The organism is Sulfitobacter delicatus, assembly GCF_900102535.1.
Lineage (GTDB): Bacteria > Pseudomonadota > Alphaproteobacteria > Rhodobacterales > Rhodobacteraceae > Sulfitobacter > Sulfitobacter delicatus.
On record NZ_FNBP01000003.1, the window covers coordinates 189,731 to 244,850 of the forward strand.

Annotated in this window: 57 protein-coding genes and 2 tRNA genes (2 of these 59 cut by a window edge); 25 read left to right on the forward strand and 34 right to left on the reverse strand. The window is 61.8% G+C overall.

What is annotated here, in order from left to right; all coding sequences use genetic code 11:
* Positions 1-798 carry the final stretch of an ABCB family ABC transporter ATP-binding protein/permease gene (locus tag BLS57_RS07285; protein ID WP_208597541.1) on the forward strand. The gene continues 987 nt to the left of window position 1, outside the view, so the window shows 798 of its 1,785 coding nt (coding positions 988-1,785); its start codon lies beyond the left edge, outside the window; its stop codon occupies positions 796-798.
* Positions 799-916: 118 nt separating this feature from the next.
* Positions 917-1,732: an ion transporter gene (locus BLS57_RS07290; protein WP_093741204.1), complete on the forward strand. Its 816-nt coding sequence runs from the start codon at positions 917-919 to the stop codon at positions 1,730-1,732.
* Between the two features lie 21 nt (positions 1,733-1,753).
* On the opposite strand, the gene BLS57_RS07295 is transcribed toward BLS57_RS07290, so the two are convergent.
* Positions 1,754-2,203: a DUF302 domain-containing protein gene (locus BLS57_RS07295; RefSeq protein ID WP_093740717.1), complete on the reverse strand. Its 450-nt coding sequence runs from the start codon at positions 2,201-2,203 to the stop codon at positions 1,754-1,756.
* Between the two features lie 207 nt (positions 2,204-2,410).
* On the opposite strand from BLS57_RS07295, the gene BLS57_RS07300 reads away from it, so the two are divergent.
* The 3 genes from BLS57_RS07300 to der all read left to right on the forward strand — a co-directional run bounded on the left by BLS57_RS07300 (position 2,411) and on the right by der (position 6,107).
* Positions 2,411-3,115 (forward strand): tetratricopeptide repeat protein, encoded by a 705-nt coding sequence (locus tag BLS57_RS07300; protein ID WP_093740719.1) that lies wholly within the window; start codon positions 2,411-2,413, stop codon positions 3,113-3,115.
* Between the two features lie 64 nt (positions 3,116-3,179).
* Complete coding sequence (locus tag BLS57_RS07305; RefSeq protein ID WP_093740721.1) at positions 3,180-4,565, forward strand: PQQ-like beta-propeller repeat protein; 1,386 nt, start codon at positions 3,180-3,182, stop codon at positions 4,563-4,565.
* A 60-nt stretch (positions 4,566-4,625) separates the two neighbouring features.
* Complete coding sequence (gene der / locus BLS57_RS07310; RefSeq protein WP_093740723.1) at positions 4,626-6,107, forward strand: ribosome biogenesis GTPase Der; 1,482 nt, start codon at positions 4,626-4,628, stop codon at positions 6,105-6,107.
* Between the two features lie 11 nt (positions 6,108-6,118).
* On the opposite strand, the gene BLS57_RS07315 is transcribed toward der, so the two are convergent.
* Both BLS57_RS07315 and serS read right to left on the reverse strand, forming a co-directional pair.
* Positions 6,119-6,835, reverse strand: a complete 717-nt coding sequence (locus BLS57_RS07315) for a tryptophan-rich sensory protein (protein ID WP_093740725.1) — start codon at positions 6,833-6,835, stop codon at positions 6,119-6,121.
* Between the two features lie 243 nt (positions 6,836-7,078).
* The gene (gene serS / locus BLS57_RS07320; RefSeq protein ID WP_093740727.1) at positions 7,079-8,371 is read right to left on the reverse strand and encodes a serine--tRNA ligase; all 1,293 of its coding nucleotides are present in this window, start codon (positions 8,369-8,371) and stop codon (positions 7,079-7,081) included.
* A gap of 218 nt (positions 8,372-8,589) precedes the next feature.
* Here serS and yajC point away from each other — a divergent pair, with 218 nt between their 5' ends.
* The 10 genes from yajC to BLS57_RS07370 are packed head-to-tail and all read left to right on the forward strand — an operon-like array spanning position 8,590 to position 15,401.
* On the forward strand, positions 8,590-8,868 hold the full coding sequence (gene yajC, locus BLS57_RS07325) for a preprotein translocase subunit YajC (protein WP_093740729.1): 279 nt from the start codon (positions 8,590-8,592) through the stop codon (positions 8,866-8,868).
* 35 nt (positions 8,869-8,903) lie between these two features.
* Positions 8,904-10,553: a protein translocase subunit SecD gene (secD, locus tag BLS57_RS07330; protein WP_093740731.1), complete on the forward strand. Its 1,650-nt coding sequence runs from the start codon at positions 8,904-8,906 to the stop codon at positions 10,551-10,553.
* Position 10,554: 1 nt separating this feature from the next.
* On the forward strand, positions 10,555-11,523 hold the full coding sequence (gene secF, locus BLS57_RS07335) for a protein translocase subunit SecF (RefSeq protein ID WP_093740733.1): 969 nt from the start codon (positions 10,555-10,557) through the stop codon (positions 11,521-11,523).
* Complete coding sequence (locus tag BLS57_RS07340) at positions 11,516-12,271, forward strand: sulfite exporter TauE/SafE family protein (protein WP_093740735.1); 756 nt, start codon at positions 11,516-11,518, stop codon at positions 12,269-12,271. The genes secF and BLS57_RS07340 overlap by 8 nt, the downstream gene beginning before the upstream one ends.
* A gap of 18 nt (positions 12,272-12,289) precedes the next feature.
* Positions 12,290-12,643: an Mth938-like domain-containing protein gene (locus tag BLS57_RS07345; RefSeq protein ID WP_093740737.1), complete on the forward strand. Its 354-nt coding sequence runs from the start codon at positions 12,290-12,292 to the stop codon at positions 12,641-12,643.
* A gap of 19 nt (positions 12,644-12,662) precedes the next feature.
* A complete protein-coding gene (gene ccmA, locus BLS57_RS07350; protein ID WP_093740739.1) occupies positions 12,663-13,274 on the forward strand; it encodes a heme ABC exporter ATP-binding protein CcmA in 612 nt (203 codons plus the stop codon).
* Entirely contained in the window at positions 13,271-13,927 is a 657-nt protein-coding gene (gene ccmB / locus BLS57_RS07355) for a heme exporter protein CcmB (RefSeq protein WP_093740741.1), read from the forward strand. The genes ccmA and ccmB overlap by 4 nt, the downstream gene beginning before the upstream one ends.
* A 52-nt stretch (positions 13,928-13,979) precedes the next feature.
* On the forward strand, positions 13,980-14,714 hold the full coding sequence (ccmC, locus tag BLS57_RS07360) for a heme ABC transporter permease CcmC (RefSeq protein ID WP_093740743.1): 735 nt from the start codon (positions 13,980-13,982) through the stop codon (positions 14,712-14,714).
* A complete protein-coding gene (gene ccmD / locus BLS57_RS07365) occupies positions 14,711-14,869 on the forward strand; it encodes a heme exporter protein CcmD (protein ID WP_167356383.1) in 159 nt (52 codons plus the stop codon). Before ccmC ends, ccmD begins: the two co-directional genes overlap by 4 nt.
* A gap of 13 nt (positions 14,870-14,882) precedes the next feature.
* Positions 14,883-15,401 carry a DsbE family thiol:disulfide interchange protein gene (locus BLS57_RS07370; RefSeq protein ID WP_167356391.1) on the forward strand — a complete coding sequence of 173 codons (519 nt, stop codon included), beginning with the start codon at positions 14,883-14,885 and terminating at the stop codon, positions 15,399-15,401.
* On the opposite strand, the gene BLS57_RS07375 is transcribed toward BLS57_RS07370, so the two are convergent.
* From BLS57_RS07375 to acnA, 3 genes are all read right to left on the reverse strand, one after another.
* Positions 15,391-15,981, reverse strand: a complete 591-nt coding sequence (locus tag BLS57_RS07375; RefSeq protein ID WP_093740747.1) for an NAD(P)H-dependent oxidoreductase — start codon at positions 15,979-15,981, stop codon at positions 15,391-15,393. The genes BLS57_RS07370 and BLS57_RS07375 overlap by 11 nt on opposite strands.
* Positions 15,982-16,055: 74 nt before the next feature.
* Entirely contained in the window at positions 16,056-16,871 is an 816-nt protein-coding gene (locus tag BLS57_RS07380; RefSeq protein ID WP_093740749.1) for a hypothetical protein, read from the reverse strand.
* 172 nt (positions 16,872-17,043) lie between these two features.
* Entirely contained in the window at positions 17,044-19,818 is a 2,775-nt protein-coding gene (acnA, locus tag BLS57_RS07385; RefSeq protein WP_093740751.1) for an aconitate hydratase AcnA, read from the reverse strand.
* A 260-nt stretch (positions 19,819-20,078) separates the two neighbouring features.
* Between acnA and BLS57_RS07390 the strand changes: the two genes are divergently transcribed.
* Positions 20,079-20,789, forward strand: coding sequence for a DUF1223 domain-containing protein (locus BLS57_RS07390; RefSeq protein ID WP_093740753.1), 711 nt, complete (start codon positions 20,079-20,081; stop codon positions 20,787-20,789).
* 4 nt (positions 20,790-20,793) lie between these two features.
* On the opposite strand, the gene BLS57_RS07395 is transcribed toward BLS57_RS07390, so the two are convergent.
* From BLS57_RS07395 to BLS57_RS07410, 5 genes are all read right to left on the reverse strand, one after another.
* Positions 20,794-21,702, reverse strand: a complete 909-nt coding sequence (locus BLS57_RS07395; RefSeq protein ID WP_093740755.1) for a lysophospholipid acyltransferase family protein — start codon at positions 21,700-21,702, stop codon at positions 20,794-20,796.
* 81 nt (positions 21,703-21,783) lie between these two features.
* Positions 21,784-22,860, reverse strand: a complete 1,077-nt coding sequence (locus BLS57_RS07400; RefSeq protein ID WP_244153623.1) for a flagellar motor switch protein FliG — start codon at positions 22,858-22,860, stop codon at positions 21,784-21,786.
* Between the two features lie 159 nt (positions 22,861-23,019).
* On the reverse strand, positions 23,020-23,178 hold the full coding sequence (locus BLS57_RS19730) for a hypothetical protein (RefSeq protein ID WP_167356384.1): 159 nt from the start codon (positions 23,176-23,178) through the stop codon (positions 23,020-23,022).
* Between the two features lie 73 nt (positions 23,179-23,251).
* Positions 23,252-24,556, reverse strand: coding sequence for an adenylosuccinate lyase (gene purB / locus BLS57_RS07405; RefSeq protein ID WP_093740757.1), 1,305 nt, complete (start codon positions 24,554-24,556; stop codon positions 23,252-23,254).
* A 270-nt stretch (positions 24,557-24,826) separates the two neighbouring features.
* Positions 24,827-26,038 (reverse strand): bifunctional alpha/beta hydrolase/OsmC family protein, encoded by a 1,212-nt coding sequence (locus tag BLS57_RS07410; RefSeq protein ID WP_093741210.1) that lies wholly within the window; start codon positions 26,036-26,038, stop codon positions 24,827-24,829.
* A 167-nt stretch (positions 26,039-26,205) separates the two neighbouring features.
* Between BLS57_RS07410 and BLS57_RS07415 the strand changes: the two genes are divergently transcribed.
* The 6 genes from BLS57_RS07415 to BLS57_RS07440 all read left to right on the forward strand — a co-directional run bounded on the left by BLS57_RS07415 (position 26,206) and on the right by BLS57_RS07440 (position 33,025).
* Positions 26,206-27,360, forward strand: coding sequence for a trans-sulfuration enzyme family protein (locus BLS57_RS07415; protein ID WP_093740759.1), 1,155 nt, complete (start codon positions 26,206-26,208; stop codon positions 27,358-27,360).
* 140 nt (positions 27,361-27,500) lie between these two features.
* Entirely contained in the window at positions 27,501-28,472 is a 972-nt protein-coding gene (locus BLS57_RS07420) for a cytochrome c oxidase subunit II (RefSeq protein WP_093740761.1), read from the forward strand.
* Entirely contained in the window at positions 28,469-31,033 is a 2,565-nt protein-coding gene (gene ctaD / locus BLS57_RS07425; RefSeq protein ID WP_093740763.1) for a cytochrome c oxidase subunit I, read from the forward strand. Before BLS57_RS07420 ends, ctaD begins: the two co-directional genes overlap by 4 nt.
* Positions 31,030-31,431 (forward strand): hypothetical protein, encoded by a 402-nt coding sequence (locus BLS57_RS07430; RefSeq protein WP_093740765.1) that lies wholly within the window; start codon positions 31,030-31,032, stop codon positions 31,429-31,431. The genes ctaD and BLS57_RS07430 overlap by 4 nt, the downstream gene beginning before the upstream one ends.
* On the forward strand, positions 31,428-32,003 hold the full coding sequence (locus BLS57_RS07435; protein WP_093740767.1) for a cytochrome c oxidase assembly protein: 576 nt from the start codon (positions 31,428-31,430) through the stop codon (positions 32,001-32,003). Before BLS57_RS07430 ends, BLS57_RS07435 begins: the two co-directional genes overlap by 4 nt.
* Positions 32,000-33,025 carry a c-type cytochrome gene (locus tag BLS57_RS07440; RefSeq protein WP_093740769.1) on the forward strand — a complete coding sequence of 342 codons (1,026 nt, stop codon included), beginning with the start codon at positions 32,000-32,002 and terminating at the stop codon, positions 33,023-33,025. The genes BLS57_RS07435 and BLS57_RS07440 overlap by 4 nt, the downstream gene beginning before the upstream one ends.
* Positions 33,026-33,027: 2 nt before the next feature.
* On the opposite strand, the gene ligD is transcribed toward BLS57_RS07440, so the two are convergent.
* The 12 genes from ligD to BLS57_RS07500 all read right to left on the reverse strand — a co-directional run bounded on the left by ligD (position 33,028) and on the right by BLS57_RS07500 (position 44,481).
* Complete coding sequence (gene ligD / locus BLS57_RS07445; protein ID WP_093740771.1) at positions 33,028-35,499, reverse strand: DNA ligase D; 2,472 nt, start codon at positions 35,497-35,499, stop codon at positions 33,028-33,030.
* Positions 35,499-36,335: a non-homologous end joining protein Ku gene (gene ku, locus BLS57_RS07450; protein WP_093740773.1), complete on the reverse strand. Its 837-nt coding sequence runs from the start codon at positions 36,333-36,335 to the stop codon at positions 35,499-35,501. The genes ligD and ku overlap by 1 nt, the downstream gene beginning before the upstream one ends.
* A gap of 17 nt (positions 36,336-36,352) precedes the next feature.
* Complete coding sequence (locus tag BLS57_RS07455; RefSeq protein ID WP_093740775.1) at positions 36,353-37,297, reverse strand: YihY/virulence factor BrkB family protein; 945 nt, start codon at positions 37,295-37,297, stop codon at positions 36,353-36,355.
* A 70-nt stretch (positions 37,298-37,367) separates the two neighbouring features.
* Entirely contained in the window at positions 37,368-38,645 is a 1,278-nt protein-coding gene (locus tag BLS57_RS07460; RefSeq protein ID WP_093740777.1) for a DUF3618 domain-containing protein, read from the reverse strand.
* Positions 38,635-39,045, reverse strand: a complete 411-nt coding sequence (locus BLS57_RS07465) for a phage holin family protein (protein ID WP_425274335.1) — start codon at positions 39,043-39,045, stop codon at positions 38,635-38,637. Before BLS57_RS07465 ends, BLS57_RS07460 begins: the two co-directional genes overlap by 11 nt.
* Positions 39,042-39,662 (reverse strand): hypothetical protein, encoded by a 621-nt coding sequence (locus tag BLS57_RS07470; RefSeq protein ID WP_093740779.1) that lies wholly within the window; start codon positions 39,660-39,662, stop codon positions 39,042-39,044. Before BLS57_RS07470 ends, BLS57_RS07465 begins: the two co-directional genes overlap by 4 nt.
* A 327-nt stretch (positions 39,663-39,989) precedes the next feature.
* A complete protein-coding gene (locus BLS57_RS07475; protein WP_093740781.1) occupies positions 39,990-40,418 on the reverse strand; it encodes a glyoxalase superfamily protein in 429 nt (142 codons plus the stop codon).
* A 256-nt stretch (positions 40,419-40,674) separates the two neighbouring features.
* Positions 40,675-41,475 carry a lytic murein transglycosylase gene (locus BLS57_RS07480; RefSeq protein ID WP_093740783.1) on the reverse strand — a complete coding sequence of 267 codons (801 nt, stop codon included), beginning with the start codon at positions 41,473-41,475 and terminating at the stop codon, positions 40,675-40,677.
* A 110-nt stretch (positions 41,476-41,585) separates the two neighbouring features.
* Positions 41,586-41,822 carry a hypothetical protein gene (locus BLS57_RS07485; RefSeq protein WP_093740785.1) on the reverse strand — a complete coding sequence of 79 codons (237 nt, stop codon included), beginning with the start codon at positions 41,820-41,822 and terminating at the stop codon, positions 41,586-41,588.
* A 121-nt stretch (positions 41,823-41,943) separates the two neighbouring features.
* Complete coding sequence (locus BLS57_RS07490) at positions 41,944-42,540, reverse strand: exopolysaccharide biosynthesis protein (protein ID WP_093740787.1); 597 nt, start codon at positions 42,538-42,540, stop codon at positions 41,944-41,946.
* 145 nt (positions 42,541-42,685) lie between these two features.
* Positions 42,686-44,092 carry a type I glutamate--ammonia ligase gene (gene glnA / locus BLS57_RS07495; RefSeq protein ID WP_093740789.1) on the reverse strand — a complete coding sequence of 469 codons (1,407 nt, stop codon included), beginning with the start codon at positions 44,090-44,092 and terminating at the stop codon, positions 42,686-42,688.
* A 50-nt stretch (positions 44,093-44,142) separates the two neighbouring features.
* Complete coding sequence (locus BLS57_RS07500) at positions 44,143-44,481, reverse strand: P-II family nitrogen regulator (RefSeq protein WP_067266338.1); 339 nt, start codon at positions 44,479-44,481, stop codon at positions 44,143-44,145.
* 210 nt (positions 44,482-44,691) lie between these two features.
* On the opposite strand from BLS57_RS07500, the gene BLS57_RS07505 reads away from it, so the two are divergent.
* Positions 44,692-45,546, forward strand: coding sequence for an NAD(P)H-hydrate dehydratase (locus BLS57_RS07505; RefSeq protein ID WP_093740791.1), 855 nt, complete (start codon positions 44,692-44,694; stop codon positions 45,544-45,546).
* Here BLS57_RS07505 and BLS57_RS07510 read toward each other — a convergent pair.
* On the reverse strand, positions 45,543-46,064 hold the full coding sequence (locus BLS57_RS07510; RefSeq protein WP_093740793.1) for a Hint domain-containing protein: 522 nt from the start codon (positions 46,062-46,064) through the stop codon (positions 45,543-45,545). The genes BLS57_RS07505 and BLS57_RS07510 overlap by 4 nt on opposite strands.
* Positions 46,065-46,199: 135 nt before the next feature.
* Here BLS57_RS07510 and BLS57_RS07515 point away from each other — a divergent pair.
* A tRNA-Leu gene (locus BLS57_RS07515) sits at positions 46,200-46,284 on the forward strand.
* Positions 46,285-46,340: 56 nt separating this feature from the next.
* On the opposite strand, the gene BLS57_RS07520 is transcribed toward BLS57_RS07515, so the two are convergent.
* Genes BLS57_RS07520 through BLS57_RS07550 form a run of 7 tightly spaced genes read right to left on the reverse strand, consistent with a single transcriptional unit; the run spans position 46,341 to position 52,839 of the window.
* Positions 46,341-47,270 (reverse strand): AEC family transporter, encoded by a 930-nt coding sequence (locus BLS57_RS07520; RefSeq protein WP_093740795.1) that lies wholly within the window; start codon positions 47,268-47,270, stop codon positions 46,341-46,343.
* A 46-nt stretch (positions 47,271-47,316) separates the two neighbouring features.
* Positions 47,317-48,126 carry an MBL fold metallo-hydrolase gene (locus BLS57_RS07525; RefSeq protein ID WP_093740797.1) on the reverse strand — a complete coding sequence of 270 codons (810 nt, stop codon included), beginning with the start codon at positions 48,124-48,126 and terminating at the stop codon, positions 47,317-47,319.
* Positions 48,126-48,932 (reverse strand): TatD family hydrolase, encoded by an 807-nt coding sequence (locus tag BLS57_RS07530; protein ID WP_093740799.1) that lies wholly within the window; start codon positions 48,930-48,932, stop codon positions 48,126-48,128. Before BLS57_RS07530 ends, BLS57_RS07525 begins: the two co-directional genes overlap by 1 nt.
* Positions 48,933-48,945: 13 nt before the next feature.
* Positions 48,946-50,061 (reverse strand): DNA polymerase III subunit delta', encoded by a 1,116-nt coding sequence (locus tag BLS57_RS07535; protein ID WP_093740801.1) that lies wholly within the window; start codon positions 50,059-50,061, stop codon positions 48,946-48,948.
* A 53-nt stretch (positions 50,062-50,114) separates the two neighbouring features.
* Positions 50,115-50,759: a dTMP kinase gene (tmk, locus tag BLS57_RS07540; protein ID WP_093740803.1), complete on the reverse strand. Its 645-nt coding sequence runs from the start codon at positions 50,757-50,759 to the stop codon at positions 50,115-50,117.
* Positions 50,756-51,949 carry a D-alanyl-D-alanine carboxypeptidase family protein gene (locus tag BLS57_RS07545; protein WP_093740805.1) on the reverse strand — a complete coding sequence of 398 codons (1,194 nt, stop codon included), beginning with the start codon at positions 51,947-51,949 and terminating at the stop codon, positions 50,756-50,758. The genes tmk and BLS57_RS07545 overlap by 4 nt, the downstream gene beginning before the upstream one ends.
* A gap of 23 nt (positions 51,950-51,972) precedes the next feature.
* Entirely contained in the window at positions 51,973-52,839 is an 867-nt protein-coding gene (locus tag BLS57_RS07550; protein WP_244153624.1) for an SPOR domain-containing protein, read from the reverse strand.
* A 250-nt stretch (positions 52,840-53,089) separates the two neighbouring features.
* Here BLS57_RS07550 and BLS57_RS07555 point away from each other — a divergent pair.
* Positions 53,090-53,179, forward strand: a tRNA-Ser gene (locus BLS57_RS07555).
* Between the two features lie 635 nt (positions 53,180-53,814).
* Here the strand turns inward: BLS57_RS07555 and BLS57_RS20105 are convergent.
* The 3 genes in view from BLS57_RS20105 to BLS57_RS20030 are tightly spaced (at most 31 nt apart) and all read right to left on the reverse strand, a layout consistent with a single transcriptional unit that may run on beyond the window.
* The gene (locus BLS57_RS20105) at positions 53,815-54,033 is read right to left on the reverse strand and encodes a hypothetical protein (protein ID WP_425274336.1); all 219 of its coding nucleotides are present in this window, start codon (positions 54,031-54,033) and stop codon (positions 53,815-53,817) included.
* Positions 53,988-54,818: a restriction endonuclease gene (locus tag BLS57_RS07560; RefSeq protein ID WP_208597532.1), complete on the reverse strand. Its 831-nt coding sequence runs from the start codon at positions 54,816-54,818 to the stop codon at positions 53,988-53,990. The genes BLS57_RS20105 and BLS57_RS07560 overlap by 46 nt, the downstream gene beginning before the upstream one ends.
* A gap of 31 nt (positions 54,819-54,849) precedes the next feature.
* Positions 54,850-55,120, reverse strand: the 3' portion of a protein-coding gene (locus BLS57_RS20030; protein WP_341868826.1) for an SDR family oxidoreductase. It continues 14 nt past the right edge of the window; only the last 271 of its 285 coding nucleotides appear in the window; its start codon lies off the right edge, out of view; it ends in the stop codon at positions 54,850-54,852.

The following is a 55,120-nucleotide window of genomic DNA, read 5'->3' on the forward strand; positions in this document are numbered from 1 at the left end:
GGTCTGCTCGAACAACCGGCCGAGATCGCCGACAAGCCGAATGCGCCTGACCTGAAGGTCTCCGGCGGTCATGTCGCGTTGGAGAATGTGCGCTTTGCCTATGATACGGATCGCGAAATCCTGAAGGGCATTTCGCTGGAAGCCCAACCGGGCGAGACCGTGGCCATCGTGGGCTCTACCGGATCGGGCAAATCCACCATCGGGCGGCTGTTGTTCCGCTTTTACGACGTGGCAGGCGGGGCGCTTAAAATCGACGGGCAGGACATTCGCGAGGTCACCCAGCAATCGCTGCATCTGGCCATTGGCGTGGTGCCGCAGGACACGGTGCTGTTCAACGATACCATCGGATATAACATCGCCTATGGCCGCGACGGGGCGACGCAGGAGGAGGTTCAGGACGCCGCGCGCGCAGCGCAGATCCACGACTTCATCATGTCGCTGCCGCAGGGGTATGACACCACCGTGGGCGAACGCGGGCTGAAGCTTTCTGGCGGTGAAAAGCAGCGTGTGGGCATTGCCCGGACCTTGCTGAAAGACCCGCCGATCCTGCTGCTGGATGAGGCGACAAGCGCGCTCGATAGTGAAACCGAGCATGAGATCCAAGACGCGCTGCGCCGCGCGGGGCAGGGGCGGACGGTGATTACCATCGCGCACCGGCTCTCGACCATCGCCGAAGCCGACCGCATCGTCGTGCTGGAAAAGGGCGAGATTGTCGAACAGGGCAGCCATGAGGTGCTCTTGGCCAATGGCGGGCGTTATGCGCAGCTTTGGCAGCGCCAGCAGGCCGAAGAAGACTAAGCTCAAACCCGCGCCTACGCTGCATTTTTGCGCGCGGGCGCGGGGCTTTGCCGCCGATTGCTGCTGCGCTGTCGATCCGCTCTTGCGCAGCCGCACCCGGCACCCGATATCTACGCGCATGACCGATCTCAGCCAGACCGCCCCCACATCTCCCCGCCGCCGTATCGCCCGTTTTGTCGAGCGAAACGCCGTGCAGAACTTCATCCTCGCCGTGATCCTGTTCAACGCGGTGATTCTGGGGCTGGAAACCTCTGACGCGGTCATGGCCGAAGTCGGGCCGCTGATCCTAGTGCTCGACCGCATCTGCCTGACCATCTTTGTCGTCGAGATCGCTTTGAAACTCTACGCCCATGGCACGGACTTCTTCCGCCGGGGCTGGAACCTCTTTGACTTTGTCATCGTCGGTATCTCGCTGATCCCCGCAACCCAAAGCCTTAGCGTGCTGCGCGCCCTGCGTATCTTGCGTCTGCTGCGCGTGGTCTCGGTCGCGCCCTCGCTTCGCCGCGTGGTCGAAGGGCTGGTCAACGCGCTGCCCGGCATGGGCTCGGTGTTCCTGCTGATGGGGGTGATCTTTTACATCGGGTCGGTCATGGCGACCAAACTCTTTGGCGCAACCTTTCCGGACTGGTTCGGCACGCTGGGCCGGTCGGGCTATTCGCTGTTCCAGATCATGACCTTGGAGTCCTGGTCCATGGGCATCGTGCGCCCGGTGATGGAGGTTTATCCCTATGCGTGGATGTTCTTCGTGCCCTTCATCGTGGTCACGACATTCGCGGTGGTGAACCTGCTGGTTGGTTTGATCGTCAACTCGATGCAAGACGCGCATCATGAGGAAACCAACGCCAAGACAGACGACTACCGCGATGAAGTGCTGGCGCGGCTGAACGATCTCGAAAGTCTTATCAAGAGCCATAACACCCCGCCCAAACCTTGAAGGCCGGGCGGGGCGGCGCGTTTACTCTTCGCCGATCGCCTTGGCGGTGAGGTTGTCCAGCGCTTCGGTCATCTTTTCGATGTACTGGGCATCTTCAGGCAGGCCATGTGCGGCCACCAGTTTTTCCGGCGCTTCATAGGTCACATGCACGGCGCCTTCGCCGTCCGCATAGACCAACACGCGCATCGGCAGGTCCAGTCCAACGGTCTGGGCGTCTTGCATGGCAGGCGTGCCAAGCTTGGGGTTGCCAAAGATCAGCAGTTGCGTGGGGCGCAACTCCATCTCGACCTTTTCAGCACCAGCGGCATGGTCAACCCGGGCAAAGACATTCGCCCCAGCGGCTTCGACAGCACTTTCAAGCCGGTCCATCGTTGTTGCCACATCATGCGGCGAGACTTTGGCCACCAAATCCTGCGCCATCGCGGGAACTGCCGCCATGACCACGCCGGCTGCCATTAACATCGCTTTCATAATCTCTCTCCTTGCAATCAAACCTGCCCCTGACCTAGCGCCGCGCGTGGCTCTGCCAAGCGCCGACCTGATCTCTGCGCGTATCGCCGCTAACCCGTTCTATGCGACGCGGATTCTGCCCCCGCGTTCCCCGCATGGTTCGCGGGGTCTTGGCTTGGCAGCCCACCCGCGATAAGAGGGGCAAAACCAAGCCGGGGGCAGGGCGCGATGAGCGATACCGACAGTTTTATCGATGAAGTGAACGAAGAGGTCCGCCGCGACCGGCTTTATGGCTATCTGCGCCGCTATGGCTGGATCGCGATACTGGCCGTGGTGTTGATCGTCGGTGCTGCCGCGTGGAATGAATACACCAAGTCGCAGGAACGCGCTGAGGCCGAAGCCTTGGGCGATGCAATGCTTGCAGCACTTGAGGCCGACAGCAGCGCTGCGCGGGCTGACGCGCTGAGCGATGTGAATGCAGAGGCTCCGGGCGCGCGCGCCGTGTTGAACTTCATGCACGCCGATGCGCTGGCCGAAGCAGGGGATATCGACGCCGCCGTGGCACAGCTTGATGCCATTGCCGTGGACGGGGAAGTCGATGCGATTTACCGGCAGATGGCGCAATTCAAAGCCGTGACCCTTCAGGGCAAGAGCACCCCCGTCGCCGAGCGCCGCCAATCGCTTGAGGCACTCGCCCAGCCCGGCGCGCCACTGCGGCTCTTGGCCGAGGAGCAACTGGCCCTGATCGACATTAGCGAAGGCGAGACTGATAAGGCCGTTGCGCGCTACCAATCCATTCTTTCTGATGCAGAAACCAGCCCGGACTTGCAACAACGCGCCCTTCAGGTGATTGTGGCCTTGGGTGAGGAACCGGCGCTAAATGGCGCCGATGCCGAAGCTGCTCTGGACGTGTCTGCGCCAGCGGACGAGTGACAGGCGAAGGCCTCCCTCGCGGGGGGCTGTACAGGTTGTAGGAAGACAGAAAGTGAGCAGGTCCATGACGAAGCATCGCAACACTGGTACCGGTACGCCGGGTCTGCGTGGTCTTGGCGTGGTGGGCGCAATCGGCGCCGCACTGCTCCTGAGCGCCTGTGAGGACAAGCAGACCTATCTGCCCGGCAAACGCGAAGATATCCGCTCGGTTCTGCAGAACCCCGGACCTGAAGACGCGGCCTTTGACGTGGCGACGACCGACCCCGTTCCTGAAAATACCAGCCGCGCCATTTCTCTGGGCGGCACCGTCAATAACGCAAGCTGGACCCATAGCATTGGCTCGCCGGCGACCCGTGTGAGCCATCCCGCCCTGCGCTCGGCCCTCCAACCGGTCTGGAGCGCGAAGATCGGCGCGGGCGACAGCCGCAAGCTGCGCATCACCGCCGATCCGGTTGTGGCGGGCGGCCGCGTGTTTACACTGGACGCAGGCGCACAGGTCACGGCGACTTCGACCTCAGGGCAGACCCTTTGGACACGTGATCTCACCCCCTCCACCGACCGTCAGGGGCAAGCCACGGGCGGCGGGCTCGCCATTGATGGCGACACGCTTTATGTTTCCGTCGGTTTCGGCGTGCTGGCTGCCCTTGATGTCACCACGGGCGGTGTGCGCTGGACTCAAGACCTCGACGCGACCGGCTCGGGCACACCGACGGTTTCGGGCGATTTGGTCTATTTCACAGCTGGTGACGACACCGGTTGGGCGCTGCGGAAATCCGATGGCCGCATCCAGTGGCAGACCGGTGCCACCACCAGCCTGAGCAACGTGCTCGGCGCACCAGCGCCTGCCGTGACCAGCGATCTGGCGATCTTTGCCTTCGGGTCGGGTGAGGTGCAGGGCACCTTCCGCCAAGGCGGTTTGGCACGCTGGTCGACGTCTGTTCTGGGCCGTCGTCCGGGCCGCGCGATGAGCTTTGTCAGCGATGTCACAAGCGCGCCGGTTGTGTCGGGCAATACCGTCTATGTCGGCAACTACTCTGGCCGCCTCGCCGCGCTGGATGTGAACAGCGGGGACCGCAAATGGGTCGCCCGTGATGGCGCAATCGGTCCGGTCTGGCCCGCAGGTGATTCCGTCTTTGCGGTGACCGACCTGAATGAACTGGTGCGGCTCGATGCCAGCACTGGCCAGCGCATTTGGGGCACGCCGCTGCCGAACTTTATCAAAGACAAGCCGAAAAAGCAGTCCGAAGTCGTCGCCCATTACGGCCCGATCATCGCCGGGGGGCGCGTCATCGTGGCCTCTAATGACGGTGTCTTGCGCAGCTTTGACCCTGTGAGCGGCGGCCTCACGGGCACCACTCAAATCCCCGGCGGCGCGACCACTGCGCCCGTTGTGGCAGGCGGGACGCTCTACGTCGTGTCCACCAAGGGGCAATTGCACGCTTTCCGTTAGGCCGCAAATAGGCTAAGGCGCGTGTCTGAAGTGGCCCAACCGGGGCCCGGAGCCTGAATTATGTCCTTTACCCTCGCCATCGTGGGCCGTCCCAATGTCGGCAAATCCACGCTGTTCAACCGTCTTGTCGGCAAACGCCTTGCTTTGGTCGATGACCAACCCGGCGTGACCCGTGACCTGCGCGAAGGCGCGGCCAAACTGGCCGACCTGCGTTTCACCGTGATCGACACGGCCGGTCTCGAAGAAGTCACCGACGACAGTCTGCAGGGCCGCATGCGCCGCCTGACGGAACGTGCGGTTGATATGGCCGACATTTGTCTGTTCATGATCGACGCCCGCGTCGGCGTGACGCCGTCTGACATGGTCTTTGCCGAAATCCTGCGCAAGAAATCCGCGCATGTGATTCTGGCGGGCAACAAGGCCGAGGGCAAAGCCGCCGATGCGGGGATGATCGAAGCCTATTCGCTGGGTCTGGGCGAGCCGATCCGCCTCTCTGCCGAACATGGCGAAGGGCTGAACGACCTTTATTCGATGCTGATGCCGCTGGCCGACGAATACGAAGACCGCGCCGTGCAGGACGCGCCCGAGACGGATGTGGACCTGCCCGAGGATGATGCCGATCTCGAAGCCGAAACCGTCCCGATGCCCACACGCGCCAAGCCGTTGCAGGTCGCCGTGGTGGGCCGCCCCAATGCGGGTAAGTCGACGCTGATCAACCAGATTCTGGGCGAGGACCGCTTGCTCACCGGCCCCGAGGCCGGGATCACCCGCGACGCGATCTCGCTGATGACCGACTGGGCCGGGCCGGATGGCGAGGCGGTGCCGATGCGGATTTTCGACACCGCTGGCATGCGCAAAAAGGCAAAGGTGCAGGAGAAGCTCGAGAAGCTCAGCGTCAGCGACGGTTTGCGCGCGGTGAAATTTGCTGAAGTTGTGGTTGTTCTGCTCGATGCTGAAATCCCCTTTGAGCAGCAGGATTTGCGCATCGCCGATCTGGCTGAGCGCGAGGGCCGGGCCGTCGTTGTCGCCGTAAATAAATGGGACATCGAAGAAAACCGCCAAGAAAAGCTGCGCGACCTTAAAGAGAGCTTCGAGCGCCTTCTGCCGCAGCTCCGTGGCGCACCGCTGATTACCGTCAGCGCCAAGACGGGCCGGGGCCTCGACCGTCTGCAGGCCGCGATTATGCGCGCCTATGAGACATGGAACCGCCGTGTGACCACCGCGCAACTGAACCGCTGGCTCTCGGGCATGATGGAGGCGCATCCGCCCCCCGCGCCGCAGGGCAAGCGGATCAAACTGCGTTACATGACCCAAGCCAAGACCCGCCCGCCGGGCTTCGTGGTGATGTGCAGCCATCCCGACAAGGTGCCGGAGAGCTATTCGCGCTATCTTGTCAATGGCTTGCGCGTCGACTTTGACATGCCCGGCACGCCGATCCGCCTGTGGATGCGCGGCCAGTCGGATGCGAACCCTTACAAGAACCGCAAGAAAGCCGCGCCATCCAAGCTGCGCAAACACACCGCCGGGCGGCGCAAAGACTAAGCGACGGAGCCTCAGCCCCGCCGGAAGGCACGCAGGGTGGGCAGCGCGATCACGACGCTGCCCCCAAGCGCCAGATAGGCCACCACGGGCGTTTCGCCCCAGTTGGTCACGATGACCCCGATCAACCCCCAGATGACGGCCAGCCCATAGGTCGGCGTGCGTCCTAAGGCGGTCTGCACCCCGGCGCCGATGGCAATCGCGAGGCCGACAAAGACCACCGCCGCGGTTTGCCCTTCCAGATAGCCATAGCCCGCCGCCAGCAGCGCCAGTGACACGCAAGAGGCGGCTGAGAGCCAGCCCGCGTAGAGGCCCACCGGAGCCGCGGCCCAGAGCGGGTCATCGACAGGGGCGAGGAAGAGGGCGATAAGCGCGGTGATGAGCATGATCCAGATCAGCACCGCCGCCCAGATCGGGCTCATGGTGGCTACTGCGAGCCATGTGGCGCCCACCGCAAGGGACAGGCAGAGCGGCACCCGCATGTCATGCCATTGTGCGTCGCGTGGGGCGCGCAGCAGGCCGTAGGCGAGGCCGACGATCAGCCAGAGGTAGATGACGCCCCAGATCGAGAAGGCATAGCCTGCGGGCTGCGCGGGTGGGTTGTCTTGCGGGATCGGGAATTGGTTGGGGTCGAAGCCTGAAAAGCTGGGGACAAAGAAGGGGGAGACGGCGAAGGCGATGCTGAGCAGCAGCGCAAGGGCTGCGATCAGGGTGCGGGATGATTTGGGCAAGCGGGGGCCTCGCGGGATTGGATGTTGCGGTACATTTAATCCTAGAGCGCCAGTTGCCTTCGGCAACCAAGGGCCAGCGCCTGCCCGTGGGTGGGCGATCTGACCGTTAGTTCATGCCACTTTATGGTTCAGCCGTGATGTGCGTTCTCAATGTCGCACCCAGCCTTACCAAATCGCCTACCCGGGGGGGCGGGCAGGCGATAGCCCGGCGCCTGCGGCTTGATTCCGGGCTGGGTGATAGCCTTAGGCGAGCACGCCTTCCGCTGTCAGCGTCGTCTTGCCCCCCAGATACCCTGCGAGCACCTCAGGCAGCTTCACCGATCCATCCGCCTGCTGGCCATTTTCCAACACAGCGATCAAGCACCGCCCAACCGCCAGACCCGAGCCATTCAGCGTATGCACAAACTGCGGCTTGCCACCACCTTCGGGCTTGAACCGCGCATTCATGCGCCGCGCCTGAAAATCTCCGGTGGTCGAGACCGACGAAATCTCGCGGTAGCAATCCTGCCCCGGCACCCAAGCCTCGATGTCATAGGTGCGCCGCGCGCCAAAGCCCATGTCTCCGGTGCAAAGGATCACAGTGCGGTAAGCCACGCCCAGCTTCTCCAAAATACCCTCGGCGCAGCCCACCATGCGTTGCTGCTCGGCATCGCTCTCATCGGGATGAACCACGGAGACCATCTCGACCTTTTCAAACTGGTGCTGGCGCAGCATGCCCGCCGTATCCCGACCCGCGCTGCCCGCCTCAGAGCGGAAACAGAGCGTATGCGCGGTCAACCGGATCGGCAGGGCGCTCTGCTCCAGCGTGTCGCCCGCGACCGAATAGGTCAGCGGCACTTCGGAGGTCGGCACCAGCCACCAGCCATTGGTGGTTTGATAGCTCTCCTCGCCGAATTTCGGCAGCTTATCCGTGCCATACATCGCCTCATCGCGCACCAGCACGGGCGAATTGACCTCGGTGAGCCCGTTCTCGTCCACATGGGTATCGATCATGAACTGCGCCAGCGCGCGATGCACCCGCGCCACGGCGCCCTTCAGCATCACGAAACGCGCGCCGGAGGTCTTGGCGGCGGTCTCAAAGTCCATATTGGGTTTGACGCCCGCGATCTCGTAATGCTCGACAGGGGTGAAATCAAAGGCTGGCTTGTCGCCCCAAGTCTTCACTGCGACGTTATCATCTTCATTGGCGCCCTCGGGCACATCATCCGCCGGATTGTTCGGAATGCGGGCCAACATGTCGGTAAGTTGCTCATCCAGTTCCTGCGCCTCGGCCTGCATCGCCGCGACTTCAGCCTTCTTGTCGCTCACCAGCGCCCGCAGGCGCTCAAACTCGGCCTCATCGCCCTTGGCTTTGGCCGCGCCGACCTCTTTGCTGGCCTTGTTCTGCTCTGCCTTCGCGGTCTCGGCGGCGGCAATCTTGGCCCGGCGCGCGGCATCGAGCGACAGCACGGCCTCGGACATTGCAGCCTCGCCACGGCGGGCAAGAGCGGCGTCGAAACCTTCGGGATTGTCGCGGATGGCGCGGATGTCGTGCATGGGTCTGTCCTCGGGATCAGGTGAGTCGGTTAGAAGGCGTTATGCCTTAAAGCGCAGCGTGGTGGTAGGGGCCGCAACCATGCGGCGATCCATGTCATCCCGCGCCCCTATAAACCTACGCCTTTGCACCTTGCACCCCGCTGCTGCCGCGCATAGGTTCTGCCCAAATTCCTAAGGCCCCTCAGGCGGCCCAATACCCATCGAAAAGGACGACCCCCATGGAAGGCATCCAGCAATTTGTGCCGCTGATCCTGATCTTCGCGATCATGTATTTTCTGCTCATCCGCCCGCAGCAGAAGAAAGCCAAGGAACATCAAGCCATGGTCGCAGGTCTGCGCCGGGGCGATCAGGTCGTCACCCAAGGGGGCATTATCGGTAAGGTCTCCAAGGTCAAGGACGACGGCGAGCTTGAGGTCGAAATCGCGGATGGTGTGAAAATCCGCGTGGTGCAGGCCACCATCGCGACCGTCGTGTCCAAGACCGAACCCGCGAAATAAACCCTACCCCGAGGCCGCAACCCAAAGGCGGAACCATGCTACAGATTGATCTGTGGAAGCGGATTGTCATCGTCCTGACCTGTTTGGCGGGACTTTGGCTGGCGCTTCCCAATGCCTTTTACACCCCTGTCGAGCAGCACAATGACGCCGTTGCGGCCATCGAAGTGCAGGGCAGCACGCCCGAGCTGGAAGCGCAGCGTGCGCTCTGGCCGGAATGGATGCCCTCGGGGCTGGTAAACCTCGGCCTCGATTTGCGCGGTGGTGCGCATTTGCTGGCCGAAGTTCAGCTGGCTGATGTCTATGAGAGCCGGATGGAGGCTCAATGGCCCGAGGTGCGCGATGCGTTGCGCAGCCTGACGCCCGTGCGGCGCGAAGAGGCTCCTGCAGGTGAGTTGCGGGTGCGTTTGAACGATCCCGACAAAATGGCCGAAGCGTTGCAGATCACCCGCGATTTGGCGCGTCCCGTCACCACCGTAACCGGGGCAGGCGGCAGCGACATTGACGTGAGCGGTGCAAATGGCGTGATTTCCATTACTCTGTCGGATGCCGAGAAACAGGCGACCGACGAGCGCACCATGCAACAGAGCCTCGAAATCGTGCGCCGCCGGATCGACGAGGTAGGCACCCGTGAGCCCACGATCCAGCGTCAGGGTGCGGACCGGATCCTCATTCAGGTGCCGGGCATCGGCTCTGCAGCTGAGTTGAAAGCCATTATCGGCACCACGGCGCAGCTGACATTTAACCCGGTCGTCAACCGCGGCAGCGATGAGAATGCCAACCCCGGAATCGGCAATGCGATCCTGCCCTCTGCGGACGAGCAGGGCGTGTTCTACACTATCGAGACCGCTCCTGTTGTCACGGGTGAACAACTGGTCGACGCGCAGCCGAGCTTTGACCAGAACGGCGCACCTGCCGTCTCCTTCCGTTTTGACACCAATGGCGCCCGCAAGTTTGGCGACTACACCGCCGAGAACATCGGCGCGCCTTTTGCCATTGTGCTGGATGACGAAGTCATCAGCGCGCCGACCATTCAAAGCCACATCCCCGGCGGCTCGGGCATCATCACTGGGCGGTTCTCGGTTGAGGAAAGCACCAATCTCGCCGTGCTGCTGCGCGCCGGTGCGCTGCCTGCGGGGCTGAGCTTTGTCGAAGAACGGACCATCGGGCCAGAGCTTGGCCAAGACAGCATCGACGCAGGTAAGATCGCCACGATGGTGGCCTTTGTCGCCGTGCTCTTCTTCATGTGGGCGTCTTACGGTCTGTTTGGCTTCTTCGCCAATATCGCGCTGATCATCAACGTCGGGCTGATCTTTGGCCTGCTGAGCCTCATTGGCGCTACGCTGACCCTGCCGGGTATCGCGGGCATCGTGTTGACCGTCGGGATGGCGGTGGACGCCAACGTGCTGATCTTTGAGCGTATCCGTGAGGAACAGCGCAATGCCAAGGGGGCCGCTCGGGCGATCTCTCTGGGCTACGAACGTGCACTTAGTGCTATTCTGGATGCCAACATCACCACCTTCATCGTGGCGGTGATCCTCTTTACCCTAGGCTCTGGCCCGGTCCGCGGTTTCGCCGTGACACTGGGGCTGGGCATCATGACATCGGTGTTTACCGCCTTCTTCGTCACCCGCTTGCTGGTGGTGATCTGGTTTGAACGCCGCCGTCCCAAGACAATCGAGGTTTGACATGCGACTAAAGCTGGTACCCGACAATACGAACTTCGATTTCTTCGGCTATGCCAAGATCACCTTCGGTGCCTCCGTGGTGGCGATGATCCTGTCGCTGATCGCTTGGGGCGTGATGGGGCTGAACTTTGGCATCGACTTCCGCGGCGGTACCACGCTGCGGACCGAGGCCGCGCAGGCGGTTGACGTTGGTGCCTACCGGGATGCGCTGAGCCCGCTGGAACTGGGTGATGTGACCATCTCCGAAGTCTTTGATCCGGGCTTCCGCGACGATCAGCATGTGGCGATGATCCGTGTGCAGGCGCAGGAGGGGCAAGAGGCCGCGACGACCGACACGGTGCAGGCGATCCAGAAAGCGCTGCAGGAAGTGTCACCGGACATCAAGTTCACGTCCGTCGAATCCGTTGGTCCTAAGGTTTCCGGTGAGTTGATCCAGACGGCGTTTCTGGCGGTAGGCGGAGCGCTTGCGGCGATCCTGATCTACATCTGGCTGCGGTTTGAATGGCAGTTCTCGGTCGGCGCTGTGGTGGCGCTGTTCCACGATGTGGTGCTGACAATCGGGCTGTTTTCCATTCTGCAGATCCGCTTTGACCTGCCGGTGGTGGCCGCGATCCTGACCATCATTGGCTATTCGATCAACGACACTGTGGTGATCTTTGACCGGCTGCGAGAGAACCTGCGCAAATACAAAAAACGCCCCCTGCGGGAGGTGATGAACCTCTCGGTCAATGAGACCCTGAGCCGCACCTTGATGACTTCGGGCACCACGCTGCTGGCGCTCATCGCGCTGCTGATCCTGGGCGGTGACGTGATCCGCGCCTTTGTCTTCGCGATCACTTGGGGCGTTGTGGTCGGTACCTATTCCTCGGTCTATGTTGCCAAGAATGTGGTGCTCTACCTTGGCGTGAAACGCGACTGGTCAAAGCCCGACGCGGGCGCGGGCACGCAATTCGCCAATATTGATGCCTGACACGCTGGCGCAGGCCATCGCCACCCCCGGGGTGGCATGGCTTGCGCTGGCCGTGATCGTGGCCGGGCTGGTCCGCGGCTTTGCGGGCTTTGGCTCTGCCATGATCATCATGCCGGTGGCGGCCTCTGTGCTCTCCCCGGTCGAAGCGATCCTCTTTATGACCGCCGCCGAATTGCTCGGCCCACTCCCAAACTTGCCGGATGCTCTGCGCAATGGCGCCCCGCGCGAGGTGGGCCGACTGATGCTTGGCGTGCTTGTCGGTCTTCCCCTAGGGCTTTGGGGGCTGTCGATGATGTCACCTGCGGGCTTTGGCTGGGTCGTCTCTGGCGTCGTTCTGACACTGCTGGTGCTGCTGCTCGCGGGCTGGCGGTATCACGGGCCGTTGGGGGCGCGGCTGGTCGTGGGGACGGGCGCTTTGGGTGGCTTCATGACCGGCTTTGCCGGGATCGCCGGACCGCCCGTGATCCTGCTCTATATGGCCAGCCGTCGGCCTGCGGCGGTGATCCGGGCGAATTTTCTGCTCTATCTGCTGGGCATCGACCTTTTGCTCTTTGCGATGCTTGCTGCGACGGGGCAGGTGGTCTGGCCCGTGCTGTGGCTTGGGCTGCTCGCCGGGGTGCCGAATGTACTGGGCAATATCATCGGGGCGCGGCTATTTGACCCGGCCAAAGAGCGGCTTTTTCGCGCAGTGGCCTATATCGTCATCGCTGCATCGGCTATCCTTGGCCTGCCGCTGTGGAACAGTTGAGCCGGAGAGGGACCAGAGATGCGTTTGAACGAGATCACCTATACCGACGCCAAACCGATTGACGGCTACGGCCCCGGTTTCTTTCGCATCGGTGGCGAGGTTGTTGAAGGTCCGCAGGTCATCGGGCCTGAAGGGATCACCGGCTGGGGCGGGCTGGCGGACGCGGCGCCCGTCTTGGCGCTGGCGGGGAAGGTCGATGTTGTCTTTATGGGCACCGGAGCGGAAGTGGCGCATATCCCCGATGACCTGCGCGAGACGCTCGAAGGGGCCGGTCTGGGGGTTGAGGTCATGTCCTCCCCCGCGGCCTGCCGCACCTATAACATTCTGCTGAGCGAGGGGCGGCGTATCGCGCTGGCCCTTCTGCCGGTCTGAGCGCGGGGCCACGGCACATATGCAGGTCAGCGATCTTAGCGTAGCGCGGGGCGGCGTGCCGGTGCTCTCGGGCGTCTCCTTTGCGCTAGCGCCCGGCGAAGCGCTGGTGCTGCGCGGGCCGAATGGTGCGGGCAAGACCACGCTGCTGCGCTGTATCGCGGGGCTGCAGGAGCCATTGTCGGGACGGATAGAGGGTGCCGAAGACCGTGTCGCCTACGCCGCCCATGCGGACGGGTTGAAAGCGATGTTGACCGTCCGCGAAAACCTGAGCTTCTGGGCGCAAGTCTTTGGCATGTCAGACCTTTCACCCGCCCTTGATGGCTATGCGCTGCGGCCTCTCGCGGACCGCCTCGCAGGAACGCTCTCCGCCGGGCAGAAGCGCCGCCTGGGCCTGGCGCGGCTCTTGGTAACCGGGCGGCCCATCTGGGTGTTGGACGAGCCGACAGTCTCGCTAGACGCCGATGCTGTCGCACTTTTCGGCAGCGTGCTGCGCGGGCATCTGGCGGCGGGCGGCTCGGCGCTAATGGCCACGCATATCGATTTAGGTGTCGAGGCACAGGTGCTCGACGTCAGTGCCTACCGCGCCGCCCCCGATGCCGATCTCGGCGCCAGCGATGCGGCGTTCCTATGAGAGCGCTGTTGCTCAGAGACTTGCGGCTGGCGCTGCGGGCAGGCGGGGGCTTTGGCCTAGGGCTCGCGTTCTTCTTGATTGTGGTGATGCTGGTGCCATTCAGCGTCGGCCCTGAAGCGCAACTGTTGCAAGCCATCGCTCCGGGCGTGCTCTGGCTCGGCGCATTGCTCGCCTGCCTGCTGTCGCTGGACCGCCTGCTGGCGCTGGACCTAGAGGATGGCTCGCTGGAACTGCTGCTCACCGCGCCGTTGCCGCTGGAAGGGGCGCTGGCGGTGAAGGCGCTGGCGCATTGGCTGACGACAGGATTGCCGTTGGTGCTGGCGGCCCCCTTTCTTGGGGTGATGCTGCAACTCGCAGCGCCCGGTCATCTTTGGCTCTTAATCTCACTCGCCCTTGGCACCCCGGCGCTTTCGGTGATCGGCACCTTTGGCGCGGCGCTGACGGTGGGGATCAAACGCGGCGGGCTGCTGTTGTCGCTTCTGGTGCTGCCGCTTTATATTCCCACACTGATTTTCGGGGCCGAGGTCGCGCGGCGCGGGGCTGCGGGGTTGGACGCTTCGACACCCTTGCTCATGCTCGCGGGGCTGACCCTTGCGGTGGTTGCACTGATGCCATTTGCCGCAGCGGCGGTGCTGCGTATGGGGTTGCGATGACCCCGCGAAATCGTGCATTGAGCACCACCCAACCGCGCGATAGGTAGTCTTCATGTCCCTTTGGCAGTACGCAAACCCGGTCAAATTCCTCGCGCTTTCTGCGCGGGTGCAGCCTGCGCTTTGGGCGCTGGCGGCGGTCTTTACCGGTGTGGGATTGCTCTGGGGCTTTTTTGGTACGCCTGACGATGCGCGCCAAGGCAGCACGGTGAAAATTATCTATCTGCATGTGCCGGCCGCGCTGATGGCGATTAACGCATGGTTCATGATGCTGGTCGCCTCGCTGATCTGGCTGATCCGGCGCCACCACGTCAGCGCGCTTGCGGCCAAGGCCGCGGCACCCGTGGGACTGGTGATGACGTTGATCGCATTGGTAACGGGCGCCATCTGGGGCCAGCCGATGTGGGGCACATGGTGGGCGTGGGATCCGCGGCTCACGTCCTTTTTGATCCTGTTCTTGTTCTACCTTGGCTATATCGCGCTGTGGCAGGCGGTCGAAGACCCGGACACGGCAGCCGACCTGACCTCGGTGCTTTGCCTCGTGGGGTCGGTCTTTGCGGTGCTGTCGCGCTATGCGGTGCAGTTTTGGAACCAAGGTCTGCATCAGGGCACCAGCATCCCCGTGGCCACCGGCAACCGCAGTGTGGCCGATGTGTTCTTCTATCCGCTGGTCATGGCGATGCTGGGGTTCGGACTGCTGTTTCTGGCGCTGGTGGTCTACCGCACCGGAACTGAAATTCGCCTGCGCCGGACCTCGGCACTGCGGGCACGGATGAACCGGGGGGCATGATGCCGGAACTTGGAAAATATGCGAGCGAGGTCATGTCGGCCTATGCGGTCTCTCTGCTGCTCTTGGCCGCTTTGCTTGTTGTGACCCTATGGCGGGGCCGCGCCGCGCGCCGCGCATTGGAAGAAACCGAAGCGGAGGCCGGACGCCGTGGCTAAGCTTTCCCCCATGATGATCGCCCCGCCGGTGATCTTTGCCGCCTTTGTCATTCTGGCCGCCGTCGGCATGTACCGGGACGACCCCGAGGGGCTGCCTTCGACCTTGGTCGGCAAACAGGCGCCGTCGATGCCTGAAGCGGCGCTAGAGGGCTATCCGAAAGCGACGGACGACATGCTGCGCGGGGGAGAAGTAACCTTGGTCAACTTCTGGGCCAGCTGGTGCCCCCCTTGCCGCGCGGAGCATCCCAAACTGCTGGAAATGCAGGCCGAAGGGATGAACATCATCGGCGTGAACTTCAAGGATACGAAGGGCAATGCCGCCAGCTACCTTGAGGACGAGAGAAGCCCGTTCTCGGGCGTCGGTTTCGACCCACAGGGCCGCGTGGCAATTGATTGGGGGGTAACCGCCCCGCCAGAGACTTTCATCGTGGGCGGGGACGGTACGGTGCTCTTCCGCTTTGCGGGCCCATTGGTGGGCAGCGATTATGAGCAGCGGTTCATGCCAGCGCTGGAAGAGGCGCTTAGCCGCTGATCTTTCCGGCGAAGTCGACCAGCCGTTTTGTCTGATAGGCCACTGACTTCTTGCCCGTCTCATCCAACGGGCCGGGCTGGCAGGAATAGCCATATGGGTTGCCGCCGTCTTCGAACTTAATGTCATCCACATAGCCCGGTGGCACGATAATCGCGCCCCAGTGCATAGCCGTGATATAGATCGACTGCAGCGTCGTTTCCTGCCCGCCGTGGGTGTTTTGGGCCGAGGTCGTTGCGGTGATCGCCTTGTTCGCCAGTGCGCCCGACTGCCACTTTGGCCCCAACGTATCGACAAAGGCGCGGAACTGGCTGGCTGGGACGCCGAAGCGTGTCGGGACGGAGATAAAGTAGCCGTCAGCCCATTCCATATCCTCAGGCGTCGCTTCGGGGATGTCCTGCATATCCTCCAACTGCTCGCGCCACGCGTCTTGCCCGTCGACCACCTCGCGCGGTGCCGTCTCGGCGCAGCGGCGCAGGCGAACCTCGGCTCCGGCCTCACGGGCGACCTCTGCAGCATGCAACGCGATGCCGTGGTTGGTGCCATAGGTGGAGTAGAAAACGACGGTGATTTTTGTGGGCATGACGCGACCTTTCTGCGGAGGGTTTCAGAGCCAATGCCCCGGAGCCGCGGGAGGTTCCGGACCTCACAGGATCGTCACACCGTGTAGCGCTGCGCCCAAGCGTCGAGCCTCGCGATAAACTCTTGGTCGCTGAGTTGATCCAAGGTTCTGCCTTCGGGTGCTTTGAAGCCGGGCAAGGGGGCGAGCGCGATGCGCAAGCGGCGAATCTTCTCGGGGTAGGGTGCGACCCACCGCGCCAGTTCCACCAACCCCGCAGGCAAGCGACGCGAGGGGTCTTCGGCACTGTAGTAGAGCGCGAATTGCATGGCATTGAGATTGGCAACCAGGTCCGCGAGCGCGGGCAGCATGACGTTGTTCATCTCGTCACTGTCCGCGTCGAACATCGGAGCTTTGGTGAGCAAGCCGCGCCCCTGTGACACGGTTGTCGTGGTTGAGAGGACGAAGCTGACGGACAGCGTGAGTATCACCATCCCGTTTACCCCAGCTAGCACGGAGAGGATCAACCAAAACGGGCTTTCCGTTTCAAGCGGCCCGCCGCCCAGTGTCGACAGCAAATGACCAACAAAAGCAAAGTCGCGCGCAAAACCGGCGGGTGCTTCGCTTTCGCTGATAATGACCGCCTTATCCGCCATCTGGAACACCAAGGTCCAGCCGAGCGAGACGAGCCCGATCCATGTGAAAGCAATGCCCGTCATCACCACCGGCCCGGCGAGGCGATGTTTGGCGCGGCTGTCCGGCATGAAGCGGACGAAAACGCGCCAGATGCCCCGCGCGACGGTTTGAGACAGCGGCGCCACTGGTGCCGCACCGATCGCGGTATAGAGGAAATCGAGCAGAACAAAGACGAGGATTGTGACGCCGACCGCGCCGAGGAGGATTTGGATCAGCATGGTTTGTCGTCTTTCGGCAGCCTTGTGCCCTCTGGCACGGTCTTCGCAGGAGCAACCCCTCTCTCCATAGGCGGGTTCCCACTGATCGCAATTTGCCGCGCCTTAAACGCAAAAGAGCGACCCGCGAGGGGGCCGCTCCTTCGATCATTCATTTGGCATTACGCCTCGACGCTTAGGCCGATTTTGCGAGGTTGCGCAGCACATAGTGCAGCACGCCACCGTGTTCGATGTATTCGATCTCGATCGCGGTATCGATGCGGCACTTCAGCGTGATTTCTTTGGTGCTGCCGTCCGCCATGGTGATCGTGCAGGGCACTTCTTGCAGCGGCTTGATGGTGTCGAGACCGTTGATCGAAACGCTTTCCTCACCGGTCAGACCCAGTGATTTGCGCGTGTCGCCACCGGTGAATTCAAAGGGGATCACGCCCATGCCAACGAGGTTCGAGCGGTGGATACGCTCAAAGCTCTCGGCGATCACGGCTTTCACGCCCAGCAGCGCTGTACCCTTGGCCGCCCAGTCACGCGAGGAGCCCGCGCCATACTGCTCACCACCAAAGATGACCAGCGGGGTGCCGTTTTCCTGATGCGCCATGGCGGCATCAAAGATCGAGGTCTCGTTGCCATCGGGGCCCTTGGTATAGCCGCCCTCAACGCCGTCGAGCATCTCGTTCTTGATGCGGATATTGGCGAACGTGCCGCGCATCATGACTTCGTGGTTGCCACGACGCGAGCCATAGGAGTTGAACTCCCGCACCGGCACCTGACGCTCCACCAGATACTGACCCGCAGGTGTGGTTTCCTTGAAGGACCCCGCAGGCGAGATGTGGTCGGTGGTGATCATGTCACCCAGCACCGCCAGCACTTTCGCGCCTTCGATGTTGGAGATCACACCCGGCTCAGGCGACATGCCTTGGAAGTAGGGCGGGTTCTGGACGTAGGTCGACTGCGGCGGCCAATCGTAGGTTTTGCTGTCGGTGGTCTCGACCGCCTGCCACTTTTCGTCGCCTTTGAAGACATCGGCGTATTTGTCCTGGAAGGCTTCGCGGGTCACGGTCTGTTCCACCAGTTCCGCGACTTCCTGCGTCGAAGGCCAGATGTCCTTGAGGTAGACGTCATTGCCGTTCTTATCCTGACCCAGCGGGCTGTTGGTCAAGTCATGGTTCATGTCACCGACCAGCGCATAGGCCACCACGAGGGGCGGGGAGGCGAGGTAGTTGGCGCGCACGTCGGGGCTGATGCGGCCTTCGAAGTTACGGTTGCCGGACAGAACGGAGGTGCCGATCAGGTCATAGTCGTTGATCGCCTTGCTGATCGGGGCTTCCAGCGGACCGGAGTTGCCGATGCAGGTGGTGCAGCCGTAGCCGACGAGGTTGAAGCCAATTGCGTCGAGGTCTTCTTGCAGGCCAGCGGCCTCAAGGTAGTGCGACACAACCTGCGAGCCGGGGGCCAGCGATGTTTTGACCCAAGGCTTGCGGGTCAGACCCAACTCACGCGCTTTGCGTGCCACGAGGCCCGCGCCGATCATGACGTAGGGGTTAGACGTGTTGGTGCAGGATGTGATCGAGGCGATCACGATCGAGCCGTCGTGCAGCTGGTAGTGGCCATCTTCAGTCTGCACGAAGCCACGGTTGTGATGGCCTTCGTCACCGGGAATGTGCTGCGGCTCGGGCTGGCCGCCTTCGCCTTCCCAACGGATTTCGGAGTTCGCGGAGGTGTCTTTGCCTTCGCGGATGCCCTTGACGTATTCGGCAAACGCGGTGTGCGCTTTGTCCAGAGCGATATAGTCCTGCGGACGCTTGGGGCCCGAGATCGCAGGCACGATGGTTCCCATGTCGAGGCTCAGCGTGTCGGTGTAGACCGGGGCGTAATCCGCATCCCGCCACATGCCGTTTTCCTGCGCATAGGCTTTGACCAGCGCCACGCGATCCTTGTCGCGGCCTGTGTTGGTCAGATAGCGCAGGGTCTCATCGTCGATCGGGAAGAAGCCACAGGTCGCACCATATTCAGGCGCCATGTTGGCAATGGTCGCCCGGTCCGCCAGCGGCAGGTGATCCAGACCTTCGCCGTAGAATTCGACGAATTTGCCGACCACGCCTTTTTCGCGCAGCATTTCCACGACTTTCAGCACGAGGTCAGTACCGGTGGTGCCTTCCACCATGCGGCCCGTCAGCTCAAAGCCCACAACCTCGGGGATCAGCATGGAGATCGGCTGGCCCAGCATTGCGGCTTCGGCCTCAATGCCGCCGACGCCCCAGCCAAGAACGGCGGCGCCGTTGACCATGGTGGTGTGGCTATCGGTGCCGACGAGCGTGTCAGGATAGGCGACTTCCTCGCCGTTCTGGTCTTTGTCGGTCCAGACGGTCTGGCTGAGATACTCAAGGTTCACCTGGTGGCAGATGCCGGTGCCGGGGGGTACCACGCGGAAGTTGTTAAACGCCTTTTGCCCCCACTTAAGGAAGGTATAGCGCTCGATGTTGCGCTCATACTCGCGGTCCACGTTCATCTGGAAGGCGCGCGGGTTGCCAAACTCGTCAATCATCACCGAGTGGTCGATTACGAGGTCGACAGGGTTCAGCGGGTTGATCTTGTCGGCGTCGCCGCCAAGCGCCACCAGTCCGTCGCGCATTGCGGCAAGGTCGACCACAGCCGGCACACCGGTGAAATCCTGCATCAGCACGCGGGCCGGGCGGTAAGCGATCTCGCGGGGGTTCTTGCCGCCCTTGGTCGCCCATTCGGCAAATGCCTTGATGTCGTCCTGAGTGACGGTCTTGCCGTCCTCGAAACGCAGCATGTTCTCCAGCACCACTTTCAGTGCGGCGGGCAGTTTGGAGAAATCGCCCAAGCCCGCGGCCTCGGCGGCGGGAATCGAGTAATAGGCGACGTTCTGGCTGCCGACGGAAAGCGTCTTGCGGGTCTTGGCACTGTCGTGACCGACTTGGATCGTCATGGCGGGCTCCCTTCTGGGTTGCTGGGGTGGCGAAGTTGGCGCCTCAATGCCACTATGGGCGCGGCGGATCAACTGTTATCACGCGGGTTCTGGGTGGCATGTATACCATTGTGTACCGAAAATGAAACCCTTTCGACGGGCCGTTTCATTTCATTCAGCCTACCGCGCTCGCGGCCCTTTCAACAAAGGTTGATTGGCATTCCCATGGCTGCCCGGTTAAACCGTTGCCATAGTCTAAAAGCGGATGTGTTTGTAAGTACATGAAGACCCTGTTGCTCCCCGTCGTCACTGCCCTGACGGTCCTTGCTGCGCCTCTGCGCGCCGAACAAGACCGGCCGGTGGTGGTCGAGCTTTTCACCTCGCAGGGCTGTTCCTCCTGTCCCGAAGCTGACGCGTTGTTGGCCGAGCTTGCTCCGCGCGATGACATTATCGCTCTGGCGCTGCATGTGGACTATTGGGATTACATCGGTTGGGAAGACCCGTTTGGCGATCCGTCCCATGCCGAACGCCAGCGCGGCTATGCCGCCGTAGCCGGACGCCGCAGCATCTATACGCCGGAGATGATCGTGCAGGGCCAGACCGACATTGTCGGCGCCAAGCCGATGAAGCTGATGGACGCAGTTGAGCACCACGCTGAGACCGCGCCGAGCGTCGCCCTGACACTCACGCGCGAGGGGGACGGGGTGCAGATCGACGCCGAAGCCTTGGCAACTGAGATCGGCCCGACTCATGTGCATTTCTTGCGCTATTCGCCCTCCGAGCATACCAAAGTGACCCGGGGCGAGAATGCAGGCCATATGATGGCCCATGCCAATGTTGTGCACGGTTGGACGGTGCTGGGGCACTGGGACGGGACGAGCCCGCTGACGCTACAGGCCGACGCGCCGGGCGATGCGCCAGTTGTGGTGTTGATCCAGCGACAAGAGGCCGGTGGGCCGGGGGCGATCTTGGCAGCCGCCCGGCTTAGATAAGCGCCTACTTTTCGTGCGGGCGCCAGCGGCGGTGGACCCAGAACCATTGCTCCGGGTTTTCCTCGATCCGCGCGGTGAGGCTGTCGTTCAGCGCCTGCGTCATGGTAAGCGGATCGCTATGGGGCACGGGGGCTTCGACCACCACGTCAAAGCTGACACCATCGTCTTGTCGAATACCGTAAAAGGGGATCAGCAGCGCGTCATAGCGCAGCGCCAGTTCGGCGGCCGAGACCGCTGTCCGGGCGGGTTGACCGATGAAGTCGAGGATTGGTGCCCGTTGCACATGCTGGTCAAAGAGCAGGACCAAGCGACCACCCTGCTTAAGATGACGCACAAAGCCTGCTGTGCCGCGTCGGCCTTGGGGGAAAACCGGCCCGCCGAAGGCTTCCAGCGTTTTGACATAATGCGCGTTGAAGTAGGGATTCTTCATCTCGCGGTAGAGACCACCGATGCCATAGCCGCGCGCCACCAAAGATGCGCGCGCTGCTTCGTAATTGCCGAAGTGGCCGGTCACGAGGATCGCAGGGCGTCCCGTGCGCCGGGCTTCTTCTAGCGCTGCCATGCCTTCGCCGCGCGGCTCGACCTTAGCCATGCGGGCCGGGAATTCTTCCGATGAGTAATTCTCGATAAAAGACCGCCCGAGATTATTCAGACACCGGGTCGCAATTTCCGACCGGCGGGCTTTGGGCATGTCGGGCCAGACATGCTCGAGATGCGCCATTGCGCGGCGGCGGTAACCCGCCAAAGGGGCCAAGATGTGCTGCACCAACCACCCATGGAAGCTCAGCCGCATGCGGTAGGGCAGGGCCAAGGCCAGACGAATGATGCCCACGATTAGCAGGTTGCCCAAATAGTGCCGGGCACGCCGGGCAAAGGGTGTATTGCTTTTTTTGTCGGTTTTCTGATCTGACATGGGGCTCTGACAGGCAATTATTTCGCCTGACATACCCTGCCACCGTCGGCGCAACAAGCCGCGGGGTCGTCCGAGACCGGCTTATGTGTCTTCGTTCTCTTCATCGCTCAGCAACATCAGGTCGCCACGAGCCTCCATTTCTCGGATCGCGCCAACGATCTCAGACATTGCCTCTTCGGCATCCGCAGGTTTGACCTTGCCTGCTTCGCTGATCTCCTCGCGCAACTGGTCGGCCATACGGGCAGACATGTTTTCCAACACAAAATCGCGCGAATTGGCGTAGCCAGCGGCTTCCGCCCCCGCGAGGGCCAGCACCAGACGCGCCTGATTGATCTCGCGCAGGACGCGGGGCAGATCGCGTGGGGCGATGCGGGTGGGGATATTGGCAAAGGTAAAGATCGCTTTGCGCACGGCATTGGCAAAGCCCTGATCGGTTTCGTCTAAACCTTCCAGCACGTCATCGCGGGTGAGCGTCGTCGAGGAATTTAGGATCGCTCCGACACGTTCGACCGGATCACTGTCAAAGGCGCGTTGCGGCTGGTCGTCGAGCTGCATGGCGAGCGACAGGCCGATGCGGTCCACGGCGTCTGGGGTCACGGCGCTGGTGAGCGAGACCGCATAGGTGATGCGACGGGCATGGGGGCCGGGCAGGCGGCCCAAAAGGTCAGCGGCAGTGGAGACCTTTAGTTTGGAGAGCATCACGGCGGCGACTTCGACGCTTTCATTCTCAAGCACCGGCAACAGTTTCTCCGGCTCCAATTCCCCCAACCGCGCCCAGGGATCGCCGGCCATGCGCACGCCTGCTTCCTTGCGCAGTCGCGCCGCGGTTTGGCGGCTGATTTTGCCGTCCAGCACATCAAGCGCCGCTCCGATGCCGCTGGGGAAAGACAGGCCAACACTGTCCAATTCCTCTGCAAATTCAGAGACGACGGCACCCAGCGTATCCCGGTCCACGCTGCGCATGGAGCCCATTTGCTGGGTCAGGCTGATCTGGAGGTCTTCGGGCAGCTCTTCGATCGGGAGGTCCGCGCCTTCGTTCAGCAAGAGCCGGACGACGATGGCCGCTTTGGCCCGACGGCTGAGCGATACAGGCGCACGTGGCGGCGCGCCAAGCGCATCGAGCGGCGCGAAGCCGCCCATCGGTACCATGTCGTTCATCCGTGCCCCCTTAGGTCTCTGCGCGTGGGGGAGATGTGACAGTCAAAGATGAACAAAGGTTGAAATCAAACCGGAGGAAAAACATCAAATACGCTGTACCGGTCCCCTTGAGAGGGCCGATCTAGCACGAAGCGCAGACCTCAGTTCAACGCTGGCGGATCAGGCCGAGGCGTCGGGCACGCAGGTGCTGCTGCTGGTGTCGAGTTTCATCCCATCCGCGCAGGTCATGACGCGTTTGTCATGGCTACAGCCATTGGCAAGGGCGAGGGTGGGGGCCGTGAGCGCCATGAGGGCGCCGAGTGTCAGTGCAAGTTTCATCGTATTGCTCCTTTGACAGGCACGCGCAGGATACACCCACCCGCGCCAATCTCAAAGCGCTACGATGCGCGGGTCATTCGCCGAAGACGCGTTTGAAGATCGTGTCGACATGTTTCGTGTGATAGCCCATGTCAAATTTCTCGTTCACGCCATCTTCGCCCAAGGCCGCGACGACCTCTTTATCGGCCAGCAGCAACTCGCGGAAATCAAGGCGTTCTTCCCAGACTTTGAGCGCATTGCGTTGCACCATGGAATAGGCATCCTCGCGGCTCACGCCGGCTTGGGTCAGGGCCAGCAGCACCCGCTGGCTCATCACCAGGCCGGGGAATTTGTTCATGTTGTCCAGCATGTTCTGCGGGAAGACGAGCATCTTGTCGATCACGCCCGCCAGACGGTGCAGGGCGAAGTCTAGGGTGACGGTGGCGTCAGGGCCAATGCCGCGCTCGACGGAGGAATGCGAGATGTCACGCTCATGCCAGAGCGCCACGTTCTCCATCGCCGGGATCACCGACATGCGCACCAGACGCGCAAGGCCGGTGAGGTTTTCGGTCAGCACCGGGTTCTTTTTATGCGGCATGGCGGAGGAGCCTTTTTGGCCCATTGAGAAGAACTCGGCCCCTTCTAACACCTCGGTGCGCTGCATGTGGCGGATTTCAATCGCGACGTTTTCGATACTGCTGGCGATGATGCCCAGCGTGGCAAAAAACATGGCATGACGGTCACGCGGGATGACTTGGGTCGAGATCGGCTCGGGGTTGAGGCCCAATTTCTCGCAGACATGTTCTTCGACGCGGGGGTCGATATTGGCGAAGGTGCCGACAGCGCCCGAGATGGCGCCGGTGGCGATCTCTTCGCGGGCAGCGACAAGGCGGGCGCGGTTGCGGTCCATCTCGGCATAGAAACGGGCGAAGGTCAGGCCCATGGTGGTGGGTTCGGCATGGATGCCGTGGCTGCGGCCCACGCGGACGGTGTCCTTATGCTCCAGCGCGCGTTTTTTCAACGCTTCCAGCAGCTTGTCCAGACCGACCAGCAGCAGATCAGAGGCGCGCACGAGTTGCATGTTAAAGCAGGTGTCGAGCACGTCGGAGGAGGTCATGCCTTGGTGCACAAAGCGGGCCTCGTCGCTGCCGACATGTTCGGCGAGATGCGTGAGGAAGGCGATGACGTCGTGCTTGGTGACGGCTTCGATCTCGTCGATACGGGCGACGTCGAATTCCACGTCTTTGGCTTTCCACACGGCTTCGGCGTTTTCACGGGGGATCACGCCCAAATCGGCCATGGCGTCGCAGGCATGGGCCTCGATCTCGTACCAGATGCGGAATTTCGTTTCCGGCGACCAAACGGCAACCATATCGGGACGGGAATAGCGGGGGATCATGCGCGCACCTTTTCGGGACAGGGGAAGGGTCAGGGGCGGCATAGACTGACTTGGGGTTAAGGACAAGTCTGAGGGATGAGGGTGATGAGGGTCAGCGCCTGCCCGTGGGTTGGCGATGCTACGGAAGTCGGTGCCACTTTATTTCTCAGCCATGATGTGCGCTCGCGAGGTTACGCCCAGCCTCACCAAATCGCCTACCCGTCCGGGCGGGCAGGCGATGGCCCGGCGCCTGCGGCTTGATTCCGGGCTGAGGTGGCAGTCTCGCCGTCGTTATAGCAACTCCGTCACCACCTTCGAACTCCGCTCTAGCGTCCGATGGACCGGGCATTTGTCCGCAATCTCCAGCAACCGCTGCCGCTGTTCCTCACTCAGATCCCCCTCCAACCGAATACGCCGCCGCCACGTATCAATCTTCTCCGCAGCCCCAGTCCCTGCATCCTGCGCATGAACCTTGTCATGGCAAACGTCCACGCTCACCCCCTCCAAAGGCCACCCCCTGCGCCGCGCATACATGCGGATCGTCATCGACGTGCAGGCCCCCAAACCCGCGGACAAGAACCCATAGGGCGACATGCCGCGATTGGTCCCGCCATAGGCCAGCGGCTCATCCGCCAGCGCGTGATGGTGCGGGCCAGCGTTCACATCTTGCAAGAAGCCTTCGGGATCGGCCTCACGTACGCGCACGATGCCTTCTGGCGCGCCGGGGGGCGGGGCGGGGGATTTTAGTGCCAAATAGCGGTCGGCCCATGTGGCAATGATCTCGGCCGCATACTCAGCATCCCCAGCACGGGTGATCAGGTGATCGGCATCGTCCAGTGTGACAAAGCTCTTGGGGTGTTTGGCAGCGAGGAAAATCTGGCCCGCATTGTCAATGCTCACAATCTCATCGCGGGGGGCGTGCATCACCATGAGCGCGGCCTTAAGCTCGGCAATATCAGGGGCCAGCGTCGCCCCCTGCACATCTTCGACAAACTCTTGGCTCACCGTGAAAGGCCGCCCTCCGAGATTAACTTCGGCCTGACCCTTGGCACTGATTTCCGGCAGCGCTTCGGCAAAACTATGTGTGACATGCGCCGGGTCGAAGGGCGCACCGAGGGTCGCCACGGCCCGCACCTCCGGCAAACGTGCAGCGGCTTTCAATACGGCGGTGCCGCCTAGCGAATGGCCGATCAAAAGCGCGGGGGCCATGTTGCGGCCCGACAGATAGCTGCAAGCAGCGATCAAGTCGTCGACGTTGGACGAAAAGGATGTCTCTTCAAACGCCCCCTCGGACTGGCCCAGTCCGGTAAAATCAAACCGCAGCACCGCAATGCCCATTGCCGCCAGACGCCCCGCGATGCGCCGTGCGGCGTGGCCATCTTTGCCGCAAGTGAAACAATGCGCGAAAATGGCGGTGGTCAGATGCGGCCCTTCGGGCAGGTCCAGCCGGGCGGAAAGGTCTGTGCCCTTTGGGCCGGGAAAGGTGATGCGTTCGGTGGCCATGGGGTGCTCCGGTTTGGGTGCAATGATGGTGGCATGTTCTGGCGTGGGATCAAGGCCCGCCCGCCACCGCTCACCCAAGCGTGACGCGATCGTATCGGGCGTGATCCCATTTGCGCGCGCAAATTGCTTTGTATACCACTTGCGCAAACATCAGTCGGAGAGCCCCCTTGTCCACGCCCCCCAAATCCAACCTGCACCCAGCCACCATCGCCGCTCAAGCCGCCGGGGCCGTCGACCCTGCTTCGGGCGGCGTCGTGCCCCCGGTACAATTTGCCACCACCTATCTGCGGGATGAGAATTACCAGCTGGTGAACCCCGAGAATGTGTACCTACGCTCGCATAATGAAAACACGCGGGTCGCTGAGCGGATGCTAAACGCGTTGGAAGGCGCTGAAGAAACGCTGATCTTCCCGTCAGGAATGGCCGCCATCGCAGCGGTCTTTCGCACCGTGCCCAATGGGGCCAGCGTGCTGGTGCAAAGCCAGATCTACTGGGGCACGACCAAATGGATTCGCGACTTCTGCACCCGGCGCCAGATCACGCTGCACGAAGTCGACGCGTCTGACCTTGACGCCTTTACCGAGGTCTGCCGCAAGGAAAAGCCGGACCTCTGCCTGATCGAGACCCCGTCAAACCCATGGCTGCGCATCACCGACATCGCCGCCACGGCCAAGGTCGCACATAAGGTCGGCGCAATTCTCGTTGTGGATAGCACCGCTGCCACCCCCGTATTGAGCCAGCCGCTGGCGCATGGCGCAGATATCGTCATGCATTCCGCGACCAAGGGGATCAATGGCCACTCCGACGTGCTCGCCGGATCGCTTGCAACCAATGCGCCCGACGCACCGCGCTGGCAGATGATCCGCGATGACCGGAACGAGGCCGGGGCCGTGATCGGCCCGATGGAGGCCTGGCTGCTGGCCCGCGGCATGCGCACGCTGCCGCTACGAATGCGGGAGATATCGTGCAATGCGATGGCGCTGGCCGAGTTCCTCTCGGACCACCCGCAGGTGGAGCGCGTCATGTACCCCGGTCTGCCGGACCACCCCGGCCATGAGCTCGCAGCCCAACAGATGCACCGCGGCTACGGCGGACTGTTGTCCTTTGTCGTGAAAGGCGGCGCTGAGGCAGCGTTGAAAGCGGCAGGGCGGCTGAAACTGTTTCACCGTGCGACCTCGCTTGGCGGGGTGGAGAGCCTTGTCGAGCATCGCCATACGATTGAGCCGCATACAGGCATCCCGGAAGGGCTGCTACGTCTGTCGGTGGGGATCGAGGATATCGAAGATCTGGGCGCTGATCTGGGGCAGGCACTGGGGCAATAGGCTTAGGCTCGCCAATGGTTTGCAGCGCGCTATTTGCGGAAAGATGACGGCTATTCAGCTTCCACGCACTATGGCAGGCTGACGTCGAACCGGTCGAACCATGTGAGGAAGCCTTGCGCCTAAGATCAGCCGTTTTCGTCATGCGAACGTCAGCTTTGCTGATGGGCCTGAGCCTGCTTTCAGCCTGCGAGGGCCGTCAGTCCGTGCTGAACCCCGCAGGCCGCGATGCACAGGATGTGCTTAGCCTGATCTGGGTGATGTTTGGCGGGGCGGTGCTGCTGTGGTTCCTGCTGGGGGTGATCTTTGTCTATGTCACCAAGGTAGAGCCGCGCGAGATGCCGCGGCGCTGGGGTGAGGCGTTGATCATCGGCGGCGGGGTGATCTTTCCGGTGATCCTGCTGGGTGCGCTGCTGACCTATAGCCTGCCCATGATGAAACCCCAGCGCGAAGCGGATGAGGGGCTAAAGGTGCATATCACCGCCGAGCAATGGTGGTGGCGGGTCGCGTATGAATTGCCCGACGGCCGCCGCGTCACCTCGGCCAATGAGCTACGTCTGCCAACGGGGCGGCGGACGGGGCTGGTGCTGAACGCGCATAAGGTGATCCACGCCTTTTGGGTCCCAGCGCTGGGCGGCAAGGTCGATATGATCCCGGGGCGAGAGACTTATCTGTCGTTCTTGCCCGAAGAGCCGGGCGTCTACCGGGGCCAATGCGCCGAGTTTTGCGGCGCGTCCCATGCGCTAATGGCGTTTGAGACTGTCGTGATGACGCCCGAGGACTATGCCGAATGGATTGAGGCCGAAGCCTCTGATGCTGCCAAACCCGCCAGCGCAGAAGCCTACCGCGGCGCGGAAGTGTTCGCCCGCGAAGGCTGCGGCGGCTGCCATACCGTGCGCGGCACGCAGGCACAGGGGCAGGTGGGGCCGGACCTGACCCACGTGGGCAGTCGCAAAAGCCTCGGCGCGGGCATTTTAGAGATGACCGAGGACGACCTCAGCCGCTTCATCGCCCATACCGAAGATATCAAACCCGAGGTCGCCATGCCCGGCTATGACCACCTGACCCCCGAAGACCTGCGCGCCCTTGCGGCCTATCTGAAAGGGCTGACATGACCCGAGTGCATCCGCTGCCCACCGCCGAAGGCCCGTATCCGCCGACCGAGGAGATGCTGAACGCGCCGGTACCCGAGGCCGAGCAGGAGCGCGGGGCCAAGGAGTTGCGCGCTGCGTGGAAAACGCCGGAGGGCTGGCGCTATGTCACCGCCGTGAACAACTCCGAAGTGGGCAAGTGGTATTCCCTGACCGCGCTGGCCTTCATGCTGATCGCGGGGCTGCTGGCGCTGGCGATGCGGGTGCAACTGGCCTTTCCGGGCATGACCTTTTTGGACGCGGATCGGTTCAACCAATTCTTCACCATGCACGGCTCGGCGATGATGTTTCTCTTCGCCGTGCCGATGTTCGAGGCGATTTCGATCCTAATCCTTCCCGCCTTCCTCGGCGCGCGCGACATGCCGTTCCCACGGCTATCTGCCTATGGCTATTGGTGTTTTCTGATTGGCGGCATATTCGTGTTGGGCTCGCTCTTGTTCGACGCTGGGCCCAAGGCAGGCTGGTTCATGTACCCGCCATTGGCCACCAAGGACGAAGGCATCGGCCCCGATATCTGGCTCTTGGGCCTCAGCTTTATCGAAGTCGCCTCCATCGCCGCTGCGGTGGAACTGATCGTCGGCGCGCTGAAATGCCGCCCGCCGGGGATGCGCGTGAACATCATGCCGCTTTATGCGTGGTACGTTCTGGTTGTCGGCGGCATGATCCTATTCGCCTTTCCCCCGCTGATCGCGGGCGATTTCCTGTTCGAGTTGGAACGCTCCTTCGACTGGCCCTTCTTTGACCCAACGCGGGGCGGTGATCCGATCCTTTGGCAGCATCTGTTCTGGATTTTCGGCCATCCGGAAGTCTACATCGTTTTCCTGCCCTCCATTGCCATCGCCGCCATGATCGTGCCCACGGTCGCGCAGCGGCCCATCGTAGGATATTCCTGGATCGTGCTGAGTGCTGTCGGCACCGGGTTCCTGAGCTTTGGCCTCTGGGTGCACCACATGTTCACCACCGGGTTGCCGCAGATGTCGTTGGGGTTCTTTTCGGCGGCCTCTGAGGCCGTCGTGATCCCCACCGGAATCCAAATCTTCGCTTTCGTCGCCACGCTGATGGTCGGGCGGGTCAAGCTGACCCTGCCGATGCTCTGGATCGCGGGCGCGTTGGCGATCTTTGTGGCGGGCGGGCTGACGGGCGTGATGCTGGCGATTGTGCCGTTCAACTGGCAGGTGCATGACACCTATTTCATCGTCGCACATCTGCACTACACGCTCTTTGGCGGCATGGTCTTTCCGGTAATCGCAGGGGTCTATTACTTCTACCCGTTCTTCACTAAGAAACTGATGAGCGAAAAACTGGGTCTTTGGGCCTTCTGGCTCATCTTCTCGGGCTTCAACATCACCTTCCTGCCGATGCACCTGACAGGGCTGATGGGGATGCCGCGGCGGGTATTTACCTATCCGGAGAGTTCCGGCTGGGGCTGGCTGAACCTGATCTCCACGCTGGGCGCCTTCATCATCGCGGCGGGTTTTGCAGTGTTCCTCTACGACCTGCTGCGGCCAAAAAAGGCGCAAGGACAGATCGCGCGCAACCCTTGGGGCGCGGGCACGTTGGAGTTCTCGCATGATATCCCAGAAGAGGCTTGGGGCGCGCGTTCGGTGCCGCATATCATCTCGCGCTACCCGCTCTGGGACCAACCAAAGCTGGTGGAACGTATGGATGCCGGGCGCTACTATCTGCCCGACGCGCCCGACCACCAGCGCGAGACCATCGTGACCAGTGTGATCGACGCCAAGCCGGTGCATGTGCAGCGCGTCACCGGGCCTGCGTGGATCACCATTCTGGCGGCGATCTTTACCGGCGGCGCGTTCATCTTTCCGACCTTCCACATCTACACGCCAGCGATCATCTGCGGTGCCTTTGCCATCGTCTGCGTGATGTACTGGCTCTGGACCAGCACCGCGCGGCCTCCGAAAGAGGAGATGCGCGAGGCCGGGCTGGGCCTGCGCTTGCCGACCTATGCGTCGGGACCGCAGTCAGTGGGGTGGTGGGGCATGTGGATCACGATGCTGGGCGATGTGACGGCCTTTGCAAGCGTGGTTTTTGGGTTCTTCTTTTACTGGACCGCTCGGGCTGACTTCCCCCCCGAAGGCGCGGCGCATCCTGTAGGCCTTTGGGTCGCTGTCGCAGCGCTGGCGGGTGTTGCGGCTTGGGCGCTGACCGTGGCTGCGCGGGAGACCAATGCACGGGGGCAAGTGGCACTAGCGCGGTTGTCCTTGGTGCTGGCGCCGCTGGCAGCAGGGGCGGCAGGTGTGGCGGCTTGGGCCGCTGTGCGCGATCTGGACCCGACGAGCCATGTTTATCCCGCGATCCTCTGGGCGCTGATGGTTTGGCTGGTGGTGCATCTGGCAGCGGGCGTGCTGATGCAGGGCTACTGCCTTGCCGGAAGCGTCTTTGGCAAACTGACCCCGCGCTATGATGCAGACCTGCGCAACGTGACGCTCTACTGGCACTTCATGGCGGTCAAAGCACTGGTCACGGCAGCGGTGCTGGGCCTCGCGCCGGGGTGGCTGACATGAGCGATATTCGAGACCAAGAAGACGCCCATGAGTTTCGCGTTGAGGCGCTGAGCCTTTGGCGGATCACCTTTGGCCCACTGATTTGGGCGCTGCACTTCGTCGCGTCCTATGGCGCGGCGGCGCTGGTCTGTGCCAAGGCCAGCGCCGGTGCAGTTGAGGCGCTGCGCATTGGTATCGGCGTCGGGACATTGCTGGCGCTGGCGCTGATCCTTTGGCTGGCCGTCCGAGCATGGCGGCAGTGGGATCTGCGGCGCGACCCGGAATGGGAGAACGATAAGGGCACGAGCGAGGACCGGCACCAGTTTCTCGGCCATGCAGCCTTCTTGCTCTCGGTAATTTCCTTTATCGGCGTCGTGTATGTAGCACTGCCAGCACTGCTGATCGGCAGCTGCGCATGACACGGGGGCTGGGATATCTCGGCCTAACGCTGCTCGCAGGGCTATGGCTGTTGCCACTGGGCCGCTGGTTGGGGGCCGATTTTCCACATCATATGCTGCGACACATGGGGTTGGTCGCCGTGGTGGCACCCTTGTTGGTGCTGGGCTTTCCCAAAGCCACGGCACCCTTTGCCCTATCACCCCTTTTGGGCGCGGTGGCAGAATTCGCCGTGGTCTGGGGCTGGCATCTTCCTGCGTTGCATGGCTGGGCCGATGGTGGCTGGCTGGGGCTGGTTTTAGAGCAAGGCAGCTTCGCGCTTGCCGGTCTGCTGGTTTGGGCGGGATGCCTGCGCGGAGAGCCTCTGGCGGGCGCGGGTGGGCTGCTGCTGACCTCGATGCATATGACCTTGCTCGGCGCGCTCATCATCCTCGCCCCGCGCGATCTCTATGCCGAGATTTGCGGCCGCGCGGCAGACCTTAGCGCACAGCAATTGGGCGGGCTGTTGATGCTGGGGATCGGCACGCCGATCTATTTGATCGCCGGACTGGCCCTTGTTGGGCGTGCGTTGAGTGACCGGAGGGAAATGGCATGAAACGGGTGATCCAGACGCTCGCCGCATTGGCTGGTGGAGGCGCATTTGTCGCGGTCTCTGTCGTTGCCTTCGGGCTTTACAACGTCTCGGCCCGCGAGGGGCATATGTGGGGTGTGACATGGCTCATGCACACGACGTTCAAACAATCCGTCAAACTGCGGGCGCCGGGGCCGGAAGCGGTGCCTGATGACTTGGACGCACCGGACCGGGTCAAGCTAGGCGCGCTGCATTTCAAAACCGCTTGCGCCTTCTGCCATGCTCTGCCAGGCCAATCGCAAAGCCCGACAGCGCAGGCGATGGAGCCCACGCCGCCGCATGTCAGCACGATCACCGATTGGACGCCGGGCGAGATGTTCTGGATTATTGACGAGGGCGTAAAGATGACCGGCATGCCGCATTGGCCAGCGAAGGAACGCGATGATGAGGTTTGGTCCGTGGTGGCCTATCTCAACGCGCTGCCGGATGCGCAGGCACAGCTCGCCTTGGCCGGAGAGGGTAGCGGGCGCGCAACTTGTGCGCAGTGTCACGGTGACGAGGGCAAGAGCGGCAACAGCTATATTCCCCGCTTGGATTTACTGACCCCCGGCCAGATCGCTGAGGCCCTGCGCCAGTATCGCGGCGGAACGCGCCCTAGCGGCATTATGAAAGAAGCGGCGGCGCCATTGAACGACAGCCAGATCGCCTCATTGGCGCAGAAATTTGGGTCTCCTAAGGCTCCGCAACTTCAAGGCGCTGCACTGGCCGAGGACAACAGCCCAGGCGCCGAATTGGCACAGAGCGGCACTGGCGATGTGCCCGCCTGTACGTCTTGCCACGGACCGGGGCGGCAGGCCGATGCGCCCATCGCACCACTGCTTGCTGGGCAAGGCCGGGACTATCTGGCTGGGCAGTTGAAACTCTGGCGAGAAGGCTATCGCGGCGGTGGGGAACGGGCCAAGCTGATGACTAAGGCCGCGCAGGACCTTTCGGATGCAGATATCGATATGCTGGCTGATTGGTTTTCGGGCCTAGGTGCCCGGTAGTCTTATCCTTCGGACCACGCCTGCAACTTCTCGATCACCCCATCTGTCAGCGACTGCAGATCCTCCTGTACGGCCAATGCGGGGCAGGGTTTTTTCAGGCGCGCTTCCATATCTGCCATGTGAAACCCATTGGCGCTATCAAGCTTTTCCAACTCGTCCCAAGTCACTGGCACAGCCACCGGCGCTCCGGCGCGCGCGCGCAAGGAGTAGGGCGCAATCGCCGTCGCCCCCCGCTCATTGCGCAGGTAGTCGATAAAGACACGGCCCTTTCGTTTGGCCTTGGACATGGTCGCCGTATAGCGCTCAGGCTGTTGGGTGGACATCACATGAGCAAAGGTTTTGGAGAACAGCTTGAGCGTGTCCCAACCCCGCGTGCGCCGCAACGCGAGCCAGACATGCACGCCCTTGCCCCCGGTCACGATCGCACCGGAGCGCAAACCGAGCGCATCCAAAGCGTCGCGCACCTCAAAGGCGGCCGCGCGCACATCCTTCCACGCCAGCCCGTCATCGGGGTCGAGGTCAAAGACCAGCCGGTCGGGCCGGTCCAGTCGATCCACCCGTGCGCCCCAGATATGATACTCAAGACTGCCCATCTGCGCTGCCGCAATCAGGCTCTCGGGCCGCGTGGCATAGAGGTAGTCGGCTTCATCACCGTCGCTTTCCTCAATTGCTACACGCGACAAGGCATCCGGCATCCCGCCGCTGTCATGTTTCTGGAAAAAACATTGCCCGTCGATCCCCGACGGACAGCGGAAAAGCGACATGGGGCGCTGGCCCATCAATGCAATCATCCGGTCTCCGACCCGCTCGTAATGCCGTGCCACGTCGCCCTTGGTACAGCCGGCATCGGGAAAGACTTTGCGGTCGGCGTTGCTGATCTTGACCCCGCCGATTTTAGCGTCACTGCCCATATCGGTTTCCTCCTGCGGATCGTCCTGCGGCTCTTCCAGCGTCACGCTCGCCGCATCCTTGTCCTGCCGCAGCCCTAGAAAACTGCCGTGGCGGATAATGCCATCTGCGGTGAATTCGGTGAAATCGACCTCTGCCACCAGATCGGCGCGGACCCATTTGGCATCGCGCGCCACATCGGATGGCACGTCCTTCACGGGCGGGGTCTTGCGGGCCGTCATCGCGGCAGCCAGTTCGGTCATGGTATCTGCAGAAAACCCGGTGCCGACACGGCCTTTGTAGCGCAACTCACCGCCGACATGGCTGCCCAGAAGCAGAGAAGCGAACGGTCGGCCTTTCTTGTCCGAGGGCGAATAGCCAATGATGACGAACTCTTGCCGCCGCGTGCATTTGGCTTTGAGCCAGTTTTTGCTGCGCCGCCCGCGGTAGGGCGCGTCGATGCGTTTGCTGATTATGCCTTCGGCCCCGGCTTCGCAGGCGCGTTTGAACACTTCAGGCCCGTGGCCCACCACATGCTCGCTCAACCGCAATGCGCCGCCTTTGGGTACACCTGACAGCAAAGATGCCAGCCGTTCGCGGCGTTCCTCCTGCGGGGTGTCACGAAAGTCCTCACCGTCGAGCGACAGTAGGTCGAATGCGAAGAAAACCAGCGGATGCCCTTCCTTCAGTGCTTTCTGCAGTGAGGAGAAAGACGAGCCGTCGACCCGTGCGGCCATGACCTCGCCATCCAGCAGCGCCGCGTCACAGGGCAGGGCATCGAAGGCCCCGGCCAGCCCGGCGAACTTCTCCGTCCAGTCCTTGCCCGACCTCGTAAAGAGCCGGACCCCGCCTTTGCCGAGGGAGACCAAACATCGATAGCCGTCGAACTTGGTCTCGTGCATCCAACCGTCACCCTCGGGCGCGTCGCTGACCAGCTTTGCCAACTGCGGTTTGACGAAAGCGGGCGCTTTGCGGCTGCGTTTCGGGCTTGTATCCGGCACCGCCTGCGCAGGGGCGCCCTCGGCGATCTCCTCCATCGTGCGACCGCTGTCGATGGAACGCGCGGTGCCTTTGGTCAGCCCGTCGGCTTTGTCCCTCGCATAGTCGTCGCGCTCTTTGATCAAGAGCCAGTTTTCGCGCTTGCCCTGACCGCGCATGCGCACCAGCGTCCAACCGCCCTGCATCTGGTGGCCCTGCAAGGTGAACTTGAGCTTGCCGTCCTTCAGCCCCTTTTCGACGTCCCCTTGCGGCATCCAAGTGCCGCGGTCCCAAAGCATCACGGTGCCGCCGCCATATTGGCCTTTGGGGATCGTGCCTTCAAAGCCGCCGTAGTCCAGCGGGTGATCCTCCGTCCGCACGGCAAGGCGTTTTTCCGAAGGCGCAGGAGAGGGGCCTTTCGTGACGGCCCAACTCAGCAGCACGCCGTCCCATTCTAGCCGGAAATCATAGTGTAACCGCGAGGCCGCGTGTTTCTGGACGACAAAACTATACCCCGCGCCTGAGCCGCGCGCCCCCCGCGGCTCCTCTGTCTGGTCAAAGTCGCGTTTGGCGTTGTAGCTGGCTAGCCTGTCGGGGTTCTTTGCCATTACGACGCCTTCTTACGCGGCGCTTTCTTTTTCGCGGGCTTGCTGCCCTTTGCTTCTTTTAGGCTTTCCTTCAGCGCGCTCATCAGGTCGATGACATTCTCCCCTTCGGCGGGACCGTCATCGCCGGTCTGCACACGCGGGGTCTTTTTGTTCTTCACCTTAGCATCAAGCAGTTTTTGCATCGCTTCGGCGTATTTGTCGCTATAGGCGCTGGCGTCGAAGGGAGCGGTTTTGCGATCAATCAGAGAGGTTGCGACGTCCAGCAATTCCTTGTCGGTCTCGTCATCCTCGATATCCGTAAAGATCTCATCCGCTTCGCGCAGCTCATCGGCGTAATGTAGGGTCTCCATCAACAGCCCGTCACCGCAGGGTTTGACGCAGGCGAGGTATTCTTTGCCGCGCATGGTCACTTGACCCAGCCCGACTTTGCCCGCCGAACGCAGAGCATCGCGCACCACGCGGTAGGCGTCTTGGGCCAAATCGTCCGAGGCGGTGATGTAATATGGTTTGTCGAAATAGAGGGGCGAAATCTCGCAAGCGTCGACGAACTGGACCAGTTCGAAGGTCTTTTTCGTCTCCAGTTTGATCTCATCAATCTCTTCGGGGTCCAGCAGGATATATTCGTCACTGCTGACCTCATAGCCTTTCACGATGTCTTCGGTCTTTACCGGGCCGATGCCCGGAACAGATTTTTCATATCGGATGCGCTTGCCAGACGGTTTGTGGATTTGCCGGAAAGAGACCTTGGAACTTGTCTTGGTGGCCGAGAATATCTCGACCGGGATCGAGACCAGCGACAGGCGAAGCTGACCTTTCCAAAGAGCACGCGCTGCCATGAGAAATCTCCTTTAAATCAATCTTTTGCCCGACCTAGCTTATCCGCCTTCACGGCGTCCCGCTGGCCCATGGGCTCGTCCGGGCCGACGGTTGTGTCGTCGCGGGTCTGGGCTTCCATCTCGGAATTGAACTCGGCGCCCAACAGCACGATGAAGGCCGAAATCCACAGCCACATGAGCAGTATGATTGCCCCTGCCATGCTGCCAAAGCTTTCATTGTAGCTGCCGAAGTTGCTGACATAGATTGAAAAGCCGATCGAGGCTGCGATCCACAGGATACAGGCGATGACAGAGCCGGGGGTGAGCCATTTCCATTCGGCGTTGTCGCGGGCGGGGCCGTAGCGGTAAAGCACAGCGAGCGCGAGAACGGTCAGAACCGCGAGTAGGGCCCAGCTTCCGTAGCTGAGCAGCGTTTCGATCCAACCGGGCAGTGAAAAGAAGCTGACAATGGCGGGGACGGCGAGGGTGGCGGCCATGCCGAGCAGCAGAACGCCGATCAGCATAAGGGTGAGGCCAAGCGTCCAAGCCAGCTTTTTCACAAAGCCGCGGGTTTCGTCTTCGTCATAGGCGACGTTCAGACCTTCCATCAGGCTGCCGACACCCTTTGAGGCGGAGTAGAGCGCAAGGCCCAGACCAATCAGGAATGCCCACCCAAGGCCCGTCTCTTCGGAACCGGTCACAGCGACCGCTTGGTCGAGAATAATCGTCGCGGCTTCCTCGGGGATAAGGTCGGTGAGGGCGTCGAGTTGTTCGGTTACCTGCGCGGGCTCCATGACCAGACCGGCCAGAGCCATCAGCGCCGTAACGGCGGGGAAGATCGCCAGAAGCGCATAAAAGGCCACCCCAGCGGCGACCAGAGAGACGTGATCGGCGGCGATCTCGTCCTTTACCCGGAATAGAATATCCTTCCAGCCCTTGCTGGGGATCTCCATCGGCGTTTCCGCTCCACGTCCGCGCGCCATATGTAACCTCTGAATTCTTAGATATTCAAAATGAATGGCCCGCCCCGGTAAAGGGCGGGCCTGAGGGGCGTCAGCTTTTGACGTCGCCCACTTTTTGCTTGTCGGCTTCGCTCTTGGCCGCATCGGCCACGCGTTGACCGCTCTCTTTCGCCTTCTTCATGGCAGCATCCGCAGCGGTTTCTTCGTCAGACGCAGCATCGGCTTGTTCTTTGGTTTCCTTCAGAACTTTGCCGGCTTCGTCTTTCGCAGCCTGCGCCACCTTACCGAGCTTGTCGCGCTCTTCGGCGTAGATGCGTTCGGCTTCGTCAAAGAGCGCATCGCTGTGCTCGCCGAGGTAGGCATCTTCGGTCCGGCTGCGCGGCAGGGCAGCGCCAATGGCGGCACCAACGGCCAGAGCCAGTGCACCGGCGACCAGCGGATGCTCTTCGAACATATCCGCCGCACGGTCACGACCTTGGCTGGCGTAGCGGCCAGAGGCGTTCCATGCGTCCATTGCCTTGGCGCGGGCCATAACGATCCGCTCGCGGGCTTCGGCGCTCATGCTTTCAGTGCCTTCCGACAGACGCTGGCGCAGCGCATGTGCACGTTCAGTTGCAGCGTTTGCACCATCGCGCACACTGCCTGCAGCGCGGCTTGCGGTGTGACGGATGCTGTCCACAGCGGAGCGACCGCCAGCGGAGACACGGTCACGGGTGTAGCGTGCACCGCCTGCAACGGAAGAACCGGCAGAACGGGCGCGATCTGCAGCAGAGCCAGCGGCCCCTTTGACACCGCTGGCAGCAGAACCCGCAGCGCCTTTTACACCACCGGCAGCCGACCCTGCGGCGCCTTTGACACCGCTCGCGGCAGAGCGTGCACGGTCACCCATGCTGCGACCATCGTCATCTTCGTCATGATGCACATCACGTGCCCATGCGGGCAGACGGTCCTGTGCTGTGCGCTCGGTGCCGTAGCTGGAAGCATAGGCGCTTGCCGGGGCATTGGAACGACGGGCGTTACGCATAGCCGGGCGGTCATCTGCATTGGTTACCGGCACCGGGGCAGGGTGAGCGCGCTCACGGTCCAGCCCTTCGTAGTGGCGGGTGCTGGTACGGCTGTTGCCGCTGCCAAACATCATCCACGCCAGACCGGCGCCTGTCAGGGCCAGAGCAACCGGGTTGCGCTTGGCCGCATCCGAGATCGACCGGCCCCAGTCGCCACCATGCTCGCGGAACTGGTCCGAGAACTGGCGCGCAATGCCTTCGACCGAAAAACGGTCCTGAAGGTCATCGAGCGTATTGGCGAGGCCCGCGCGTTCGCGTTCGATTTCGCGTTCGATCTCTTCAGGGTTTCTGGAGTCATTTGTCATCGTAAACCTCCTTCATGGTCTGCGCGTCGCGCTTGACGTTTTTCGCAGTGCGGCTAGGCGCAAGGCTGCTGAGTTTCAAATCGTTGGTGCCTTTGTTGGCCATGACGTAGGCCACGATCGCGAGCAGAACGCCGACGATCACAGCGGACCAACCGGCAGCGATGCCAGCTTCGGTCAGTGCAGCGACCAGCGCGGCGCTAAGCACGTTCAGGGCGGTCAGGGCAACCACAACGGCCCCGACGATCATGCCCACGGCGACACCAGCGTGTTTCAGGTTTTCGTTCACTTCGGCGCGGGCCAGATCGACCTCTTTGCGCATCAGCGAACTCACGTGGGAGAGTGCTTCGGTCAGCAGGCTCCCGGCGGATTTGTTGGTTTCGTTATGCTCAGTGCTCATCATTTTTCTCCCGTTACAACGCTAGGGGAAGCAGGGGTGGCTGTAGCGCGGCTGGGTACGGTGCTCGGCGCGTTCGACGCAGGGCGTGGGCTCGTGCCGGTCATCGGGCGGTCCATACGGTCGTCGTCGTCATATTCGACGCCCGAACCGCTGCCAGCATAGCCGCCGCGGGGGCTGTCAGTAGAGGCTTTGGCAAAGCGGGTGGCCACAAAGCCCAGCAGCGCGGCGCCGCCGAGGAAGACCATCGGATTGCGCTTGGCAAAGCCGTTCAGGTCATCAACCATTTCGCCCAAGTCCTTGTCGCGCATCGAATCCGATACATCGGCAAGGCCATCGGCAAGCTGGCTGAAGCTGCGCTCTTGTGGCGAGCCGCTGCGCAGCTCGTCTGCTGCAGTGCGCAGGGCGGATGCCACGCCTTTTACTTCGTCAGCGGCGGTGTCGCGCGCCTGATAGGCATAGTTGGTGGCTTCGTTCGACACGGTATCCGCGATATCGCGGGCCTGCGTCTTGGCGGTCTCGGCGGCGCTGCTTGCTGCGGCTGTTGCCTTGTCCTTGGCAGCACCGGCTTGCTGTTTCACTGAGCCGCTCTGCGTGTTGGGGGTGGTGGTGTTGTCAGGCATGATAACCTCCTTTTTCAAAAGACGAGATTGAGGATCGCGAGAACGACCACGATCAGGCCGATGAGGTAAAAAATTCCGTGCATGGGTCCCTCCGTTCAAATTCAACAATGACTTTGTCTACGGCCCAACGACTGACCGTGCAGGCGGTTCCGGAGGGAGGGTAAAAGAATGGATGGAACTCAAAGCAGAGCGCGTTTTACGCGCTTTATGGCCTGTGACACAGGCGTACGGTGACGATCACGGAGCGTCAGACCGGGCGCGCTGTCAAAATGTGGGAAGAATGGAGCGGGTCACCAGCAGCGGCGTGGCTGCTGGTGACGTCTTGGTTCAGTTCGGATCAAGGACCATATGCGGCTGCCCGTCCGAGGTCTTCTGCGGCGAGATACCGGCAGGTGACAGGGTGGTATTAACCTGCCTGCGGAAGCTGCTGAACATGTCCGAGGTCACGACATCGATCGGATCATCGAACCGCAGGGTCAGCGACCAATAGCCGTTCGAGGCCAGCCGCGCCGCTTTGACCACACCGCTAAAGGCATGGCCGAGATAGCGTCCGGTCACAGCCTGTCCGGGGGTGAAGCCGGGATGCGCATTGCCGCTGCGCGCCACCAGCGTATTCCAGTCACGCGCACCCCATTGATGGGCGATTGTTTCCAGCGCTTCGGAATGGCTCAGGGTTTGACCGCGTGCGGCCATATCGGCGCGCAAACGTTTGGCCTGCGCTTTCAGCGCGTCACGGGATGGGAGGGGGGTAGTCATATCAACACTCCTGCTCTCGTTCCGGCGATGGGGGTCCGCGTTGCCCGACACACCACGAGAATAAGGGGGGTGTTGGATAAAATTCAGGACTTCACCAAATGCGGACGGCAGGGGCCTGACCCTTGTTCAAGCAAATAGGATGCGTGGGTCAGGGCGACAAGACCAAGGGCAGGGCGACTGCAAAACTGTGACATTCCTGTCCCTTGGTCGGAAAGCGCGCGCCAGTTGCCCGGCGCGCGCAGGTGCTTTTGAGGAATTAGCCGTCGATGCGCGACGCCATGATCGCGATGGCTTTTTGATACACGCCTGCCGCGTTCCACTGCTGGATCACGCGGAAGTTCGGCTGACCTTCTTGATATCCGGCACCGGGCTGCCAGCCCTTTTGGCGCAGGAAGTTGGCGGTCGAGGCCATCGCATCAGCTTCGCTATAGAAGTCGACACGGCCGTCGCCGTTGCCATCCACACCGTAGCGCAACGCGTTGCCCGGCAGGAATTGGGTGTGGCCCAGCTCGCCATGTTTCGCGCCTTTGGTGTTGGGTGTGATCGCCCCGCGATCAACCAGCTTCAGTGCACCGATGGCGTGGGGCACAAAGAAATCCGAGCGGCGGCAGTCATAAGCGAGTGTCGTAATTGCCGAGACGACAGCGCTGTTGCCCATAAAGCCGCCAAAACCCGTCTCCATCCCGTGGATCGCCAAGAGGATACCCGCAGGCACGCCGTAGCGCTGTTCCAGCGACTGGTAGAAGCCCGCGTTGCGCGCCTTGCGCTTGCGGCCTTGGGCGACAATCGTATCGGCACCACGGACCTGCATGAACTTCGACAGGGAATATTTGAACGACTTCTGATTGCGGTCCGCCGCAATCGTGCCATTGGCATAGCGCGCGTTCGCGAGGGCATCCAATCCGCGCTGGCCTACGCCCGCGGCACGCGCCTCTTGCGCAAAGGCGTTTTTCCACTGGTCGAAACCATTGGCATTGTTGCCGCATTGCGCGGCGAGTGCTGGCCCTGCTGCAAAAGCGCAGATGGCCGCAGTGGTGGTGAAGAATGTCTTGAGCATAATATGACCCTCTGCGTTGCTGTACCGCGAAGAGGTTAGCCCGCGGGGGCAAAGGTTCAAATGGTGTTAAGGCCGGAGTGCAAAAAAATTATGCAGGAGCATTGCCCGGATCAGCGCAGTAGGGCCATCGCCCATTCCAAGCTGGGCAGGGCCCACTCATAGGGGGGCGTCGTCCCGTCCCAGGCAAAGGCAGTGCCGCCGATCAACATGCCCGCGGCAACAAAGCCGATCAGTCTGCCGGGCCGGGGCTGGGCGCGACGGCGACGCCGGTGCGCCTTGTCAGCTTTTGCCGCACGCGTTTCAATCCGGTTCAACCGTTCTTCGAATGTCGTCGTGGATATTGCCATGTGCTGCGGTCCGGTTCTGCTACTGAGAATGCCTCACCACTATCCGTGGCGGGAATTTGTGGCCGCTCTGTGGCGTTGCCGGGGCGTAAGCGTGAATTTTAAGACCGAAGCGGGCAAACTGTCAGGCAATGCCGCCGAAATACATTGAGATGCCAAACCAAACGGCAAAGGCCGCGCCAGCAAAACCCAGCAGCATCAGCAACCCGTCGCGATAGAGCAGGGCAAGGCCAAAGATTGAAACCGCAATCATCGGACCAGAGGTGGCAAAGGGCACGAACTCCAAGGGCGGGACCAGCAGGAGGATGCCAAGAATCACAAAACAGGCAATGCGTTGACCTGTCTTTCCGGCCACCGCTGAAAGACGTTTGTGCAGTTTGCCGTCGATCCAGTGGGTGACCGGTTTGAGCCATTCCACGGCTTTGATCACGTGATCGGACTTCAATTTGCGCCGCCGCAACCATTCTGGAAGCCAGAAATGTTCATAGCCCAGCAAAAGCCGCAGTACGATCGTCGCAACCGTGAGGGCGAGCAGGGTCGGGTAACCCGGTACCCCGCCAATGGGCGTTAGTTCTGTAAGGGGCAGCACCGCAAGCGCCGGGCCATAGCCGCGCTCGTCCAAAGCGTCGATCAACTGGCCGACCTTCACCCGGTCGCCGCCCTCCGAGGCCTCTTCCAATTCCTCGATGACCTCCGTCAGCGCGCCTTGTTCTTCACTCATGCGGTATACTCCCGCAGAGCTAACGCCGTTGCGACCGCTCCGTTCCGCATATTCCAAGGTCGATGGCCAACTAAAACGAAGAAGGGCGCAGCCAATGCTACGCCCTTCCAATCAGTTGTAATCTCTTGCCCGCAGGGGCTGGGGATCAGCAGCTGTAGTACATGCCGAATTCGACAGGGTGAGGCGTGGTTTCGAACTTGATCACCTCTTCCATCTTCAGCGCGATGTAGCCTTCGATTTGGTCACGGGTAAAGACGTCACCTGCCAGCAGATAGTCCATGTCGCCCGCCAGTTCGTCCAGCGCTTCGCGCAGGGAGCCAGCAACGGTTGGGATGTTCTCAAGCTCTTCCGCCGGAAGGTCATAGAGGTTCTTGTCCATCGCCTCGCCGGGATCGATCTTGTTCTTGATGCCGTCAAGGCCGGCCATCAACAGGGCAGAGAACGCCAGATAGGGGTTGGCCGCCGGATCGGGGAAACGGGCCTCGACGCGCTTGGCCTTGGGGCTCTCTGTCCACGGGATACGCACACAGCCCGAGCGGTTGCGCGCGGAATAGGCGCGCAGAACGGGGGCTTCAAAGCCGGGCACCAGACGCTTGTAGCTGTTAGTCGTCGGGTTGGTGAAAGCGTTCAGCGACTTGGCGTGCTTCAGGATACCACCGATGAAATACAGAGCTTCTTGGCTCAGATCGGCGTATTTGTCGCCCGCGAAGAGCGGCTTGCCATCTTTCCAGATCGACATGTTGACGTGCATGCCGGACCCGTTGTCGCCGTAGATCGGCTTGGGCATGAAGGTCGCGGTTTTGCCATAGGCATGCGCGACGTTATGCACGACGTATTTGTACTTCTGCTGCTCGTCGGCCTGTTTGGTCAGGCTCGAGAAGATCAGACCCAGCTCGTGCTGGCAGGAAGCAACCTCGTGGTGGTGCTTGTCGACCTTCATATCGAGCCGCTTCATGGTGGAGAGCATCTCGGCCCGCAGGTCCTGCGCTTCGTCCACGGGGTTCACCGGGAAGTAGCCGCCCTTCATGCCGGGTCGGTGGCCCATGTTGCCCATCTCGTATTCAGTGTCGGTGTTCCAGGAACCGTCCGACGCATCAACTTCGTAGGATACCTTGTTAACTTTGTTCGTGAATTTTACATCGTCAAAGAGGAAGAACTCGGCCTCGGGGCCAAAGAACGCCTGATCGCCGATGCCGCTGGACTTCAGGTAAGCCTCGGCCTTTTCAGCCGTGCCGCGCGGGTCGCGCTCGTACTTCTCACCGGTGTCGGGCTCAACAATGGAGCAGTGCACGCAGATCGTGGTTTCGGCATAAAAGGGGTCAACATAGGCGGTGCTGACGTCGGGCATCAGCTTCATGTCGGAGGCTTCGATGCTCTTCCAGCCGGCGATGGAAGAACCGTCGAACATGAAGCCTTCTTCGAGGAAATCTTCGTCGACCAGATCGGCCACAATCGTCACGTGCTGCAAAGCGCCGCGTGTATCGGTAAAGCGGATGTCGACATATTCGATGCCTTCATCCTTGATTTTGCTCAGGAATTCCTGATTATCCATCTCTTGGTCCTTTTTGGGTAGTGTCTTTGATCGGGCCGTTAGCACCGATATTACAGCGCATCTGAGCCGGATTCACCAGTACGGATGCGGATTGTTTGCTCTACGGGGGAGACGAAAATTTTACCGTCGCCAATTTTCTCGGTCTTGGCCGCGTCGACAATCGCCTCGATAGCGGCATCGACCTGGTCATCATCCAGCACCACTTCGACTTTCACCTTGGGCAGGAAATCAACGACATATTCAGCACCGCGATAAAGTTCGGTGTGGCCCTTCTGGCGACCGAAACCTTTAACTTCGATAACGCTAAGGCCTTGAACCCCTACGTCCTGCAGCGCCTCTTTCACCTCGTCCAATTTGAAAGGCTTGATGATGGCTTCGATCTTTTTCATGGTCTTCCCCTGACGTTACGCGCGCAATTGAGCTTTGATGAGGTCATCTCATCCGCCCCGGCTTACGTCCAGCGCCGGGCAGGGGGAAAGATGGGGCGCCCGCAGTATTTGCCAAGGGGTGATGCGATTTTGAGCAGGCTGCGTAAAAAATGAGCAATTGTGAATCGCGGTAAGGCTGTACCTTTGTCAGAACATTATTAATTCAGGCATATGGATATATTTGAGATCACCCAAGACAGCCTTGATCTAACCCTTCTGCGCAAGGGTCAGGGGCATAAATACGATCACGGTCATGCGCTGGTTCTAACAGGCGGCGCAGGGCGCACTGGGGCGGCAAGAATGGCTGCCCGTGGCGCGCTGCGGATCGGGACCGGGGCGGTGACCTTGGGGGTGCCGCCTTCCGCGCAGCTTGAAGTGGCCATGCAGGTAACGGCCGTGATGTTGCGACGGGTCGAAGACGGCGCGGCGCTTTCTAAATTGCTGGAAGATGATCGCCTTTCTGCCGTCTGCTTGGGGCCGGGCCTTGGTGTAACAGATCGCGGAGCGGAATTGGTCGGCGCCGCTCTTGCCGCAGACCGGGTGCTGCTCGATGCCGATGCACTTACGCTGATCGCAAACGATGACAGCCTGCGAGCCAAGCTGCACACAGGTTGCGTGCTCACGCCCCACGGCGGCGAATTTGCCCGTCTCGCGCCAGATCTCGCAGAGATAGCTAAGGAGGATCGACCTGACGCAAAGGCGGAAGCGGCCAAAGCGGCGGCTGCGCGTCTGGGGGCTGTGGTGCTGCTCAAGGGGCCAGAGACGGTCATCGCGGCGCCGGACGGTGAGGTTAGACGTCACCGAGCCACCGAAGACCGCGCGACACCATGGTTGGCGACAGCGGGGGCAGGGGATGTCTTGTCAGGTTTTATCACCGGTCTGCTCGCCCGGGGTATCGCGCCGATGCAGGCTGCGGCGCTTGCAACCTTTCTTCATGCCGAGGCCGCACGTCAGCATGGCCCCGGCCTGATCGCCGAAGACCTACCCGAGATGCTGCCGCAGGTGCTGCGAGAGCTGGGCGTTTAAGCGGCGTGTAGCACCGTGCCACGGGCGCGGGCTGCGTCGGCAGTGCCAAGCTCCAAGCCATCCGCATAAAGGATATGCGGCCCGTCGCAGAAGATTTGTACGAGCGTCGTCTCGACCTCGCCTAGATCGGTGATGAATTCGCCATCTACCAGCGTCCGGGCGGCAACGAGGGCACGCTCGGTGTGGAACAAGGCCCGTGCCCGCCAATCACGGATCAGCACCATCTGGTCGCCCGCCAGTGTGGCGTCACGTTCGGGCCGCGTGTGGCCCAGTGAGCCCGCCGCCAGCGCGATGCGCCGCACCTTGCGGGTGCTGCGTTGCAGATGTTTGATTTTGGCAATGCCACTGTCACGGGTGATGAGCTTGTCACCAACCGATAGGAATTCGACCGGCATTTCACCGTCAAGCGTCAGGATAAGCGCACCCTGAACCAAACCGGTGTCCAGCGCGGCGTAATGGGAAAACTGGCCCGCATGGCGATCTTTGCCGCCTACGCGCCCGACCGTATTCGGTTTCATGGGCGTCTCTTTCTGTTGTACCTGCCTCAGGTATGAAGAAGCTTATGCGAAGATTGAGTTAATGTCCTGCGTTTTTTGCTCTCGCATCTCCCCGCGGGGTTTGCTAATCAGCGCCAGTGTCCTGAGGGGCACAGTGCGGGTGTGGCGGAATTGGTAGACGCACCAGATTTAGGTTCTGGCGCCGCGAGGCGTGGGGGTTCGAGTCCCTTCACCCGCACCACTTTGATTTTACTTGGAAATTAAACGTGTTGTTGGGGCTTTCTGGGGAAAGTCCTATCACCCCAGAACCGTCAACCACAGCCAGACCGTCAAGATAGACGCCCCCGTGGCAATCAGCACCGAACTGGCGGCCACCCGACGGGCGCGGCCGTACATATTGGCAAAGATATAGGCGTTGAACCCCGGTGCCATGGCCGCTGTCAGCACGCCAGAGCGCAACCCGGCCTGCGGCAGGCTGAGGGCAGCGCCGAAGGTCCAGACCAGCGCGGGATGCACTAGGAGCGCGATGGCGCAGACCATCAGGATCGCCTTCATATCGCCTTCGGGCTTATATTGGATCAACACCCCGCCAAGCGCGAAAAGCGCGGCAGGCAGGGCGGCGCGGACGATGAGGGACAGGGCGTCATCCACCACACCGGGGATCGGCAGGCCGCTCAGGTTCACCGCAAATCCCCCGAGGATTGCCAGCACCAGCGCGTTGCGGAACATCGCCCGGCTCACATTGCGCAGCAGCGACAGGCCGGATTGGCCGCGATTGCGCACGAACTCCATGACCGTGATGCCCAAGCCGTAGCAAAATGGCGCATGGAAGGACACGATGGCAAAGTTACCCGCCAGCGCTTCTGTGCCATAAGCGCGTTCGGTGATCGGCAGGCCAAGCAAGATCGAATTGGAGAACAGGCAGCAGAATCCGATAGTCACGCTGTCCTCCCAATCGCGGCGAAACAGCAGTCGTGCGCCAAGGATGCCCAGCACGAAACACAGGCCAGCGCCAGCATAGAAGCTGAACAGCAGACGCGGGTCATAGCTGCTGGACAGGTCGATCCGGGCGATGGCTTGGAACAACAGACAGGGGATCGCGAAGTTCTGGGTGAACTTCATCACCCCGTCGATGCCCGACATCGGAAACAGCCCGCGCCAAACGGCGACATATCCAAAACCGATGACAAGGAAAACGGGCAGGATGACGTCTAGCAAGGTTTGCACGGGGATATGGCCTTAAAAGGATGCGTCAGGCCCAAGGCCCGATCGCCTAATCAGAATGCGGAAGCGGAAAATGCAGTATCAGGCCGTCATAGGCCGGTTGAATATGCGCCGGCGTCTCCGCGGCGACGGTGTGGTAATCAAGGTCGTTGTGCATATTGGTCAGCACAGCGGTCTCGGGGGTGACGCGGTCGATCCATTCCAAGGTCTGCGCGAGGTGGCTGTGGGTCGGATGCGGATCGCGGCGTAGGGCGTCGACGATCCAGCAGCGCAACCCCTCCATCATCGGCCAGCTTTCCTGCGGAATTTCGGAAACGTCCGGCAGATAGACCACGTCGTTGAACCGAAAGCCAAGCGCGTCGATATTGCCATGAGCGACGGTGAAAGGCGCGAAGCTGATCGCGCCGCCGGGGCCGTCAATCGTCACATCGCCAGTGATCTCATGCATGTCGAGGATTGGCGGATAGCTGGACCAAGACGGCTGGATAAAGGCGTAGCCAAAGCGCTCGAACAACGCGTCTCGGGTGGCGGCGTCGGCCCATACGGGCAGGCGCGCGCGCATGTTGATAACAACCATGCGCAGATCGTCCAGCCCATGAACGTGGTCGGCGTGGGAATGGGTATAGATCACGGCGTCGAGCCGCCCCACGCCCGCGTCTAGCAGCTGGCTGCGCATGTCGGGGGAGGTGTCGATCAGCACAGTGGTGGTGCCTGCCTCACTCACCCGCTCGACGAGGATCGAGCAGCGGCGGCGGTGGTTTTTCGGCTCATTGGGATCGCAAGCGCCCCAGTGGCCGCCGATCCGTGGCACGCCGCCCGAGGAGCCGCTCCCCAATATGGTGACGCGCATTTCGGCCATTAGCTGTTGCCCTGCCAGTTCGCGGCCTTGCTGAACAGCCGCTCGAAATTTGCCTGTGTTTGCGCCGCAAAGTCCGCGTAGTCGAGGCCAAAGGTCTCAGCCGCGCGGCGGGCGGTATGGGCGGTGAAGGCAGGCTCATTCGGCTTGCCGCGATGGGGCGGCGGGGCGAGGTAGGGGGCGTCGGTTTCCACAAGGATGCGGTCCAGCGGCGCGGCGGCGAAAATGTCGCGCAGCGCTTGCGACTTGGGGAAGGCGGTGATGCCGGACATCGACAGGTAAAACCCCAGATCGAGCGCGGCACGGGCCAGTTCGGCGGAGGAGGAAAAGCAATGCATGACGCAGCTATAGGCCCCTTGCGCATGTTCCTCGCGCAGGATGCGGGCCATGTCATCATCCGCGTCGCGAGCGTGGATAATGAGGGGCAAGCCGCTTTCACGCGCCGCCGCGATATGAATGCGCAGGGAGGTCTTTTGCACCTCGGCGCTCTCGGCGGTGTAGTGGTAATCCAGCCCCGTCTCGCCGATCCCGACCATCTTGGGATGCTGGGTCAAGGCAAGGAGTTCATCGACCGAAGTGAGCGGCTCTTCAGCGGCGGACATCGGGTGGGTGCCAGCGGCGTAGAACACCGGGTCATGCGCCTCGGCAATGCCACGGACGCTCGGCTCGTTCTTTAACCGGGTGCAGATCGTGACCATGCGCGTGACGCCCGCCTCAGCGGCGCGGGCGATGACGCCGGGCAGGTCAGCGGCAAGGCTCTCGAAATCGAGGTGGCAATGGCTGTCGGTGATGTGGGGCGTGTCGGTCATGCTGTCCTTTCGGCTATCTTGGCGCCGTCTGGCCTATTTGCCGCAGGGTATCTAGGACCAATGCGGCAGGGTCAAGGTTCACCGCCAGCCCGTGGCGGGCGCGCTCGGAAATCTGCTGTGCCGCGTCGGCCCAAGCGCGGCCCTGCGCGGGGCTGGGGGAGAGGCGTTGCAGCACGGCGATCTCATCAGGGCAGGCGGCTTGCGCGGGCGGCGCGCCGGTGGCCCCGGTGCGCGCCAGACGGACCAGCAGCAGGTCGAGAAGGGTAAAGAGCAGATCAAGCTTGGCCTCGCCGCCACGCTGGGCGGCGGCTTCGGCCAGTTTGATGGCGCGGCCCCGGTCCATCTGCGGCAGCGAGGACAGCAGGCTCACCAGATCGGCATAGGTGCGGACCCCGCCCATCAGCGACAGCCGCAGAGCCCCGCCAACTGAGCCGCCGGAAAGCTCTGCAAGCGCCGCCGGATCGCCTTCGACCTCAACCCCGGAGCCTGCCAGTGCCTCGGCCATTTGCTCCGCGTCCAGCGTGCCAAGCCGCAGGGTGCGACAGCGCGAGCGGATGGTGGGCAAAAGGCTCGAAGGCTGGTGGCTGAGCAGCAGCAGAATGGCCCGCTCGGGCGGTTCTTCGAGCATTTTGAGCAGCGCGTTGGCGGCATTGGGGTTCATCTCATCCGCGTCGTCGATTATGACCACACGCCGCCCGCCATCTGCCGCTGACATTTGGAAAAAGCCATTCAGGGCGCGGATGTCGTCCACCACGATCTGTTTGCGCATCCGCTTGGTGTCGGGGTTGATCGTCCGGGTCACGGATTTCAGCCCCGCCTCGGCCCCTGCTGCCACGCGGCGGGCCACGGGATGCTCGGGATCGATGTCGAGCGTCTCGGCCTTGGGCATGTCAAACATCCCGCCACCGTCTGGATCCGGTGTGGCCAGCAGAAACCGCGCAATGCGCCATGCCAGCGTCGCTTTGCCCACGCCGCGCGGCCCGGTCAACATCCACGCATGGTGCAGTTTGCCACTGTTAAACGCGTCAAGAAAGGCCGCCTCCGCCGCACCTTGGCCGATCAGCTTTGGCGTGTCGCGGGGGTGGCACGCGCCGTCTACGCGGTCGGGTTGGGGGGCGTCATCTGTCATGGCATCGGTCTAGCATGTTTCACCGCAGAGGGAAGGCGGTTGGGCGGGGAAGATCAGCCTAGATGGGCGGCGACGGTCTCGGCCACATCATGGGCCACAGCGTCAATGGCGCGGCCTCCGTCAAGCACGCGAAACCGATCGCTGAATTCTTCGGCAAGGCTCAGAAAACCTGCGCGCATCTTGGCTTGCAATTCGACCCCGAAATCCTCGAACCGTTCTTCCACCGTCTGACGTGACAGGGCGCGTTCAAGACCATTGACCGGGTCCATGTCGATCAGGATCGTCAGATCCGGCTCCACCCCGATCATCAGGCTGTGCAGGTCGTCTACCATCTGCCGCAGGTCCCCACGCGAGAGGCCCTGATACATCCGCGTGCTGTCGGCAAACCGGTCGCAGATCACCACTTTGCCTGCCTCTAGCGCCGGGCGAATGGTGCGCTCCAGATGATCCCGACGCGCGGCGGTGAAAAGCAGGATTTCGGTTTGTGCCGACCAGCGGTCCGGGTCGCCCTGCAATACCAATGCGCGGATTTCCTCGGCGCCGGGGCTGCCACCGGGTTCGCGGGTCAATACTACGTCGTGGCCCTGCGCTGTCAGATGGTCTGCCAGCAACCGCGCCTGTGTGGATTTGCCCGATCCGTCGATGCCTTCGAAAGTAATAAACAGGCCTTGTTGGCCCGGCTTCCCGTCAGTGTTCACGAAGCTTCTGCCTCAGGCGCCGGTGCCTCGGCCTGAGGGCCGGCGTTCAGCCGGTTCATCAGGTGCATCGCCGCTGCTGTCATTTTAACCATAAAACCGCCCGGTGCGACGGAGGCAGACGCCACCAGCGGCACCCGGAGGGCAGGGAGGTCGCCACGGTCGACCACAAGCTCGGCCAATTCATCGCCCTTGTTGATCGGCGCTTGGAAGGGCCCGGTGTAGATCACTTCGGCCTGAACTTCGTTGCCACCCGTGACAGGCACCAGCATCTCCAGATTGTCTTTCAGCTCAAGCCCCACGCTCTGTGTCGTGCCAAGGGCGACTGGCGCTTCAGCGATCTGCGTCCCAGCCTTGCCCAGCTCGCGCTGCGTGAACTGGCGGAAGGCCCAGTTCACCACGGATTCAGCTTCCTGCGCGCGGGTGGCCGCACTGTCGAGGCCGGAAAGTACGAAGATCACCCGGCGGTCGCCTTGTTTGGCAGAACCCACAAGACCATAGCCTGCTTCGGCGGTATGCCCTGTTTTCAGACCATCCGCGCCGATGCCAAGGCCCAAAAGCGGATTGCGGTTGGTCTTGTTCTGCGGCGCGCGCCCGTCAAAGGCGAACTCGCGTTCGGCAAAAAGCGGGTAGAACTGCGGAAAGTCGGTGATGATGCGGTTGGCCAGAAGGCCCAAATCACGCACCGACATCAGATGCCCGGCGGCGGGCCAACCGTTAGAATTGGCGAAGGTGGAATTGGTCATCCCCATCTGCTGCGCGCGCTGCGTCATCAGCCGAGCGAAACCGTATTCCGTGCCATCTGGGCTCAGCGCCTCGGCAATCACGGCAGAGGCGTCATTGCCCGACAGCACGATAATGCCGCGGATGAGGTCTTCGACCGAAACCCGATCCGTGGTGTCGAGGAACATCGTCGAGCCGCCATAGGACATCGCATGTTGCGAGACCGGCAGTTCTTCGACCAGATCGAGCCCGCCATTCTGTTTGCCGCGCTCCACAGCCTCAAACGCCATGTAGAGCGTCATCAGCTTGGACATCGACGCTGGCGGCAACGGCTCGTCCGCGTTCTTGGCCAGCAGCACGGTGCCAGTGGTTTGGTCGAGCACATAGGCCGCAGTGGCGCGGGTGTCGAAAGCGGCGGCAGGCTGAAGGGTCAGCACCAAGGCCAGAGCGGCGGCAAAGAGGCGGATCATGGGAAGTATTTCCTCCGGTTTGATCAGTTCGACACGGCGTAGGCGTCAGTAAAGCCCTCGGCTTTGACCGATTTCAGCAGGGCGTCGAGCTCGGATTTGCTGGTGGCGGGGCCGATAACCACGCGCCAGAAGGGTTTGTTGTTAATCTCGCTGCGCTTGACCGTCGGCACCATGCCTGCGCTGCGCATCTGTTTGGCGGTGCGGTTGGCGTTGGCCTCCACGCTGAAGATGCCAAGCTGCACATAGGGTTTGGCAAGGTTCGCCGCCGGCCGCGCAGGTTTCGGTGCTGTGGGGGCGGTTGGTTTCGCAACCGGGGCCGTGCTTGCCGGGGCAACAGGCTCAAGCGCTGTGGCTGTGATCGGGGCAGGGGCGTCGAGCGTATCTACCTCACCTGTTGGCATCTCTGCCTCCGCGGTTTCAGGTGCTGCGGCTTCCTCGCGACGCAAGGCCGTCACGTTCAAAGGCGTCGGCGCACCGGCCAGGATCCCCAACGCAGCGGCTGCATCGGATGAGATCTGCAGCTTCGGTCCGGGCAGTTCCCGCTCGCGCCGGAACAATGCGCCGATTACGAATTTGCCATTGGCCTCATTGCGCACGATGACGCGCTCAGGCTCGGTCACATCCGGATGCGCGACCCAGACCCCGCCGAGCGACGGACGCCCGTCCCAAAGCCCTTGGTCGGTGGCCGAGAAAATCTCTGGCGCTTCCACATCGCGTTCTACCAGTTTGGTCGAAGTGCTGCGCGGTGCGGCGGCGCTGTCTTTCGCACCGAAAGGAAGGCTGAAATCGCCGTTCTCGCAGCCCGCCAAAGCGCCCATTGCCAGAATACTCACACCCATTAGCGCTGCGCGGCTCTTGTTGAAGCGCAACGGTTGATTGTCCCTGCTCATGCCCATGCTGTCCTTGCCTGCTGTCGTCGCGCAGCCGCGACCCGTTCCCGCGAGAATGGCGCGCCGTTGGTTCGGCACGCCTCATTCGCCCCTCTGCAAGGGGCTTTGGCGCACAGTAACCCGCTCCTGCTGTCTTTGCAAAGAGCGCGCAGAGAGGATCGGCAAATTTCCCCAAACCCGGGTTGCGCGGCGCGTAGGCCAAATGTGCATTTGCCGAATCAAACGGAGCGTTCTAGGAGGGGCGGGCTGCGGAGGAGTGGCAGAGTGGTCGAATGCACCGGTCTTGAAAACCGGCGTGCGTGAGAGCGTACCGTGGGTTCGAATCCCACCTCCTCCGCCAGCTTATTCGCTATAATTTATATTTATCAGGCTCTTATAGGGGCGTTGAGGCTGGGCGTCCCACAATTCGTCCCCCAGTCTGAATTGGCATATCTGACTTTTGTTGTTTGTTCTGACAGCTCATCACTTTGGCGAAACTCTGCGGTCTCAACGCTAGATGCTCTAAGTGTTCAGTTCCCCCCTATCTAATAAGGCGGGCAAGTTTGATGTTGCATCGGTCAATTCGATTGTACTGCCAGTTACCCAAAGCGTTCTCTATCACAGTCCAGGGGATGCAGCGCCGCTGAGCTACACATTGGCGCGCGCCTTTTTGGGGGACGTCCAAGACAGCTTCAATGCCAGCCGCTAAGCAACGCTCTTTTGCATCCAGCGCCTCAGCTAGCCAAAAAGCATGGGGCGCATTGGATATGGTTGTAGGCATATTCTGCCGAACGCTTTGCCTTTTCAGACCTGCCATACGCGCACGGTCCACTGTATTCGGACAGCCATCCCAACCAATGCTCTTTTTGCGAACGATACCAAGCACCATCGAACCCAGCCCCCACACCTATCGTTTCCTCCATCGCACGGGTGCGGGGAAGATACTCTGGCAGTGGGCGGATGTAGGCGCGTAAAACAAGCGGTTGCATGGGCGCGCTACTCTTGGGGTAGGTCTGGGACAAATATCTGTTTGAGCGGTATCATAGAGCGGTAACGCGGTGCTAGCTGGGCGTAGTGTTCGAAAATTAGCTCTACAAATTGCTCACCATTGATAAGCCTCAGTTTGGCTCGGTTGCGCTCCAACTCTACAGCGCCGCGTGCGAATGAACCTAAATTGACGAACAAGCCGTATTCACCGTCCCCAAGCGTCCCCAAGAGTTGGTCGACATCTGAGCGCGGCGTTTGCCCTGTAGTTCGTTTGCATTGTACTTGACGATAGGGGGTTGGAAGCCGAGTGGGTCCATATGGGCGATAACGTCCACGCCACCATCGCCGCTCTTTGGTGTAACGCGGGCGGTGTAGCCCATGCACTCCAACAAGTGCGCCATGAAGTCCTCGAATTGATGGCCCGTGAGCTGCGTCATAAGGCGCTTAATGACGAAATCAGTAGAATTGGCCTCAGCTTGCACTGAGACAGCAACGGTAGCTGTGTCGTCGTCTGTGGCGTCCTCTGCGGTATCTTGGTCCGCTAAAGTGCTAGGCGAGGGGGCTTCGACGGTTGGGTCAACTTTGCCTATAAATTCGAGTGCGTGCCGTTTGACGCGGAACATGGTGAGAAATGAGCCAATCTCATTCAGCGCGCTTTGACTAAATCCATCGCGGGGGAAGTGGCCCAGCCATTCGACAAGCTGGCGCGTAGGATAGTCGTCTGGATCACCTGCGTGATGCTGGGTATTTCCTTTGAAACGTCCAATGTTTACCATGCGGTCCGCTTTGGGCGGATACACAAAAATATCACCAGCCTTGATCTCATGTAGGAATTTGAACATAGAACCGGCATCGATGGGTATCGCGCCTTTCTTCTTGTCAGGATAGGCCAGAGCCAGCGCTTCTTTGAACGCGTCACGAGTGGGGGCGAGTTTGGTTATATCACCCATCTTTGGCCAGCCGATTGCGACGTAGCCATTTTCTACGGGACGGTCGCTGACATGGTGAGCCATGTGGACACCCCAAACGGTCCACGCGCGGCCATCAGCCCCCCTCACGGAAGGAGGGGTAGAGCATCATACCGCCATCCACGAAGAGCGTTGTGCCAATCACATAGTCCGACGTATCAGAGGCGAGCCAGACGGCAGCGCGGGCGATGTCTTCGGTCTCGCCGATCCGGCCATAGGGGATGAGCTTGAGCATTTCCTCACGACCTTCTTCATCCTCCCAAGCGTGTTTGGATCGTCCGCATGTATTTGAACGGTGCCGTCGTCGGCAGTGCTGAAAGTGGGGCGAGCGATAAAATATGCTTGGC

What these genes read in the sequence shown, in the direction of transcription:
- BLS57_RS07290 (WP_093741204.1), top strand. Translation starts at nt 917, where the DNA reads ATGACCGATCTCAGCCAGACCGCCCCCACATCTCCCCGCCGCCGTATC.
- BLS57_RS07295 (WP_093740717.1), bottom strand. Translation starts at nt 2,203, where the DNA reads ATGAAAGCGATGTTAATGGCAGCCGGCGTGGTCATGGCGGCAGTTCCC.
- BLS57_RS07300 (WP_093740719.1), top strand. Translation starts at nt 2,411, where the DNA reads ATGAGCGATACCGACAGTTTTATCGATGAAGTGAACGAAGAGGTCCGC.
- BLS57_RS07305 (WP_093740721.1), top strand. Translation starts at nt 3,180, where the DNA reads ATGACGAAGCATCGCAACACTGGTACCGGTACGCCGGGTCTGCGTGGT.
- der (WP_093740723.1), top strand. Translation starts at nt 4,626, where the DNA reads ATGTCCTTTACCCTCGCCATCGTGGGCCGTCCCAATGTCGGCAAATCC.
- serS (WP_093740727.1), bottom strand. Translation starts at nt 8,371, where the DNA reads ATGCACGACATCCGCGCCATCCGCGACAATCCCGAAGGTTTCGACGCC.
- yajC (WP_093740729.1), top strand. Translation starts at nt 8,590, where the DNA reads ATGGAAGGCATCCAGCAATTTGTGCCGCTGATCCTGATCTTCGCGATC.
- secD (WP_093740731.1), top strand. Translation starts at nt 8,904, where the DNA reads ATGCTACAGATTGATCTGTGGAAGCGGATTGTCATCGTCCTGACCTGT.
- secF (WP_093740733.1), top strand. Translation starts at nt 10,555, where the DNA reads ATGCGACTAAAGCTGGTACCCGACAATACGAACTTCGATTTCTTCGGC.
- BLS57_RS07340 (WP_093740735.1), top strand. Translation starts at nt 11,516, where the DNA reads ATGCCTGACACGCTGGCGCAGGCCATCGCCACCCCCGGGGTGGCATGG.
- BLS57_RS07345 (WP_093740737.1), top strand. Translation starts at nt 12,290, where the DNA reads ATGCGTTTGAACGAGATCACCTATACCGACGCCAAACCGATTGACGGC.
- ccmA (WP_093740739.1), top strand. Translation starts at nt 12,663, where the DNA reads ATGCAGGTCAGCGATCTTAGCGTAGCGCGGGGCGGCGTGCCGGTGCTC.
- ccmB (WP_093740741.1), top strand. Translation starts at nt 13,271, where the DNA reads ATGAGAGCGCTGTTGCTCAGAGACTTGCGGCTGGCGCTGCGGGCAGGC.
- ccmC (WP_093740743.1), top strand. Translation starts at nt 13,980, where the DNA reads ATGTCCCTTTGGCAGTACGCAAACCCGGTCAAATTCCTCGCGCTTTCT.
- ccmD (WP_167356383.1), top strand. Translation starts at nt 14,711, where the DNA reads ATGATGCCGGAACTTGGAAAATATGCGAGCGAGGTCATGTCGGCCTAT.
- BLS57_RS07370 (WP_167356391.1), top strand. Translation starts at nt 14,883, where the DNA reads ATGATCGCCCCGCCGGTGATCTTTGCCGCCTTTGTCATTCTGGCCGCC.
- BLS57_RS07375 (WP_093740747.1), bottom strand. Translation starts at nt 15,981, where the DNA reads ATGCCCACAAAAATCACCGTCGTTTTCTACTCCACCTATGGCACCAAC.
- BLS57_RS07380 (WP_093740749.1), bottom strand. Translation starts at nt 16,871, where the DNA reads ATGCTGATCCAAATCCTCCTCGGCGCGGTCGGCGTCACAATCCTCGTC.
- acnA (WP_093740751.1), bottom strand. Translation starts at nt 19,818, where the DNA reads ATGACGATCCAAGTCGGTCACGACAGTGCCAAGACCCGCAAGACGCTT.
- BLS57_RS07390 (WP_093740753.1), top strand. Translation starts at nt 20,079, where the DNA reads ATGAAGACCCTGTTGCTCCCCGTCGTCACTGCCCTGACGGTCCTTGCT.
- BLS57_RS07395 (WP_093740755.1), bottom strand. Translation starts at nt 21,702, where the DNA reads ATGTCAGATCAGAAAACCGACAAAAAAAGCAATACACCCTTTGCCCGG.
- BLS57_RS07400 (WP_244153623.1), bottom strand. Translation starts at nt 22,860, where the DNA reads ATGAACGACATGGTACCGATGGGCGGCTTCGCGCCGCTCGATGCGCTT.
- BLS57_RS19730 (WP_167356384.1), bottom strand. Translation starts at nt 23,178, where the DNA reads ATGAAACTTGCACTGACACTCGGCGCCCTCATGGCGCTCACGGCCCCC.
- purB (WP_093740757.1), bottom strand. Translation starts at nt 24,556, where the DNA reads ATGATCCCCCGCTATTCCCGTCCCGATATGGTTGCCGTTTGGTCGCCG.
- BLS57_RS07410 (WP_093741210.1), bottom strand. Translation starts at nt 26,038, where the DNA reads ATGGCCACCGAACGCATCACCTTTCCCGGCCCAAAGGGCACAGACCTT.
- BLS57_RS07420 (WP_093740761.1), top strand. Translation starts at nt 27,501, where the DNA reads ATGCGAACGTCAGCTTTGCTGATGGGCCTGAGCCTGCTTTCAGCCTGC.
- ctaD (WP_093740763.1), top strand. Translation starts at nt 28,469, where the DNA reads ATGACCCGAGTGCATCCGCTGCCCACCGCCGAAGGCCCGTATCCGCCG.
- BLS57_RS07430 (WP_093740765.1), top strand. Translation starts at nt 31,030, where the DNA reads ATGAGCGATATTCGAGACCAAGAAGACGCCCATGAGTTTCGCGTTGAG.
- BLS57_RS07435 (WP_093740767.1), top strand. Translation starts at nt 31,428, where the DNA reads ATGACACGGGGGCTGGGATATCTCGGCCTAACGCTGCTCGCAGGGCTA.
- BLS57_RS07440 (WP_093740769.1), top strand. Translation starts at nt 32,000, where the DNA reads ATGAAACGGGTGATCCAGACGCTCGCCGCATTGGCTGGTGGAGGCGCA.
- ligD (WP_093740771.1), bottom strand. Translation starts at nt 35,499, where the DNA reads ATGGCAAAGAACCCCGACAGGCTAGCCAGCTACAACGCCAAACGCGAC.
- ku (WP_093740773.1), bottom strand. Translation starts at nt 36,335, where the DNA reads ATGGCAGCGCGTGCTCTTTGGAAAGGTCAGCTTCGCCTGTCGCTGGTC.
- BLS57_RS07455 (WP_093740775.1), bottom strand. Translation starts at nt 37,297, where the DNA reads ATGGCGCGCGGACGTGGAGCGGAAACGCCGATGGAGATCCCCAGCAAG.
- BLS57_RS07460 (WP_093740777.1), bottom strand. Translation starts at nt 38,645, where the DNA reads ATGACAAATGACTCCAGAAACCCTGAAGAGATCGAACGCGAAATCGAA.
- BLS57_RS07465 (WP_425274335.1), bottom strand. Translation starts at nt 39,045, where the DNA reads ATGATGAGCACTGAGCATAACGAAACCAACAAATCCGCCGGGAGCCTG.
- BLS57_RS07470 (WP_093740779.1), bottom strand. Translation starts at nt 39,662, where the DNA reads ATGCCTGACAACACCACCACCCCCAACACGCAGAGCGGCTCAGTGAAA.
- BLS57_RS07475 (WP_093740781.1), bottom strand. Translation starts at nt 40,418, where the DNA reads ATGACTACCCCCCTCCCATCCCGTGACGCGCTGAAAGCGCAGGCCAAA.
- BLS57_RS07480 (WP_093740783.1), bottom strand. Translation starts at nt 41,475, where the DNA reads ATGCTCAAGACATTCTTCACCACCACTGCGGCCATCTGCGCTTTTGCA.
- BLS57_RS07485 (WP_093740785.1), bottom strand. Translation starts at nt 41,822, where the DNA reads ATGGCAATATCCACGACGACATTCGAAGAACGGTTGAACCGGATTGAA.
- BLS57_RS07490 (WP_093740787.1), bottom strand. Translation starts at nt 42,540, where the DNA reads ATGAGTGAAGAACAAGGCGCGCTGACGGAGGTCATCGAGGAATTGGAA.
- glnA (WP_093740789.1), bottom strand. Translation starts at nt 44,092, where the DNA reads ATGGATAATCAGGAATTCCTGAGCAAAATCAAGGATGAAGGCATCGAA.
- BLS57_RS07500 (WP_067266338.1), bottom strand. Translation starts at nt 44,481, where the DNA reads ATGAAAAAGATCGAAGCCATCATCAAGCCTTTCAAATTGGACGAGGTG.
- BLS57_RS07505 (WP_093740791.1), top strand. Translation starts at nt 44,692, where the DNA reads ATGGATATATTTGAGATCACCCAAGACAGCCTTGATCTAACCCTTCTG.
- BLS57_RS07510 (WP_093740793.1), bottom strand. Translation starts at nt 46,064, where the DNA reads ATGAAACCGAATACGGTCGGGCGCGTAGGCGGCAAAGATCGCCATGCG.
- BLS57_RS07525 (WP_093740797.1), bottom strand. Translation starts at nt 48,126, where the DNA reads ATGGCCGAAATGCGCGTCACCATATTGGGGAGCGGCTCCTCGGGCGGC.
- BLS57_RS07530 (WP_093740799.1), bottom strand. Translation starts at nt 48,932, where the DNA reads ATGACCGACACGCCCCACATCACCGACAGCCATTGCCACCTCGATTTC.
- BLS57_RS07535 (WP_093740801.1), bottom strand. Translation starts at nt 50,061, where the DNA reads ATGACAGATGACGCCCCCCAACCCGACCGCGTAGACGGCGCGTGCCAC.
- BLS57_RS07545 (WP_093740805.1), bottom strand. Translation starts at nt 51,949, where the DNA reads ATGATCCGCCTCTTTGCCGCCGCTCTGGCCTTGGTGCTGACCCTTCAG.
- BLS57_RS07550 (WP_244153624.1), bottom strand. Translation starts at nt 52,839, where the DNA reads ATGAGCAGGGACAATCAACCGTTGCGCTTCAACAAGAGCCGCGCAGCG.
- BLS57_RS07560 (WP_208597532.1), bottom strand. Translation starts at nt 54,818, where the DNA reads ATGGCTCACCATGTCAGCGACCGTCCCGTAGAAAATGGCTACGTCGCA.